At 60.2% G+C, this 57,671-nt stretch carries 44 protein-coding genes and 2 riboswitches (1 of these 46 running past the window's edge); of the genes, 18 read left to right on the forward strand and 26 right to left on the reverse strand.

What is annotated here, in order from left to right; all coding sequences use genetic code 11:
• Nucleotides 1–80 precede the first annotated feature (80 nt).
• Nucleotides 81–848, reverse strand: a complete 768-nt coding sequence (locus BK658_RS19955) for an SDR family oxidoreductase (RefSeq protein ID WP_123583799.1) — start codon at nt 846–848, stop codon at nt 81–83.
• A gap of 37 nt (nt 849–885) precedes the next feature.
• Entirely contained in the window at nt 886–1,953 is a 1,068-nt protein-coding gene (locus tag BK658_RS19960; RefSeq protein WP_123583800.1) for a phosphotransferase family protein, read from the reverse strand.
• 189 nt (nt 1,954–2,142) lie between these two features.
• Here BK658_RS19960 and BK658_RS19965 point away from each other — a divergent pair, with 189 nt between their 5' ends.
• Nucleotides 2,143–2,538 carry a DUF4280 domain-containing protein gene (locus tag BK658_RS19965; protein ID WP_123583801.1) on the forward strand — a complete coding sequence of 132 codons (396 nt, stop codon included), beginning with the start codon at nt 2,143–2,145 and terminating at the stop codon, nt 2,536–2,538.
• 209 nt (nt 2,539–2,747) lie between these two features.
• Here the strand turns inward: BK658_RS19965 and BK658_RS19970 are convergent, their stop codons facing one another.
• From BK658_RS19970 to tssB, 12 genes are all read right to left on the reverse strand, one after another.
• Nucleotides 2,748–3,290, reverse strand: a complete 543-nt coding sequence (locus tag BK658_RS19970; RefSeq protein ID WP_123583802.1) for a toxin-antitoxin system YwqK family antitoxin — start codon at nt 3,288–3,290, stop codon at nt 2,748–2,750.
• Nucleotides 3,291–3,303: 13 nt separating this feature from the next.
• The gene (locus BK658_RS19975; RefSeq protein WP_123583803.1) at nt 3,304–5,313 is read right to left on the reverse strand and encodes a type VI secretion system Vgr family protein; all 2,010 of its coding nucleotides are present in this window, start codon (nt 5,311–5,313) and stop codon (nt 3,304–3,306) included.
• Nucleotides 5,314–5,580: 267 nt separating this feature from the next.
• Nucleotides 5,581–6,591, reverse strand: coding sequence for a hypothetical protein (locus BK658_RS19980; RefSeq protein WP_123583804.1), 1,011 nt, complete (start codon nt 6,589–6,591; stop codon nt 5,581–5,583).
• Nucleotides 6,592–6,672: 81 nt separating this feature from the next.
• The gene (locus BK658_RS19985) at nt 6,673–7,560 is read right to left on the reverse strand and encodes a hypothetical protein (RefSeq protein WP_123583805.1); all 888 of its coding nucleotides are present in this window, start codon (nt 7,558–7,560) and stop codon (nt 6,673–6,675) included.
• 111 nt (nt 7,561–7,671) lie between these two features.
• Nucleotides 7,672–8,034 carry a hypothetical protein gene (locus BK658_RS19990; RefSeq protein ID WP_123583806.1) on the reverse strand — a complete coding sequence of 121 codons (363 nt, stop codon included), beginning with the start codon at nt 8,032–8,034 and terminating at the stop codon, nt 7,672–7,674.
• A gap of 67 nt (nt 8,035–8,101) precedes the next feature.
• A complete protein-coding gene (gene tssH / locus BK658_RS19995; RefSeq protein WP_123583807.1) occupies nt 8,102–10,651 on the reverse strand; it encodes a type VI secretion system ATPase TssH in 2,550 nt (849 codons plus the stop codon).
• A gap of 2 nt (nt 10,652–10,653) precedes the next feature.
• Nucleotides 10,654–11,679: a type VI secretion system baseplate subunit TssG gene (gene tssG / locus BK658_RS20000; protein WP_123583808.1), complete on the reverse strand. Its 1,026-nt coding sequence runs from the start codon at nt 11,677–11,679 to the stop codon at nt 10,654–10,656.
• Nucleotides 11,643–13,433 carry a type VI secretion system baseplate subunit TssF gene (gene tssF / locus BK658_RS20005; protein ID WP_123583809.1) on the reverse strand — a complete coding sequence of 597 codons (1,791 nt, stop codon included), beginning with the start codon at nt 13,431–13,433 and terminating at the stop codon, nt 11,643–11,645. The genes tssG and tssF overlap by 37 nt, the downstream gene beginning before the upstream one ends.
• Nucleotides 13,417–13,860, reverse strand: a complete 444-nt coding sequence (tssE, locus tag BK658_RS20010) for a type VI secretion system baseplate subunit TssE (protein ID WP_123583810.1) — start codon at nt 13,858–13,860, stop codon at nt 13,417–13,419. The genes tssF and tssE overlap by 17 nt, the downstream gene beginning before the upstream one ends.
• A 15-nt stretch (nt 13,861–13,875) precedes the next feature.
• On the reverse strand, nt 13,876–14,376 hold the full coding sequence (locus BK658_RS20015; protein ID WP_123583811.1) for an Hcp family type VI secretion system effector: 501 nt from the start codon (nt 14,374–14,376) through the stop codon (nt 13,876–13,878).
• Between the two features lie 74 nt (nt 14,377–14,450).
• Entirely contained in the window at nt 14,451–15,938 is a 1,488-nt protein-coding gene (gene tssC / locus BK658_RS20020) for a type VI secretion system contractile sheath large subunit (RefSeq protein ID WP_123583812.1), read from the reverse strand.
• 28 nt (nt 15,939–15,966) lie between these two features.
• Entirely contained in the window at nt 15,967–16,527 is a 561-nt protein-coding gene (tssB, locus tag BK658_RS20025) for a type VI secretion system contractile sheath small subunit (protein ID WP_123583813.1), read from the reverse strand.
• A gap of 226 nt (nt 16,528–16,753) precedes the next feature.
• Between tssB and BK658_RS20030 the strand changes: the two genes are divergently transcribed.
• The 5 genes from BK658_RS20030 to tssA all read left to right on the forward strand — a co-directional run bounded on the left by BK658_RS20030 (nt 16,754) and on the right by tssA (nt 24,302).
• Nucleotides 16,754–17,203: a type VI secretion protein gene (locus tag BK658_RS20030; RefSeq protein ID WP_185019866.1), complete on the forward strand. Its 450-nt coding sequence runs from the start codon at nt 16,754–16,756 to the stop codon at nt 17,201–17,203.
• Nucleotides 17,204–17,266: 63 nt separating this feature from the next.
• A complete protein-coding gene (gene tssK / locus BK658_RS20035) occupies nt 17,267–18,598 on the forward strand; it encodes a type VI secretion system baseplate subunit TssK (protein ID WP_123583815.1) in 1,332 nt (443 codons plus the stop codon).
• Nucleotides 18,599–18,616: 18 nt separating this feature from the next.
• Nucleotides 18,617–19,384, forward strand: a complete 768-nt coding sequence (locus BK658_RS20040) for a DotU family type IV/VI secretion system protein (RefSeq protein ID WP_123583816.1) — start codon at nt 18,617–18,619, stop codon at nt 19,382–19,384.
• On the forward strand, nt 19,381–23,202 hold the full coding sequence (locus tag BK658_RS20045) for a type VI secretion system protein (protein ID WP_123583817.1): 3,822 nt from the start codon (nt 19,381–19,383) through the stop codon (nt 23,200–23,202). The genes BK658_RS20040 and BK658_RS20045 overlap by 4 nt, the downstream gene beginning before the upstream one ends.
• A complete protein-coding gene (gene tssA / locus BK658_RS20050) occupies nt 23,199–24,302 on the forward strand; it encodes a type VI secretion system protein TssA (protein ID WP_123583818.1) in 1,104 nt (367 codons plus the stop codon). Before BK658_RS20045 ends, tssA begins: the two co-directional genes overlap by 4 nt.
• A 16-nt stretch (nt 24,303–24,318) precedes the next feature.
• On the opposite strand, the gene BK658_RS20055 is transcribed toward tssA, so the two are convergent.
• Both BK658_RS20055 and BK658_RS20060 read right to left on the reverse strand, forming a co-directional pair.
• The gene (locus BK658_RS20055; protein ID WP_123583819.1) at nt 24,319–25,269 is read right to left on the reverse strand and encodes a 2-hydroxyacid dehydrogenase; all 951 of its coding nucleotides are present in this window, start codon (nt 25,267–25,269) and stop codon (nt 24,319–24,321) included.
• 182 nt (nt 25,270–25,451) lie between these two features.
• On the reverse strand, nt 25,452–25,976 hold the full coding sequence (locus BK658_RS20060) for a cysteine hydrolase family protein (RefSeq protein ID WP_123583820.1): 525 nt from the start codon (nt 25,974–25,976) through the stop codon (nt 25,452–25,454).
• A gap of 490 nt (nt 25,977–26,466) precedes the next feature.
• Between BK658_RS20060 and BK658_RS20065 the strand changes: the two genes are divergently transcribed.
• Nucleotides 26,467–27,747 carry a serine/threonine transporter gene (locus tag BK658_RS20065; RefSeq protein ID WP_123583821.1) on the forward strand — a complete coding sequence of 427 codons (1,281 nt, stop codon included), beginning with the start codon at nt 26,467–26,469 and terminating at the stop codon, nt 27,745–27,747.
• Here the strand turns inward: BK658_RS20065 and BK658_RS20070 are convergent.
• From BK658_RS20070 to BK658_RS20080, 3 genes are all read right to left on the reverse strand, one after another.
• Nucleotides 27,729–28,391: an acyl-homoserine-lactone synthase gene (locus BK658_RS20070; protein WP_123583822.1), complete on the reverse strand. Its 663-nt coding sequence runs from the start codon at nt 28,389–28,391 to the stop codon at nt 27,729–27,731. The two genes, BK658_RS20065 and BK658_RS20070, sit on opposite strands and share 19 nt — an antisense overlap.
• A gap of 30 nt (nt 28,392–28,421) precedes the next feature.
• Nucleotides 28,422–29,147, reverse strand: a complete 726-nt coding sequence (gene sdiA, locus BK658_RS20075; protein WP_123583823.1) for an autoinducer binding domain-containing protein — start codon at nt 29,145–29,147, stop codon at nt 28,422–28,424.
• A 116-nt stretch (nt 29,148–29,263) separates the two neighbouring features.
• A complete protein-coding gene (locus BK658_RS20080; RefSeq protein WP_123583824.1) occupies nt 29,264–30,148 on the reverse strand; it encodes an alpha/beta fold hydrolase in 885 nt (294 codons plus the stop codon).
• Nucleotides 30,149–30,456: 308 nt separating this feature from the next.
• Between BK658_RS20080 and BK658_RS20085 the strand changes: the two genes are divergently transcribed.
• Nucleotides 30,457–32,115 (forward strand): SulP family inorganic anion transporter, encoded by a 1,659-nt coding sequence (locus BK658_RS20085; RefSeq protein WP_259740113.1) that lies wholly within the window; start codon nt 30,457–30,459, stop codon nt 32,113–32,115.
• Between the two features lie 72 nt (nt 32,116–32,187).
• On the opposite strand, the gene acnB is transcribed toward BK658_RS20085, so the two are convergent.
• On the reverse strand, nt 32,188–34,788 hold the full coding sequence (gene acnB, locus BK658_RS20090; RefSeq protein WP_123583825.1) for a bifunctional aconitate hydratase 2/2-methylisocitrate dehydratase: 2,601 nt from the start codon (nt 34,786–34,788) through the stop codon (nt 32,188–32,190).
• A gap of 408 nt (nt 34,789–35,196) precedes the next feature.
• Between acnB and BK658_RS20095 the strand changes: the two genes are divergently transcribed.
• The gene (locus BK658_RS20095) at nt 35,197–35,667 is read left to right on the forward strand and encodes a DUF1289 domain-containing protein (RefSeq protein WP_123583826.1); all 471 of its coding nucleotides are present in this window, start codon (nt 35,197–35,199) and stop codon (nt 35,665–35,667) included.
• Nucleotides 35,668–36,198: 531 nt separating this feature from the next.
• On the opposite strand, the gene metH is transcribed toward BK658_RS20095, so the two are convergent.
• The gene (metH, locus tag BK658_RS20100) at nt 36,199–39,909 is read right to left on the reverse strand and encodes a methionine synthase (protein ID WP_123583827.1); all 3,711 of its coding nucleotides are present in this window, start codon (nt 39,907–39,909) and stop codon (nt 36,199–36,201) included.
• 155 nt (nt 39,910–40,064) lie between these two features.
• On the opposite strand from metH, the gene BK658_RS20105 reads away from it, so the two are divergent.
• Both BK658_RS20105 and nfuA read left to right on the forward strand, forming a co-directional pair.
• Nucleotides 40,065–42,356, forward strand: coding sequence for a fatty acid cis/trans isomerase (locus tag BK658_RS20105; protein ID WP_123583828.1), 2,292 nt, complete (start codon nt 40,065–40,067; stop codon nt 42,354–42,356).
• A gap of 111 nt (nt 42,357–42,467) precedes the next feature.
• A complete protein-coding gene (gene nfuA / locus BK658_RS20110) occupies nt 42,468–43,052 on the forward strand; it encodes a Fe-S biogenesis protein NfuA (protein WP_007946504.1) in 585 nt (194 codons plus the stop codon).
• Nucleotides 43,053–43,242: 190 nt separating this feature from the next.
• Here nfuA and cobM read toward each other — a convergent pair whose 3' ends face one another.
• The 4 genes from cobM to BK658_RS20130 all read right to left on the reverse strand — a co-directional run bounded on the left by cobM (nt 43,243) and on the right by BK658_RS20130 (nt 45,385).
• Nucleotides 43,243–43,989, reverse strand: a complete 747-nt coding sequence (cobM, locus tag BK658_RS20115) for a precorrin-4 C(11)-methyltransferase (RefSeq protein ID WP_123583829.1) — start codon at nt 43,987–43,989, stop codon at nt 43,243–43,245.
• A gap of 81 nt (nt 43,990–44,070) precedes the next feature.
• Nucleotides 44,071–44,484, reverse strand: a complete 414-nt coding sequence (locus BK658_RS20120; RefSeq protein ID WP_123583830.1) for a cobalamin biosynthesis protein — start codon at nt 44,482–44,484, stop codon at nt 44,071–44,073.
• Nucleotides 44,481–45,182 carry a CbtA family protein gene (locus BK658_RS20125; RefSeq protein WP_123583831.1) on the reverse strand — a complete coding sequence of 234 codons (702 nt, stop codon included), beginning with the start codon at nt 45,180–45,182 and terminating at the stop codon, nt 44,481–44,483. The genes BK658_RS20120 and BK658_RS20125 overlap by 4 nt, the downstream gene beginning before the upstream one ends.
• Before the next feature lie 11 nt (nt 45,183–45,193).
• A complete protein-coding gene (locus BK658_RS20130) occupies nt 45,194–45,385 on the reverse strand; it encodes a CbtB domain-containing protein (protein ID WP_123583832.1) in 192 nt (63 codons plus the stop codon).
• Nucleotides 45,386–45,485: 100 nt separating this feature from the next.
• A riboswitch (cobalamin riboswitch) is annotated at nt 45,486–45,711 on the reverse strand.
• Between the two features lie 187 nt (nt 45,712–45,898).
• Nucleotides 45,899–46,109, forward strand: a riboswitch (cobalamin riboswitch).
• Nucleotides 46,110–46,207: 98 nt separating this feature from the next.
• Between BK658_RS20130 and cobW the strand changes: the two genes are divergently transcribed.
• The 7 genes from cobW (at nt 46,208) to BK658_RS20165 (ending at nt 57,098) form a co-directional block, all read left to right on the forward strand.
• Nucleotides 46,208–47,275, forward strand: a complete 1,068-nt coding sequence (cobW, locus tag BK658_RS20135; RefSeq protein WP_123583833.1) for a cobalamin biosynthesis protein CobW — start codon at nt 46,208–46,210, stop codon at nt 47,273–47,275.
• 3 nt (nt 47,276–47,278) lie between these two features.
• Nucleotides 47,279–51,166 (forward strand): cobaltochelatase subunit CobN, encoded by a 3,888-nt coding sequence (gene cobN / locus BK658_RS20140; protein WP_123583834.1) that lies wholly within the window; start codon nt 47,279–47,281, stop codon nt 51,164–51,166.
• 135 nt (nt 51,167–51,301) lie between these two features.
• Nucleotides 51,302–52,309, forward strand: a complete 1,008-nt coding sequence (locus tag BK658_RS20145) for a magnesium chelatase ATPase subunit I (protein WP_123583835.1) — start codon at nt 51,302–51,304, stop codon at nt 52,307–52,309.
• A 53-nt stretch (nt 52,310–52,362) separates the two neighbouring features.
• Nucleotides 52,363–52,965, forward strand: a complete 603-nt coding sequence (locus BK658_RS20150) for a vWA domain-containing protein (protein WP_123583836.1) — start codon at nt 52,363–52,365, stop codon at nt 52,963–52,965.
• 58 nt (nt 52,966–53,023) lie between these two features.
• Nucleotides 53,024–54,667 carry a phospholipase D-like domain-containing protein gene (locus tag BK658_RS20155; protein ID WP_123583837.1) on the forward strand — a complete coding sequence of 548 codons (1,644 nt, stop codon included), beginning with the start codon at nt 53,024–53,026 and terminating at the stop codon, nt 54,665–54,667.
• 134 nt (nt 54,668–54,801) lie between these two features.
• Nucleotides 54,802–56,361 (forward strand): tyrosinase family protein, encoded by a 1,560-nt coding sequence (locus tag BK658_RS20160; protein WP_185019867.1) that lies wholly within the window; start codon nt 54,802–54,804, stop codon nt 56,359–56,361.
• A gap of 2 nt (nt 56,362–56,363) precedes the next feature.
• Entirely contained in the window at nt 56,364–57,098 is a 735-nt protein-coding gene (locus tag BK658_RS20165) for a copper chaperone (RefSeq protein ID WP_123583839.1), read from the forward strand.
• Nucleotides 57,099–57,149: 51 nt separating this feature from the next.
• On the opposite strand, the gene BK658_RS20170 is transcribed toward BK658_RS20165, so the two are convergent.
• Nucleotides 57,150–57,671, reverse strand: the 3' portion of a protein-coding gene (locus BK658_RS20170) for a hypothetical protein (protein WP_123583840.1). Its footprint extends 1,488 nt past the window's final position; the window shows 522 of its 2,010 coding nt (coding positions 1,489–2,010); its start codon lies off the right edge, out of view; its stop codon occupies nt 57,150–57,152.

The following is a 57,671-nucleotide window of genomic DNA, read 5'->3' on the forward strand; positions in this document are numbered from 1 at the left end:
CTATGAGAGAGTTTTACCGGACACTAGTGACGCAGAGCGTGGGAACGATCAGGGCTACCTCTTGACGAAAACACGCTGAATCAGGATAGGAAACCACCGTCCACATTCAGCGAAACCCCAGTGGTGTAGCTCGACGCATCACTCGCCAGATACAACACTGCCCCAGCCATTTCACTCGGATCCGCCACACGCTTGAGCGGAATCTGCTGCAGTGCGGTCTTCAGAATCGCGTCGTTCTTCACCAGCGCCGAGGCAAACTTGGTGTCGGTCAGGCCCGGCAGCAGGGCGTTGCAGCGGATGCCGAACTGCGCGCACTCCTTGGCGAAGACCTTGGTCATGTTGATTACCGCTGCCTTGGTCACCGAGTAGATGCCCTGGAAGATGCCTGGCGAAATGCCGTTGATCGAGGCGACGTTGATGATGCTGCCACCACCGTTTTCTCGCATCAGCTTGCCGGCTTCCACCGACATGAAGAAGTAGCCGCGAATGTTCACATCGACGGTTTTCTGGAAGGCGCCGAGGTCGGTGTCCAGCACGTTGCAGAACTGCGGATTGGTTGCGGCATTGTTGACCAGGATGTCCAGGCGACCGAATTGCTCGCGGATGCCGGCGAACACTTGAGTGATTTGTTCCATTTCGCCGATGTGGCAGGCGATAGCGGTGGCTTTGCCGCCGTCAGCGATGATCGCGTCGGCCACGTGTTGGCAGCCGTCGAGTTTGCGACTCGATACGATCACGTGGGCGCCTTGCTGGGCCAGCAGTTTGGCGATCGCTTCACCGATGCCACGGCTGGCGCCGGAGACGAAAGCGACTTTACCGTCGAGGTCGAACAAATGGGTCTTGGACATGGTTTTTCCTTGAGGTGGGCAGGCATCGGGCGCGCGATCAGAGGCTGGAGTTCTGGATGACTTGCAGGCTCATGTGCTCCAGCAGCTTGTTCATGTGAATGAACTGCGCGAAGCGTTTGTCCTGGGTCTGGCCATGGAAGAAGCGGTAATAGATCTGCTGCACGATACCGGCCAGGCGGAACAGCCCGTAGGTGTAGTAGAAGTCGAAGTTGTCGATCTTGATCCCCGAGCGTTCGGCGTAGTAATCGACGAACTCGCGACGGGTCAGCATGCCGGGGGCATGGCTCGGTTGACGGCGCATCAGTTGCACCGGTGCCGGGTCGCCGGCTTCGATCCAGTAGGCGAGGGTGTTGCCCAGATCCATCAGCGGATCGCCGAGGGTGGTCAGTTCCCAATCCAGTACGCCAATGATCTGCATCGGGTTGTTCGGGTCGAGGATCACGTTGTCGAAGCGGTAGTCGTTATGGACGATGCTCGATGTCGGGTGGTCGGCGGGCATCTTGTCGTTGAGCCAGTCCTTGACCGCTTGCCAGCTCGGCGCATCAGGGGTCAGGGCTTTTTCGTAGCGCTCGCTCCAGCCATGAATCTGCCGCGCGACATAACCTTGCGGCTTGCCCAGGTCGGCCAGGCCACAGGCCTGGTAATCGACGCGGTGCAGCTCGACGAACTTGTCGATGAAACTCTTGCACAAGGCTTCGGTTTTAGCAGCGTCGAGGCCCAGTTCCGGGGGCAGTTCGGAGCGCAGGATAATCCCCTTGACCCGTTCCATTACATAGAACTCGGCACCGATCACCGATTCGTCGGTGCAGTGCACGTAGGCTTTCGGGCAGTACGGAAAACCGTCCTTGAGCTGGTTGAGAATGCGGTATTCACGGCCCATGTCGTGGGCGGATTTGGCCTTGTGGCCAAACGGTGGTCGACGTAGCACGAACTCCTGCTCGGGGTATTCGAGCAGGTACGTCAGGTTCGAAGCGCCACCGGGGAACTGGCTGATCTGTGGCAACCCACTCAGGCCGGGAATGTGCGCCTTGAGGTACGGATCGATCAGGCTGGCATCGAGTTCTTCGCCAGAGCGGATACGGGTGGACTGGTCAGTAAGCGCCATGCTTATCCCTTCTGCTTATTTTGGAGGCCAGACATCATTGGCTAATCTAATGGCGCACCGGGGGCGCCACAAGCGCGGCAAGGTCTTATAGGTTAGCGTGTTGCTGGATAATCAGCGTTCCTGATGTGCGAGAACAGGTTCGGCGGACTATGGTTCAGAGGAGCATCGCTTCCAGGAAGGAGATTCGACATGGGCTGTCCGCAAGTGTGCGCCACCGCGACCCTGCAATGCAGTTTCGGTGCGGCACCGGGGGTGCTCAACGTGCTGCCGGTCAACCGCACGCTGACCGGGGGCATGCCGGCGGCGAACATCATGGATCACATTCCGCTGCTGAACATCATGCCGTTTGGCATGTGCATGAGCCCGGCCAATCCAATGGTCGCCGCGGCCACCGCCGCCGCCCTCGGGGTGCTGACGCCGATGCCGTGCATTCCGGCCACTGCCGCCCCGTGGATCCCCGGCGGCCCGCCGACCCTGTTGCTGGGGAACATGCCCGCACTGGATGCCAACAGCACCTTGATGTGCAACTGGGCCGGAGTGATCAAGATCGCGATGCCAGGGCAGATGCAGATGCTTATTCCCTGATCCACCCACCCCTTCAAGTCTAAACATACAAGCGGGCTTGCTCGCGAAGGCGGTGCTTCAGTCACCATTTATGCAGGATGTACCGGCCTCATCGCGAGCAGGCTCGCTCCCACATTTTGAACTCGGTCGTACGCAACGGATGAGTTCGATGGAGATCCCCTGTGGGAGCGAGCCTGCTCGCGATGAGGCCATCACATTCAATACAAGGCTCAGGCTTGTGTCGGATCGGCCCAGCGCCGATACCACCAGCGCATCCGTGAGATCGGCTTGCCCTCGGCGTCCAGCGGTCGTCCATCGCTGGCAAAGGCTTGCTCCGGTTCAAGCAACTGACCGTTGAGGTAGCGGGCGTTTACAGCGGGTTTACCGTTGGGATGAAAACGCTGGTAAACCCCTTCACGCACGCCATCGCGGTAACACTCCACTTCAGCCACTTTTCCATCGGGAAAATAGTTGCTGGCTTCGCCATGCAGCAGGCCTCGGCGATAGGTGGCTTTGCGTTGCAGCCAGCCTTGCGGCGCATAAAACGTCGCCACGCCTTGTAACTTGTCGTGCACAAAAGGCATCTGCGCCGACAGCTTGCCGTTGGGGTGATACAGCAGGCTCATCCCTTGCAGTTCGCCCTGGCTGTAATTCAAGGCGGCCTGGGGCTTTCCGGCTTCCTTGATGTGCAGCAGGCCTTCCAGCCGGCCGTCAAGCATTCGTCCGTCGAGCCGGCTGTCACCGCGTTCCAGTTCGAGTTTGTCCGATGACATCCTCTGTCACTCCTCAATTGACCTTCACCAGTCCGCCCTTGATGGTCAGCATGCCGCCGCCATCCACGGTCTGCTCGGCGCCGCCCTTGTTGGTCAGGCTGACCCCGGCATCATTGGTCAGCGAGGTGCCTGCCTTGTTGGTCAGTTCCGTACCGGCCTGATTGCTCAGGGAGGTGCCGGCCTTCTGACTGATCGAGGTACTGGCCTGGGCCGCCAGATCAGCGCCACTCTTGATCGCGAAACTGCCACCGCTTTGCAGCGTGAGAGTGCCGCTCACCTTGATGGTCAGGTTGCCGTCCACCGTCAGGCTGTAATCGCCGGTGACCTTGTGTTCGTAGTTGCCGCCGGTGCTGTGTTTCTGATCGGCGCCGACCTTCACTGTGCGGCTGCCCTTGACATCGAGGCTGTCGCTGCCGGTCTGGATCGTCACGCTGCGTTTTCCTTTTTCCAGGGTCACGGTTTCGTCGCCTTCCTTGACCGTGCGGGTTCGGGCGTTCTTTACCGTGAGGATTTCATCATGGCCGACGCTGGCGGTGGTGTCGTTGAGTACATTGATCTTGAAGTCCTTCTGCGCCTGCAGAAACACCTCTTCGGCGTCCTTCTTGTCCTCGAAGCGCAGCTCGTTGAAGCCGCCACCACCTTTGGAAGAGTTGGTCTTGATCCCGGACTGGGTCTGGTTTGCCGGCAGCGCATAGGGCAGGGCGTTGTCGCCGTTATAGACGCAACCGGTGACCAGTGGCCGGTCCGGGTCGCCGTCGATAAAGGTCACAATCACCTCCTGACCGATCCGTGGCACGAACTGCATGCCAAAACCCTTGCCGCTCCACGGCAGCACCACGCGCACCCAGCAGGAACTGCTTTCGTCATTCTTGCCATCGCGATCCCAAGGAAACTGCAACTTGATCCGACCGTACTGGTCAGTCCAGATTTCCTCGCCGGATTTACCGACCACCAGCGCCGTTTGCGTGTGCATCCGCGGTTTGGGAGTGAGCCGCGCGGGACGATAAGGCGTGGCTTTGGGGATGGCTTCGAAGCGGTTGCGGTAGCTGTCGTGACTGGCCTCATGGGTGACGGCCGTCACCACCCAATCGATATTCAGCGTTGGGTCATCGTGACCGGCCAGCGTGAACCAGTGCCCCGGCACCAGCCAACGGCAATCGCTCTCGCCGACGAAGCGCTTTTCCTGACTGCGCAAACCGTCCACCCGCTGCTTGGTCAGCGCATCACCCCGGGCCTTGGCGTTGTAACCGCCCGGATGTTCATAGATGGAGCGCGGCCCGGCCACTGCTTCGGCCTGGTCGTAGAGGGACGCAGTGGGTGTAGTGAACTCATAATCCGTCGCCCGATACACCCCGGCCACCGCCTGCACACAGACTTGTCCGGAACGGATGCCATGCAATTCGCGCTCGCCCATCCGTTGCCCGAGATAGCTCACCTTGGGTCCATTGGGTATCGGCACGAAGGCATCGTTACTGTCCCCGAGCACCAGCGTGTGCTTGCCGTCTTCATGGGTGAAAAACCAGAAAATCCCTTCCTCTTCCAGCAACCGTGAAACGAAGGCGAAATCGGTTTCGCCGTACTGTACGCAGTACTCGCGGGGCGTGTAGCTGCCGGTGAGTTTCAACTGGAAATCGGTGAAGCCGTGGGCCTTGAAAATCGTCGTGACGATGTCCGAGGTGGCGAGGTTCTGGAACCCCCGATTGTTGCTGGCCAGGGTCAGCCACCAGAGCCATGGGCGCAGTAGCAACTGATAGCGCTCGGCGGTGGCGTCGGCGGGGAGTTGGCGGATCTCGGCGACCAGTGCGTCGAGCGGGCGGGTCAGTGCGTCGTTGTGCAGGGTGGTGGTGACGTGGGTAGCGACGGCGCTGGTCAGGGTGAGGGACGAGCCGTCGTTGAGGCCGTTCAGGGTTTGGCTGCTCAGTGCGTTGAGAGATTCCTCGCCGGAGAGGGACTCAGGGTAAAGCGCCGACAGCGAGGTGGCGGTGAGGGAGAGGCTGGTGTTGCTGTCGGTGGTGCGGGGCATGGCGAAAATTATCCGGGCGTGGCTAGAGGGTGAATAACACCGGGAAGTGGTCGCTGCAAATCGAACGCCTCAGGCAAAGCGGCACGACTTCTATTACGTTCCCGTCGCTGTCGCTGTTGACATGCAGACTGCCCTCGCACACGGCTTTCCAAGCATGGGCGTGGCGCAGATAAGCGTAGTCGAGCAATAACAGGGTCGGTGATAACTCACCTTTTTCGATGCCTTTCCTTGTGAAATAATTCTGTCCGATTTTTGCTGTGGAATCGGTTAGTGCTGGAAAAAAGTGTCATATAGATTGTCGGTTTCCGCTTCGCTCAAAGGGCAGGAGACTGTTGAAACTGCAAAGTCCAGATAAACATCAAGTACGATAGTGGTGAGTGCGGCTTCGGCAGATTTTTTCTTTGCGTCAAATACTTGTGCAGTAGGGATTGTTTGGGAGTGTTTACGGTGATCATAGTGGCTCTTTTGTTCAGTCATTCTTCCAGAAGACGTGAATATCGCGGTTTTGCAAGCGTCAATATACTCACTGTGTAATTTGTCCCAAAGCTCATGAACGTAAATATTGAATTCAGACCTGGTTAGAGAGGGCGTTAGTCGGTCGTCAGTGATGATCGTCCTGGCGATGGTCCGTAGTGGAATTCTGATAAGTGTCTCTATTTCACTGTCCGCGTTGTTGAAACATGATTTTAGGATGGATGTTTCTGATTGCAGGTAAATGAGAAAAGTCTTGCTTGCCCGGTCACTGACAAGGTCTTCAAGCCGTTTACTACTCACCGTGAAGGTCGCCATGATTTTATGGGCTGCAGCGTCCCCCACGCCCCCTTGGCCATGTTGATAAAGCGTCGTGGGGATATCCACATCACCTTGGGTCGCGGAGCTGAACAGGTTGTTACATTTTAGAAGGGCGATAATCGAAAAAAGACGTAACTGGCGTTCCATTCTATGCGCTGCGTGTTTTTTTACGTCGGTTTGTGGGGGGGCGAGAAAAACGCCTGTGCTTTCAGGTGTTGTTCGCAGGTTCGATGATCGCGCACCTGTGGGCCCTGAGCCGTTATTCACGAAGGTCTTCAAATCTTTTAAAAAGTCGTCGGGTTGCAGAAAACCATAAGTCTTGGTTGTCCGCCCCAGAAAGTCCGAGAGCATCAAGCCATCTCCGCGAAAAAGATCCAGCGGGTAACCGGACTGCGTTAGCCAGTTGATAACAGTGCCTATACTCAGTGGGTTCTTCAATGAAGAAAATTCCTTGGGTCCAGAATAAAATTGAATAGTGATTGGCATGGTATTCCTTGCTCCGTCTACAGGAACTCATCAAATAAGAGACCAGGCTATTTGTTGGGAAAATAAATCTGGTCTCTTGTTTCAGAGCTTTGACCTTGGTTGAATTACTATTTTATGCGGTTCTGCATTGGCTGCTGAACTGAAGTAGTGCCTCGGTACCTTGAGTTCCGGGCGATAGATACCATTGATTAGGCTGTTTAATGAGGATTCGCCCGCCATGGCAAGAAGGCGGGTTTGGCCTGTCGGGCTGAGCTTTCTTAGGTCCAGAATCAAAGACAATGCTATTCCGTTGATCATGTCTTGCCCGAAAAAGACGGTAGACAGAGGCGATAGTTCTCGCTTTTTTAGTAGGGTGTAATCCTCCGCACTTAAGTCGTGAATATGCCTGGAAAGATCTGGAGTACGGGCAAAACGCATCTCCACTAAAGAAAGCCACCCAACTTCCATGAAGATTGTTTCATGGAGGTTGAATCGGTATGTGAGATCTCCAAAGGCGCTGCCTCCTTTTTTTGGCGTTTCACCTACCTCTAAAGAGAAAAAGACAAAATCATCATTCCCTAACAGAGCTATGTCTTCTACAGGTGAGTTTTTAGTGTTGAAGATAACGCCTCTGTCGAGCAGTTTTTGTCTTGAGTACAGGCTGATGCCACCGCCTTTGTTTGTTCGAGGAGTGTTGGTGGTGTGGGTGGCAAAAAATTTGGCGTGTTTGATATTTGTTACCAGGGTCAACTCTGGTGGGGTGAGCATCTCCAAGTTGGAGATTAAGTTGTGAATGTTCTTTTGTGAAATGCTACGTATGGCTGCCAATTTTTTCTTCATGGATAGCTCAGCCTGCCAATCGCTGGAACGCGGGTCATCCTTGTTCCATATGGCGCCCTTTTTTATCATTCGAGCATAAGACTTCTCTGCGATGTATCGGCGAATTGCAGAGGTGATGATTCGGGCTGCTTGGTCTTGTGTCATTGGCATGTTATGCGGGCTCCATGTTGTTAAGAGAAGAAAGAAGACAGATTTATTTTCGCGTCACCTGGTTCGCCCACGGTGTTTGATCAATAAACCCGTCCCCTTTCCCCTTTCAAATCAACCCATACGACCCAGAACGCCAATCAGCGTCAGACTCGCTTGAGCCGCCTGAAACAACCGAAATCCCGGCGTACCCAAATGTGCTCTTACGTCGTTGAATGCATCATTGAACGGTGCCGTCTGTGCAGGTCCCTGCAGCACAACCTGAATGCCATTGGGGTAAGTAAGACCGGTGACGTTGTCCCAGCCAAAGGGATTTGCACCGCCGTTCTGGGTGATCCAGGTCTGGAGGTTGTTGAAGTAGGTGGTGAAGGCCGGCACCATGGGGCCCTGGTTTTGCAGGGTCGAGTTCGCCCATAGCTGCAGGTCAGCGCGGCTGTTATTGATCTGTGCGGCCAGTTGTGCGGTTGTAAATGCCATATAAACGCTCCTTGTTCACTACAGTGGTTTGCATTGCGCCAAGCACGGGGCGGACTGCATCTGCTGCTTACTCCAGCACCCACTCCGCCAGTTTCCCAGTCACCTGGGTCATCAATACATTTTCGACATCGCGCGCTCCGGCCGCACTGCACTTGGCCAGCACCGCCTGCACAATCCCGGCATCAAACTCGAACTGTTTGCCGGTCGCGGCTTTGTAGCGGCCACGCAATTTCTCCAGTTTCGCCAAGACAATCCCTTCCAGCGTCGCCTCATCCAACGGCCGATACGCGACCACGGTCATGCGCGCCAGAAACGCCGGGCGGAAGGCTTTCAGCAGGACTTTGTGCAGGGCTTCGGTGAAGGCATCGCTGTCCAGTTGCGCAGTCGGTGTGTCGAGCAGCAGTTCGGCGCCGACGTTGCTGGTGGCGAGCATCACGGTGTTTTTGAAGTCCACCACCAGGCCGGTGCCGTCTTCCATCAGGCCTTTGTCGAAGACGTTATAAAAAGCCTCCAGCACATCCGGGTGGGCTTTTTCGATTTCGTCCAGCAGCACCACGGAATAGGGTTTGCGGCGCACGGCTTCGGTGAGCACGCCGCCGCTGCCGTAGCCGACATAGCCGGGCGGGGCACCTTTGAGTTGGCTGACGGTGTGGGCTTCCTGGTATTCCGAGAGGTTGATGCTGATCAGGTTGCGTTCGCCGCCATACAGCGCATCGGCCAGTGCATAGGCGGTTTCGGTTTTGCCGACGCCGGTGGGGCCGACCAGCAGGAATACGCCGACCGGTTTTTGCGGATCGGTGAGGCCGGCGCGATACGCCTGCAAGCGTTGGGCGATGGTGTTCAGCGCGGTGCGTTGGCCCATCACCCGTTGGCCCATGCGTTGACCGAGGGTGCGCACGGCGTGGGCTTCATCGGCGAGCATCTTGCCGACCGGGATGCCGGTCCAGCCGGCAATCACTGCCGCGACGGTTTTCGCATCGACCTGCTCCGGCACCAGCGGGTCGTCCTGGCGAATGGCGTCGAGACCGGCCTCCAGGCGCAGCAGTTCGGCGGCCAGATGGTCGATGCGTCCGTCGGTGACATCGTCCGGTTTGTCGCTGTCGGCGCGTTCGCTCAAGGCCAATAGTTCGCGCCGGGTTTCCAGTAGCTCGCGCACGGCAACGCGTTCTTCGCTCCAGCGGATCTCCAGTTCGCGAATGGCCTGCACGTTGCTGGTGGACTCGGTCTCCAGTACGGTAATGCGCTCACGGTGATCGAGGCCGGTGGCCTGCTCGCGACGCAGGCGTTCGACCTCATCCTTGAGGCTTTGCTGGCGATGACGCAGGCTTTCCAGCGGTGGCGGTACGTCGTGTTGACCGAGGGCGACACGCGCGCAGGCAGTGTCGAGCACGCTGATGGCTTTGTCCGGCAGTTGCCGGCCAGAGATGTAGCGATGGGACAGCTTCACCGCCTCATGAATCGCCGCATCCAGCACCTGCACGCCATGGTGCTGTTCGAGTTTGGCGGCGACCCCACGGAGCATTTCCACGGCGGTGATTTCATCCGGCTCTTCGACCTGGACCAGTTGAAAGCGTCGGGCGAGGGCCGGGTCTTTCTCGAAGTATTTCTTGTACTCAAGCCAGGTGGTCGCGGCCAAGGTCCGCAGTTCACCACGAGCCAGCGCTGGTTTGAGCAGGTTGGCGGCGTCGCTTCCGCCCTCGACACCGCCGGCACCGATCAGGGTGTGGGCTTCGTCGATGAACAGGATGATCGGTTTTTCCGCGCTGCGGACTGCATCAATCACCCCTTTGAGCCGTTGCTCGAATTCCCCTTTGACCCCGGCGCCGGCCTGCAACAAACCAAGGTCGAGGACCCGCAGGCTGACTTCTTGCAGCGACGGCGGTACGTCCCCGGAGGCGATGCGCAGCGCCAGGCCTTCGACCACCGCGGTTTTGCCGACGCCCGGCGCGCCGACCAGAATCGGATTGTTCTGGCGACGGCGCAGCAGGATGTCGATGCATTGGCGAATTTCGCCGTCACGCCCGACGATCGGATCGATGCGTCCGGCATGCGCGTCGGCGGTCAGGTCCTGGGTGAACTGGTCGAGTACCGAGTCTTGCTTCTGCTGCGGTTTGCCGGCGGTTGCGGTTACCGCACGAGCTCCGCCGACGTGCTCGCGGGAGCTTTCGGTCCATTCCAGCAGATTGCTGCGCAGGGCATCCCGAGGAATGCGCAGCAGCGACGAAGCACTGTTGAGCAACAGGCTGCGACGTTCATCGCGGTCGAGCAGCGCCAACAGCAACAGGCCGGAACGGATGCTCTCAAGGCCAAGCACGCTGGCCTGCACCACGGCGTCCTCCAGCAAGCCGATGGTGTGCGCCGAGAGTGCCGGGGTGCGGGTGCTGCCAGTCTTGAACAACTCCAGAGCCTTGTTGATTTCCGCCGTCAGGGCATCGCGTTCCAGGCCGAAGCGCGGCAGCAGGTAGGCGAAGTCACCGCCTTCGATTTCCAGCAGTTCGAGCAACAGGTGCTCGATTTCAACGTAATGGTGACCACGTTGCAGGCAACGCTGGGCGGCCCGTTCCAGGGCGCGGCGGTTGTCCGGGTTGAGGCGTCCGATCAGGCTGGCCAGTTCCATGTTCAGGTAATCTCCAGCTGACGAAGACGAGTCTCGATGCGTTGCAGGGTGAGACTGGACTGGCGTTGCAGGCCACCGTTCCAGCTCAACAGCGGTGGTGTCTGGCGACCGAGTTTGATCGGGCTGGCGCCACGCACCAGCAGCACCAGTGTGCACTCCAGGTCCGGCCCGAAATACAGTGCACTGAGGCTGGCCAAGGCTGCGTGTGTTTCACCGTCCGGCAAGAAAGCGGCGGCCTGGGCAGGAGTCAGCGGGCCGAGGGTCAGACGGATTCCCGCATGTTCGTCCCAGACCCGCGTGCCGGCCACTGCACTGCGCCCCAGTTGCAGGTTGCGCCCACCGGGCTGCAAGCGGCTGCGACTGGCGGGTGGAATCTCGCGCCAGGCACCGTGATAGGCGCTGAGCTCGACCGGCAATTCGAACTGTTCGCGCACGATGGCGGCAAAGCCTGCGAGCGAACGACGCCCGTCGGCGAACAGCGCGCTGCACGCCAGCACGGCAGCATCGGGTATCGCCTGACGTTCGTGCAGGGCCTTGGGTAGCAGGCCGGTCAACGCTCGCAACTGAGCGTGCACCGGTGTCGCGCCCGGCACCGAAAAGCCTGCGGCAATCCGGTGTTTGCGCAGCACTTTGTAGAGCAGGCTGAGGAGTCGGTGCTGGAACAGGTCGAGGAACTCGGCCGGTGCATAATCCTTGGCGCGGGCCCGTTGTTGCAGCCATTCCTGATAGGCGTAGGGCAGTGGCCCATCCGGCCCACCGAGACCGAAAACCGGGGTGGTCAGGGTCGGTTTGTGGCCGGTTTCGTCGGTCAGGTTTTCAACCTGGCTGGCAGCGAACAACGGCGTCAGCGGGCCGCGCAGACGCAGCGCTTCAGCCTGCGGCGCGGTGCCGCTGCCCAGCGATTCGGCTTGCGGATGCTCGCGTTCGAGCAGCAACAAGGCCTGCAATAATTCGAACGCCTGAGGGTCGCGGCGCAGCCGTTGGCTCAGGCTCAGAGGGAGAGCGGCATGCCGGCTTGGGGTTGCCATGCCTTGATCTCCTTGTCTGATTCAACCAGCACCGTACGCACGAAGCGATTGGCCGTGGCATAGAGTGAGAAAAACTGCGCCAGCACCGCTGAAAACAGCACCGCGCTGGTGCCGACAAAATGCTGCGGATCGAGTTGCAGGCGAACTTCCAGCCCATTGCGCCATCCGCGCCAGGCATCTTCACCGACATGCGCAATGACCCGCTCGCAGCTCAGGCTCAGCAGGCCTTCGATTTGCCTCCGGCCGCTGGCCTCGTCACGCAGGTTATGCAACTCGAGAATTTCCTTGAGCGCGTCCAGCGCCTGCGGACCTTCGACCAATGACAAATGATTGAGGGTCAATTGCGAGACCAGCCGCCAGCGTGATTCACCGTCCAGACGCGGCAGGCTTTGCGGGCTCGGCGGATTACGCAAGCGCGCCGAGGCAATCGGCCCCGGTCGCTCGAAACCCAGCGGTGTTCCGGCCGACAGGCTCTGGGCCAGGTGCCGATTGGTGCAGAGCAGCTCGGCGGTCAGGCTCAGTTCAGTCACTTCTTCAAACGGGTCGAGCTGGGTGTCCACCAGGCTCAGCATCAGGTCAGTGCCCAAGCGGTTTGGGGTCATGCCGCTGATTCGCCGGGCGTGCCAATAGCAGCGGTGGTTGCCGCCGTGATGGCTGCCGTAATACGCCGGTACACGCTGCACGCCCTGCGAGGTGCTGGCGCGCAGGGCGCGAATGCTGTGGATTTCGACGCTGTTTTCCCGATGGCTGTCGGCAACCAGGCGGTATTCGCTGCGAGTGCCGTCCGGGCGCAGCGGCTCGGAAGTCCGTGGGAACAGGTTGATCACCGGCGCGCAACCGAGTGCGATATCGCTGGCTTGTAAATGCAGGCGGCTGCCGGGTGCCTGGTCGAAAACGATGTACAGATACAGCGTCTGGCTGTCGCTGATTGCACCCGCCAGCGGTACGTCGAAAAAATTGAATTTGTCTGGAAAGGCAAAGTACTCGGCGAGTAAACGCATCCCTGGATGCACGCCATCTTCATCGGGTAGCAGCACTTCATCGTTGGCGAAACCGACAATTTTCGGCAACCCGGCCAGCACTTTGGGCGCGCTGCCGGGTGGCCCGGCGAGGAGCTGAATCGCGTGTGCACCGAGCAAGTCGTAGAGGTTGGCATTGATCACCGGCGACGCGGCCAGGTGCAGGCGCAATTGCTCGATACCGAGTTCTGCCCACTGGCTTTTGCCCAGACAGCGCAGGCTCAAACGCAGGGCCGAGCGTGCCAGGGCGACGCCGGTGAGGGCCTGGGCTTCGTCGCTTCCCAGCAGTAATGCTTCGTTGATTTCCAGCGGCCATAGGTGAACGGCGGCGCTGGTGCGAAAGTGAATGCTTTCACCGTGGCGGGTGGTGACGAACAACGGCGTGTCGCGCGGCAGCGGGTAACCGCCGGTCAGGTTGCCCTTGCTCGGGTCCGGTTCGAACTGGACGATGGCGCAGGATGGCAGTGGCCGCATGGTCAGCGGATACAGTTGTTCCAGCAGCGCGTCGCTGAACTCGGCGTAATCGTCGTCGAGTCGTCGTTGCAGGCGCGCCGCGAGCAAGGCGAAACCTTCCAGCAAGCGCTCGACATGCGGGTCCGGGCATTCGCCGGGAGACAGTTCCAGGCGTCTGGCAACCTTGGGGTAGCGTTCGGCGAAAATGCTCCCGGCGTGGCGCAGCCAGGTCAGTTCTCGCTGGTAGTAATCGAGCAGTTGCGGGTCAATCGAGTCGCTCATTGCGCACCTCAAGGCCATCGCCGGCGTTCTCGATGACGAATGCGACAGGCCAATGCTGCTTGCCGCTGCGTAGCTCACCTTGCAGCCTGATACTTAGCTGTTGCGGATTTTCGGGGACGGGCGTGACGTCGACCGCGTCGAGCCGCAGGCGCGGTTCGAAGGCGTCGATGGCTTCACGAATCTGTCGCGACAGTTGACGGCGGTCATCGCTGCGCTGTTGCTGCAATGCAGTCCAGTCAGCGATGCCGTAGTCAATGACGCTTGGCGGCGTGGTCAGCGGGCGCTGGCCACGACGGGTGTTGAACAAGCGCAGCAACTCGATACGGACCGACTCCAACAGTGCCTGGCGATCGAACGCCTGCACGGTATCCGCCTCGCTGGCGGCAAGGCGTTCGAACAGCGGCGGCAGAATGCCGGTGCCGGTCATTATCGGAGTACTCCGTCAGCCCTTGATCAGCTTGTTCGCGGCCATGTCCCAGGTTGAAGCGGCCGTGCCTTCCTTGGTGCCATCGTCTTTCTGGGCGGTCAGTTCCCACTTGATCTTGGTGAAGTTCAGCGAGAGGGTTTCCACCGGTTTACCGCCCGTACCACCGCTGACGCTGACGTTGGACAGCACCACGTTGTTCAGGGTGTAAATGATGAAGGGCATCAACTGGCCGCTGCCTTCGGCCGCGTTGCGCCCGATGGTGATCTTGGCTTCCGGGATCGGTTTGCCGGCGCAGCAATACTCGTTGAGAGACGGGGTCGAGCTGTCGACGAACTTGGTGAGCGTGAACTCGCCGATGTGCGGCTTGCCGGAGGTGCGCTCCGAGTTGCTGACGTCGTTGGTCACCTGCATCGCGACGTTGTGGCTGTAGGACATGACTTCGATCTTGTCCTTGTAGCCTTCGAGCAGGCTGTCGCCTTTGATGTCACCGCCGAGGTCGAGAATGATTGCATCCATCGCATGAAACTCCTGAAGAAAATCGCGTTAGATAAGCAAAGGAAAACCCGCCGGCCTGGCCGGCGGGAGGCAGGTCAGGCGGCTACCGGTGGTGGCAGGGTGGCGACCAGGCGAATCGAGGCCGTCAGCTCTTCGAGCTGGAAGTGCGGCCGCAGAAACACCGTGGCCCGATAGACGCCCGGTTTTCCGGCGACTTCCGAGACATCCACGCGGGCCTCGCGCAACGGGTACTGCGCCTTGATTTCCTGTGGGGCGTTGTCGTTGATCAGCACGTAGTCGGCGATCCAGTTGTTGAGGTAGGTCTGCACGTTGTCGCGGGTCATGAAGCTGCCGACCTTGTCGCGCATGATGACCTTCAGGTAGTGCGCGAAGCGGGACGCCGCGAGCACGTAAGGCAGCATGGCCGAGATCCGCGCGTTGGCGTTCGCCTCGTTGGTGTTGTAGACCTTGGATTTGTTGGTGGTCTGGCCACCGAAGAACACCGCCACATCGCTGTTCTTCTTGTGACACAAGGCGATGAAGCCGAGGTCGTTGAGCTCTTTTTCACGGCGGTCGGTGATTGCCACCTCGGTCGGGCATTTGAGCGACAGGTCACCCGAGGTGGTGCGGAACGTGTGGGCGGGCAGTCCTTCGACGGCACCACCGCCTTCGGCACCGCGAATCGCCGCGCACCAACCGTATTTGGCGAAAGCTTCGGTGATGCGTTGCGACAGGGCCCAGGCCGCATTGCCCCAGAGGTATTTACTGTGGTCACTGCCGTTGACGTCTTCAACGTAATTGATGCCTTCCACCGGCAAGGTTTCCGGGCCATAAGGCAGGCGCAGCAGGAAGTGCGGCAGCACCAGCGACACGTAGCGCGAATCTTCGCTTTCACGGAAGGAGCGCCACTTGATCAGCTCCTGGCTCTCGAAAACTTTCGACAGGTCACGCGGCACCGCGAGCTCGGTAAAGCTGTTCATGTCGAACAGTCGCGGGCTGGCAGCGGCAATGAACGGCGCATGGGCAGCGGCGGCAACGTTCGAAAGTTTCTCCAGCAGGCCGATGTCCTGCGGATTCCGGCCGAAGGTGTAGTCACCGACCAGCAGGCTGAACGGGTGACCACCGAAGGTCCCGTATTCTTCTTCGTAGATCTTTTTGAACAGTGCGCTCTGGTCGAACTCGACGGCTTTTTCCAGATCGTTCTGCAGCTCTTTCTGGGTCACGTTGAGCAAACGCAGTTTCAGTCGGGAACTGGTTTCGGTGTTCTGCACCAACAGGTGCAAACCACGCCAGGAGGCTTCGAGTTTTTGCAGGTCCGGATGGTGCAGGACTTCGTTGAGCTGGGCGCTGATCAACTTGTCGATCTGGCTGATGCGGTCATTGATCATCGCCACGGTGTCCTTGTCGACGGCCATGCCTTTATCAAGAACCTGGGTGGCGAACTCCGCGAGCATGTCGCGGGCGTAATCCTTCTGGCTTTCGTCGTGGGCCATTCGCCCTTCGGCGATGATTCGGTCGAGCAGAGACAAGGTCTCGTTCACATTCTCGCTGGCTTGGGCCTGGGCACTGGATGAGGCGGGCATGGCAATTTCTCCCTAAGTGAATGGACGATCAGGCTTGAGCTTCTGGCGCCGCGTCGGCATCGCCGGCAGGTGCAGAAGACTGCGCTTCAGGCTGCGCTTCAGGCCGGGCCGACTTGATCTCTTGCAGGCCTTCGGTGTTGGCGATGACATCGCGTAGCAACTTGTCCAGGTCATCGTTGCCATCGAGTTTGGTCAGCAGGTCGCGCAGACGCTGACGCGCTTCGAACAGGCGCCGCAATGGTGTCACTTGCTCGACCACCTTGACCGGGTCGAAGTCGTCGATATGACCGAACTTGAGCTCGATGTTGAGCTTGCTGTCATCGTCAGTGAGGGTGTTGTTGACCTGCAAGGTGGCGCGCGGGGCGATCGAGGCGAGCACTTCGTTGAAGTTGTCCCGATCGATCTCGGTGAAACGCCGTTCATTCAATTTTGGGAGGGGTTCCAGGGGTTTGCCGGAGAGGTCGGCAAGAATGCCGACCACCAGAGGCAATTCTTTTTTCTCGATGGCGTTACCTATTTCGACGTCATAGGTGATTTGCACGCGGGGCGGACGGACCCTGTCGAGCTTGTGCTGAGTACTTTCTGCCATGGTGGCGGACTCCGATGCATTGGGTGGGAGCAATGCTTCGGGAGGCCCGCTCATCGCATTCCCTTGCTGAACCGTAGGTTAGAAAGGGAGGCAGTGGGACCTGTCATTCCCTTGACGAACCTTCCACATTCGTCGTGCTGACCGAACTATCCAAGACGCTAGAACAGGTCTATAAAAAAGCAAACAAAAACGATTTTTGACCGTCATGAGAAAAGGAAAATTCATTGTGCGCGCAGGATTTTTTAGCTCTCTCTCGTTCTTGTTACTCGCAGGTTGTTCGTTGTTCGGGCCGCGAGTCGATCTCGATAGCCTGACGCTGGACGTCGCCGCCCATGCCAATGACGACACGCCGATTGCCGTGGATTTCGTCGCGGTGAATGATCCGGACCTGCTCAAACAACTGTCGGCACTGACCGCTCGGCAATGGTTCAGCGAGCGCGAGCAGTTTCAACGCGACTACCGGCAGCTGATGACGGTCTGGGGGCTGGAGCTGGTTCCAGGGCAGTTTATCGATCAACAACCCTTCCCTCTGGGCGGCAAGCGGGCCGCTGGACTTTTGATCTTCGCGAGCTATAACACACCCGGAGCGCACCGACTTCGCCTGGACGATCAGAGCAAGGCCTGGCTGAAGTTCGACAGTCGCGAAATGACACTTGTCAGCGACGCTGCGCACTGATTTGCACTGAAAAGATCGCCAGGCCGCGGGCCAGCGGCGCCATTCGACGTCGAAGGGAATCGTATGAATTTGCTACCTGACGCGGTTTGCTGGCACGAAGGCATGCAATTGCTGCCCCAGCATTTTCAGTTGCAAGGGCTGCGCGCCGAAGCCTTGGTCGCGCATTTCGCCAAGGCCTGCAACCCCTGGTTCTGGGGTGTCACCCATCTCGAGATCGACCCCTCGGCACTCAGTGCCGGGCACGTTCGCCTGCTCGCCTTGCAGGCGACGTTGCCGGATGGTTTGCCGATCAATGTGCAGGCCGGTGTGGGGCCGATGCTGGAGCTCGATGTCAGCGAAGCGGTCAATGCAACGGATAACGCCACTGTGACCGTGTACCTGGCGGTCAGCCCGTTGTGGCGTGCCGGGCAATTACTGCCGCTCACGGGACGATTGCAATCGGTGGTCGGCGATGCACTGCCAGACCTCACCAGCGGTCAATACCCCGAGTCGATTACGGTATGGCGGCCCAATCCGCGTTTGTGCACGCAGTTGAACAAGGCTGACTCGATCTGTGTGCCGCTGCTGCGCGTTCGCAAGGAAGGTGGCGGCTTTTTGCAGTTGCCCTACACCGCGCCGACGCCGTGTCTGTTGCCGGAGTCGATGTTGGGCCGTCGGGTCGGCGGTCTGTGCGCCCGGGCCCGAGAGAAGTGCATGTTTTTGGCCGGTCGCTTGCGTCAGGCACAGCAGGCCGGCAATCAGGACGACGCCGCGGAAATCCGTCGCCAACTGACGGCACTCTGGGCGCGTCTGCCGGAGGTCGAGGGTTTGTTGAGCAGCCGGCTGGCGACGCCTCAGGCGCTGTATGGTCTGCTGCTCGGGTTGGCCGGTGCCTGGTCGGCGCTTGATCCGCTGGCGGGTGTGCCGGCCTTCGCGGCGCTGGATTTTCTCGAGTTGCAGCGTGGCTACGAGAGCGTACTCGACTGGCTGGGCAACACCCTCGAATTAATTCGCGCCGGCTATCGCAGCCTACCGTTCGAACGCCACGAACATACCTTCTCGATCCAGTTGCCTGACGATCAGCCGAGCCAGCGCCTGGTGATTGGCTTGCGCATGCCCAACGGCGCAAGCGAGCAGTCTGCGAGCGAGTGGTTGAGCCGCGCGATCATCGCCTCCGCGCCGTACATTGCCTTGCTCGGTCGACAACGCATGAGCGGCCTGGCGCATCAGGCCATGAGTCGCAACGAACAGGTGGCTTACAGCGTGGGCGAAGATACCCGGTTGTTTGTGGTCACTGCCCAGGGGCAATGGTTCGACGGGCAACTGCCGCTGCAGATTGTCGCGCCGGCCTCGCAGTTGGCGAGCAGCCCGTGGCAAGTGGTGCTGTTTGTCGCTCAGGCCAATGAAAACGCTTGATCAGGGAAGGGGAATCCAATGCCTGAAGGGAACGTCGGCAGCGGTGCGCGAGGCCTCCACGAAGCGCCACTGAGCAGTGCTTTTCGTCAGGCCTGGCAAGAGTGGTCGCAGGCCTGGAACGAACAATCCAAAGACAGTGACGATGAGGCGTTGGTCGAGGCCGTCGTCGAGTTCTCTACACAGATTACCCAGCGTTTGTGGCGAACGGCATTCGCCAAAGTCGGTGATGCCGCCACCGAACAGGTGACCGCCGTGGTGTATGCGTTTGTTGCACTGATCGACGAGACCCTGTTGTTTACCGTCTGGCCGGGTCAGCTCGCCTGGCAGGACAAACCGCTGGAGTCACGGATGTATGCCAGTCGTCAGGCGGGCGAGCGGCTACCACTGGCGATCAAGACATTGCTCGATGACCAGGTGCCGGCCACCCGGGATCTGGCCAATGTGTATCTGCAATGCCTGGTACTGGGTTTTGAAGGCCGCCTGCGTGGCGAGCAGAATCAGCTCCAGCATGAAAAATGGCGGCTGGCGCTGTTTGCGTTTGCCTGGCAGCACGAGCCCGATTACGCCGATGTCAGCGCCCGGCTCGAGCAGCCTTCGGCGGTCGCTCCCGTGCAGTTGCCCACGCGACTGTCGCTACCCGACGGCTTTCGTCTGGGTCTGGCGATCCTCGGTGTCGTGCTGTTGATGACCGGGTTGGGGCAGATGTTCTGGCGCGACATTCATCAAGAACTCGAGCCGGTCATGCACCTTTCCGAATCGGCAGCGGCCCAGGAGCAAGACTCATGAGTACTCTGGGGATTGTCTTGACTGTCGTTGCGGTGCTGTTGCTGCTGGCAGTATTGCTCGTGGCGGTGTGGTGGCTGCGCACCCAGAGCGGTGCCGCGATTCGCAGTTTTTATCTGTCGGTCCGGCACATGGAGCAGGAGCAGGGCACGCAGGATCGCTATCAGATTCCGTGGCTGCTGATGCTCGGCAACGAAACCCAGGGCACTCAACTGTGTGCCCAATGGCGCTTGCAACCCACCGACATACCGGCCTGGTTCGGGCGTTGGTGGTCGGACCCCGAGGGCGCAGTGCTGGTGGTGCCACAGGCGTTGTTTTTGCCTGATGAAGGCTTGAACCTGCAACGGGGCGGCTGGTGGCGTCTGTTGGGGTTGATCGTGCGCCTGCGCAGCAAGCGACCGCTGGACGCGGTGATCTGGACCGTGCCAGCCAGTCAACTGGGCGATCCGGAGCAGGCCGCCAGCCTCGGTCTGGCGGCGCGGCGGCGTTTCATCGATCTGTTACAGCGGTTCGGCCTGAGCTTGCCGGTGTATGTGGTCATCACGGGCATGGAGGAGTTGCCAGGCTTTCAGGCGTTGATTGCTGCATTGCCGGTTGAGGCGCGGGAACGTGCGTTGGGCTGGTCGTCGCCGTATTCGCCTGAGGCGGTCTGGCAATCGCACTGGAGTGATCAGGCGCTGGATCAGGTGAGCCGGGCATTGTCTGAATCGATCATCGAAATCGGTGCCTTGTCCGGGCATTTGAGCAGCGAATTGTTCGCCTTGCCGGACCGTTTCGAAGCGCTGCGGCGCACACTGCAAACCCTGCTTGAACCGGTTTTCCAGGGCAATGCACAAGGCGAGGCACCGCGTTTTCGCGGGATTTACTTCACCGCCAATCAAGCGCCGGAGAGTACTCGGGAGAGCTTCTCGGCCTATGACACGGTGTTGCAGCAGAGCGCGTTTGCCCGGCAGTTATGGCAGCGACGGATTGTCGCCGAACGTGGCGTGGCTCAGGTCGTACCGCGTATTTTGCGGCTGCGCCAACGCTGGCAACGGGTGACCGGCGTGGTGGCGCTGGCGGTCGGTCTGGTCTGGGCGATCGGTATGGTTTGGGTCTGGCACGACTCGGTCAAGGATGCTCATGAGCTGTCACGCTTGCTGCAAGGCGCGCAGAAAAACTATGTCGCGGTCACGGACGAAAGCCATCGGCTGGAACCGACGCGACGTAACGTCGAGAGTTTCTGGCGGGTACTGGAGCGGGCCCCTCGCTGGACGTTCAGTTCGCTGGTATTTCCCACTTCCTGGTTTTCATCGCTGGATGCGCAGCTGGAGGACGAGCTGCGGCTGACGGCTCAGCGGCAGCTGCTGGTGCCGCTGCAAGAGTTGCTGGTGTCGGACCTGGCGCAACTCAAGGCGATCCGCAATACCGAACGCCGGGTGAATGTTGAAAGCGAAGACCCCGCGCAATGGCAAAACTACGTCAAGGCCAAGGAACTGGTAGAGCGCGCGGTACGTCTCGAACAACAGAACCAGTGGTTCAATCAGGCGTTGAACAATCCCCGGAGCCCACTCGATGACCTGGTGCTGCTGAGCAATAATGCGTTGTCGCTGAACCTCAACGTCGGCACGTTGCGTCGCGCGGCCTTCTATAACCGGGTGCTGCTCAATTCCGACACCAGCGGGTTGAAAGCGCTGGACCTGAGCACGGAACGCTCGACCATCTCGACGAATTTTGAAGGCCTCATGGAGCGCTGGCTGGACCAGTACTTTCTGGCTGACAACTTCGTGCGTCAGGCCGGCTACCTGAAGTTGCACCTGGAGCGGCTGGAGTCCGGCAGTGGCAATTCACTCAGCGAACTCGAGGACTTGAGGGCGCTGATTGACGACCTGCAAGCATTGATTGGCTTGACCAACTCGGCGTGGGGACGGGGCAAGGGCCAGGACCTGGTGCCGGGCTACCGCGAGCTGATGGATAAAGTCCGCCAAAGCGCCTTGCTCGGGCCGCAACTGGAGCAACAGCTGGACATGCAGGCATCGAAGTTGCAGCAGAGCTTTCGCGATCAATGGATTGCCCAGGCCGGCTCGCGTGGCAATTTGCTGGTTCAGCAAGGCAGCGGACAACTGGCGTTGCAAGAGCATGTCAGCCAGCTGGACAACGCCGTGCAGGCGTTGTTCAAGCGCGATTTCGTGGCCATTGCACTGCGTCAGGATGATTCCGGCCTCAGTGCTTCACAGGGTCAGAGCGCCGACAGCGATGATCTCAACAGTGCGTTGAATTACTTCGCCAGTTACAAAAGCTACGCCAGCGAAGAGTTGCCGCGTATCCCGCCGGCGTACCGGGGCGCGCTGCTCCAGGCGGCGGAAGGGGCGGCGGCCAAGGCGATGTGGATCAGCCTGGAGGAACAGGGCGGCCAGGCGCAGCAAAGCACAGGGTTCAATGTGCAGGCCTCGCAGGCCGTGGCGTTGCAGAAAGCCTTTGTCGAGTTGCGGCGCAGTGACCTGGCCACCCGTTTGCAGAACGCGCTCAACCGTCGGGCGTTGGCCGAGGTCGCCAGTGGCCTGAACGAAATAATCGCCCAGCCGCTGTTCAGCGAAAGGACCAGTATTGCGCGCTGGGATGGTTCGAAAAACCTCGGCTTGCAGCTGTACGGTGCCAGTGATGTGCAGGACCTGAAGCTGAGCCTCAAGCAGCAGTTCAACACCATGTTGGGTATTGCCGAACAACGTACTTCGGCGCTGGAGTGGCTGAAGGTCCAGCAGCAGAATCTGTCGGGGCTGGATTACGAACGGGTTGTGCAGTTCAGTGCCTTGAATGATGAACTGCTCAAGTACAAGGAGCAGAATCCTGCCAGTTCTCCGGCACAGATCGAACAGTTGGTGAGCCGGGATTTTATCGAAATGGATGCCGGGTCCTGTGCGCAAATCCTGCAAACCGCCAACGTTTCCGGCGGCCGTGGGACGCTTGCCCTGAGGGCCCAGGAGCTGCAGCAAACCGCGATGCAGCGCTGCCAGTCGCTGCAGCAGCAACAGGCTTCGGCGGCATGGAACGACCTGGCCAACTATTTTAATCAGTACCTGGCCGAGCGTTTTCCATTCTCCAATGGCACGCAGGTGACCGATGCCGACCCGGCGCGGGTCCAGCATTTGCTGGAGTTGATCGACAAGCGCCTGCCGGTGGCGCAAGCCGGTTTGCAGCTCAGCCGGACGCCGGAACGCTTGGCCGCCGAGGACTTTCTCAATCGCTTGAAGCAGGCCAGCACCTGGCTCGGGCCGCTGTTTGTGCGAGATAAAAGCGGCATTCTCGGGGTGGAAATGGACGTGCGCTGGCGCACTGATCGCGAGGAAGAGCACGGTGCCGATCAGGTCATTGCCTGGGGCTTGAATGCCGGTAATCAACAGATCAGCTATCCCGGCGAGGCCCAGCAGAACCTGCGCTGGATGGTCGGCCAACTCGTCAGGTTGACGTTGCGCTGGGCCAGGAATGGTCCTCAGCGGCCGGTCAGCGACCCGTTGCAACCGAACCTGGTGATCAAGGATCTGGAGGCCGGCTGGGAGTACGGTGGCCCCTGGTCGTTGCTGCGCCTGATGCGTTCGCACCAGTCAAATCAGCGCCAGCCGAGCATGGACTACACCGATTTTCCACTGACCTTGCGCTTGCCGGTCGCGGCGAGCACCAGCATTGAGGAGCCGACACAGATGTTCATGCGCCTGTCATGGATGACCCAGGGATCGAAACTGCCGTTGTCCATTCAACCGTTGCCGACACGTGCGCCGCGCTCACCCTTTATATCGACGGGTTCGACGGCGGCCATCGTGACGAACGAGGAGGAGGGCTTGTGAGCCTGCCGTCGCTATCGCCATTACCCCCTTCGCTGCCGGAGTTGATCACACAGCTGCTCGAACCGATCAGCGACGAAACGCCCTGTGGCCAGGACCTGCGCTATGAGCCTGAATTCGATCAGTTGCGCGAACTGCGCCGCGAGGACGATACCAGTTTGCCGACGGGGGTCTGGCAGGCGTCGATCAAGCGTGCCCAATGGCCGGAACTGGCAAAGCTCGCCAGCCGCTTGCTGCTGGAGCGCAGCAAGGACTTGATGCTCAGTGCCTGGCTCGGCGAGGCCTGGTTGCATCTGGACGGCCTGGAAGGGTTGCCGGGCAGCCTGGCGCTGGTGGCGGGTTTATGCGAGCGCTACCCCGAGCAACTTCACCCTCAGGCCGAAGAGGGCGATCAGTCGTGGCGGGTGATTCCTCTCGAATGGCTGGCACGACGCTACAGCGAAATCCTGCTCACCCGGGTGCCGCTGTTCGACACACGCACCAGCGAATTTGCGGATTTTTGCCTGGATGATTGGCGGCGTTTGCAAGTGCAGCAGGTGATGGTCAATGACACCAAGGCTGCAAAAACCTCAGCTGAAGCCGCGCGCAACGAGCAGAAAAAACTCACCGAGCAGATTCGTGCGACACCGCTGTCCTTCTGGTTGCGCAGCCAAGGCAGCCTGTTGCTGAGCTTGCAGCATCTGCAACGGCTGGAGGACTGGAGTGATGCCTACCTGGGCAATCAGGCGCCAGGCTACAAGTCGTTGCAGGACATCATCGAGGCGCTGTTGACGCTCGTTCAGGAGTTCATCGCCATGCATCCACGTCAACCCACCCAGGCCCCGGTCGAGCCACCGCCGGTCCAGGCGCCGCAAAATACTCTGGAGCCGGAGGCTGCGCCAGCCCAACAGGCACTGCGCGAACCGGTGAGTCGCGAAGAGGCTTATCGGCAGCTGTTGCTGATTGCCGAGTACCTGGCGCGAACCGAGCCCCACAGCCCGGTGCCTTATTTGATCAGGCGTGGTGTGGAGTGGGGTAATAAACCGCTGAGTGAACTGCTTGGTGAGTTGATATCGGCTGACGCGGAGTCGCGTCGACTCTGGACGTTATTGGGGGTGCTCTAAACGCTCCACGGTCCTCTCAGAGCGGCTCGGGCAACTTGACGGGCGTCAACACCGGACGATCGGAGAAAAACGCCATCAGGTTCTGCCCGACCAGTTCAACGGTTCCCTTGGTTGCTTCCGGTGACAGGCCGGCCACATGAGGTGTGAGGATCACGTTGCTCAATGCCTTGAGCGCATCCGGTACCTGAGGCTCTTCATCGAATACATCGAGTGCGGCACCGGCGATCCGCCGTTGCTCGAGCGCGCTAATCAGGTCGCTGGTAGCAACCACGCTGGCGCGGGCAATGTTGACGATAAAACCCTGGGGGCCCAAGGCATCCAGCACCTGCTTGTTGACCAGGTGCTGCGTGCCGATGCCGCCGGGCGTGCAAACGATCAGAAAGTCAGAGGCCCGAGCCAGTTCGGTGGGCGTTGAGCAAAAGTCGTAGGGGACGTCGCTGAGTAACTGGCGGCTGTGGTAACTCACCGTCATGTCGAAGCCATTGGCGGCGCGTTTGGCGACGGCCATGCCGACGGCGCCCAGCCCCAGAATGCCCAGGCGCTTGCCGGCCAGGGACGGACGCATGATTTTCGGCCACTCTGCGCGGCGCACCGCTGCGTCGCACCGAGGGATGTCACGCACCAACGACAGCAACAAGGCCATCGCATGATCGGCCACCGACGAGGCGTTTACGCCAGCGCCATTGGTGACGGTAATGCCCCGGTCGCTTGCGGCTTGCAGATCGACCTGCTCGTATCCGGCACCGATCACGCAAATGATTTTCAGGTTCGCCAGCGCAGCGATTTCGTCGGCGTACAGCCCCAGCGGGCCGCGCGTCAGCACGGCGTCGATCTGCCCGCGGTGACTGGTGATGGCCTGGGCACGCTCGACGGGAGTGGGGGCGAGAATCAGATGGAAGCCTTGATGTTCGAGAATCGGCAGGTAATCGTTAATGGTTTCAACCAGTACCAATACGGTTGCAGGCATGCTGGGCTCCTGTAGGCACGGAATGTCGGGGCTCGAATGTCGCGTCAGGTTGCTGACTCCGGATCGGTTTGGCAATCACCAAAAGTCGCAGAACACAGTGTAGGAGCTGACGAAAGTAATGAAAGCGAGATCAAAAGATCGTCCGAAGGCTCGGGCCGCGTTCGGACGATCTTTTCAGCGCGTCAGAATCTGGCGTCCGCTGTGTTCAGTAATTTGACGAATGCTCCGTCAAGGGTCGCGTTATGGTGCTCGATGATCATTTTGGCCGATAACGCCGCAGTGTCCATGCAGGTATGGGCGTCGGCGACCAGCGTGACTTGAAAGCCCAGGTCGGCTGCGGCTCGACAGGTACTATCGATGCAATACTGGGTTTTCATGCCGACGATGAACAGCTCATTGATCCCGCTCGCCTGCAGTTGCTGCGCCAGGGACGTTGCGTAAAAGGCATTGGGTCTGGTCTTGTCGAACAGAATGTCGCTACTGGCATCCAGTTCAAGGTTGGGAAGCAAGTGCCAAAAAGCGCTGCCAGCCTCAATGGGCGAACCCTGAGGGCCGGTGTGCCGTACCGCATAAATCGGCACTTCGCGCTCTCGGGCCCGGTGAATGAGCTGCCGGATGTTGGCAAGCACTCGCTCGCCGTCGTAGGGCTTGTCCGGGCCGTTGAACAGACCGACCTGCATATCGATGATCAAAAGTGCCGATGACATAGGTGTTTCTCCATGAAGTGCCGAACGGACGGGAGAAACAACAAGGCCCCGTCCATTGCTGGCGGGGCCTGGGGTTCACTGCGCTGTATTTATTTCAGCCAGCCACCGCACGACCCGCCGGAAGCGGTCGTGGTGGTGAGGGTGAGGTTCAGCGCAGAGAAGTTCATGAGGCCGATCATGCTGTGGGTTCGGCAAACATGTCAATGCAGTCGCAAGGCGATTATTAAGTGCACTCGGCTCACTGATTAAGCGCCCCCCATAAAGCAGCTTCTTCGGATTGCTCGCGTTCAGCCGGCGGATTGTGTGGGCTGTGGCGCGTAACGCCATTTCCGAGCATCTGATCCGCATAACCATTCCTCAGCTAAGTCTTTGCTTCTGCTGATTAATCCCGGACAATCGCGCCCCTGTTTCGGCCAGGGCGCTGCCTGTCAGCTATTTCTGACTCGTCCTGACCGAGTGGCAAGTGACCGGAATGCGGAGATCCGACCGGATGAATGATCAGGCCAATAGCGTTGATGAACGCTATGAAGCGGCGGCACCAGCGAGCCTCAGCAGCTGGAATCGCCATGACACCACCTGGATGCTGGGCCTGTTTGGCACGGCAATTGGTGCGGGTACCCTGTTTTTGCCGATCAACGCAGGCCTTGGCGGTTTCTGGCCGCTATTGATCCTGGCGTTGCTGGCGTTCCCCATGACCTTTTACGCACACCGTGGCCTGACCCGCTTCGTGTTATCCGGTCGCGCGGGGGCAGACATCACGGAAGTCGTCGAAGAGCATTTCGGGATCAAGGCCGGCGCCCTGATCACCTTGCTGTACTTCCTCGCGATCTTCCCGATCCTGCTGATCTACAGCGTTGCGCTGACCAACACCGTGGGCAGTTTCCTCGAGCACCAGTTGCACATCATGCCGCCTCCGCGGGCGGTTCTGTCGTTCGTGCTGATCCTCGGTCTGCTGGCCGTGGTGCGCTGCGGCGAGCAGATGATCGTCAAGGCCATGAGCCTGATGGTGTACCCGTTCATCGTTGCGCTGCTGTTTCTGGCAGTGTTCCTGATTCCACACTGGAACGGCGGCATTCTCGCCACCGCGAGCACCTTGCCCGCGCCTTCGGCGTTGCTGCACACGCTGTGGCTGGCGATTCCGGTGATGGTGTTCTCGTTTAACCATTCGCCGATCATCTCGGCCTTTGCGGTGGACCAGAAGCGTCGTTATGGCATGCACGCCGAAGAGCGCAGCTCGCAAATCCTTTCCCGCGCTCACGCCTTGATGGTGGTGATGGTGCTGTTCTTCGTCTTCAGTTGCGTGCTGACTCTGTCGCCAGCACAACTGGCCGAGGCCAAGGCGCAGAACCTGTCGATCCTGTCGTACCTGGCCAACCACTTCAGCAACCCGACGATCGCGTTCGCTGCGCCGTTGATTGCGTTCGTGGCCATTTCCAAGTCGTTCCTGGGCCACTATATCGGCGCCAGCGAAGGCCTCAAGGGGCTGATCGTCAAAAGCGGTCGCCGTCCGGCACCGAAGACCCTGGACCGTATGACCGCAGCGTTCATGCTGGTGGTCTGCTGGATCGTCGCAACGCTGAACCCGAGCATCCTGGGGATGATCGAAACCCTCGGTGGCCCGGTCATCGCGGCGATTCTGTTCCTGATGCCGATGTACGCGATCCGCAAGGTTCCTGCCATGGCGCGTTATCGCGGCCAAGCCTCCAACGTCTTCGTGACGCTGGTGGGCCTGGTGGCGATTTCGGCGCTGATCTACTCGCTGACAGCCTGAGTCCGTAGCGGCTCGGTCCGGAACGACCGGGCCGGGCCGTTACGTATAAACGCCTGATTCAACGAGGTAACGGCCGCTGACTGCGCGAGAAGCGCGGCGCGGCCGTTTTTTTGGTACGCCGCAAAGCTTAGGGCGATCACCTGTTCCTGGTTTACCCGTTGCGGTTGGCCAAGACGTCTCAGCAGCACGCCATTACGCAAGAAGTAACGCTCCAGTGCTGGCGTGGTGACCGCGACCACTTCGTTCGCGCCCAGCTCCCAGGCGGTGTTCAAACTGTGCCAGAACACCCGCATTGGCAGCTTTCCCTGTTCGAGCGCACTGGCGGCAAAACGCGATATTTCCCAGGCATCGTTGCGCCGTGGTGCGGGTCGGTCGCAGAGAAAGGCAAACTCCTCGGACAGCAGATACGGTTCGGTGGTCGGCAATAGCCGGGCGCAGCCGTGGACATGTTGCTGTGGGTCAAGGGCGATGATGTAGCGCGTATCGTTGTGGTCAAACTGATCGAATTCGCGCCCCGGCAATGCGCCGGAGGTCTCGAGTTGCCAGCCAAGATGCTTGATGAAGACCTTGTGCCGGTAGCGGCCCAGGTTGTCATGCAGGTCGGGGGAGAGTTCGTGATGGGGCCGTGAAATAACAGTGATCATGGGTCGATATCCTTATCGTGGTGTGAGGGTTCAGATCAGCCCAAGCACCGCCGCATAGGCGGCCGCCAGGGTTTTGTTGGAAGCACCGAACTTCTTCTGAACGATCTTCAGATGGAAATTTACGGTATTCACCGAGATGCCAAGGATCAGCGCAATTTCACCGGAGCTTTTGCCGTCTGCGGTCCATTGCAGGATTTCCCGCTCGCGTTGGCTGAGCTCGATGGTTTCGCCGAGTGTCTGAGGGTGAGCGATGTCGCCGAGCCGTGAGCTCACCAGCTCGATGATACAGCGCAGGCGCAAGCGGATTTCCTCGTACTGCGCCTCGGCAACCGCCGTTTGATCGCGGGCAACCGAGAGCACGCACAGTGAATTGTTCGGCGCGTGGGCGGGTACGGTCACCCCGACGCGCAGGCCCCAGTCCTGGGCTTCATGCCATAGGTTGGAGCTGCGGTCGAAGAGGGCATCGTTCCACACGATCAGTTGGTTGGAGCGCAATCCATTGAGGATCGAGGGATCGATCGCGGCATAGTTTTGCTGGTGGTAATGCTCCATCCATTGCTGGGGGTAAGAGCCGTAGATCTCGGTCTTGGGTCGGGTGAAGGGGATCGAATGGCGTACTCCGTAGGCGTAGTAATCAAAACCCAGTTGTTGAACTTCCTGTTCCAGAAGCGCAAAAATTCTGGGCGCTTCCTGTTGCTCGAGTATTTTCATGCGCAGGTCATTCCACCATTGCATGAAATCTCTATCCCTTTCCATGGCAGTCGCCTTGATTCCGTGCACAGGAGGGAATCTAGTCCACGACGACTCGCTGTCAATGTTTAATGACACCTTTATGACCATCGCAAGCGCTCTGGCCCGGCTTTCTGGCGTTTTCAGGCGCAGCGGAACCGGATGATATTGGACCGTTGCGTTTGCACCGGTTCAGCCGGGCGAGCGAGCAAATGGCCTAACAGTGCGCTATGCACCCGTACCGCCGAACAATTCGACTCCAGGTCCAGGAAGTGCCCGGTGTCTTCGATGACCGAAAAGCTGCAAGCAGCAATGTAGCGTTGAAATAGCAGTGCATCTTCGGCGGTGGTGTACTCATCCAGGCTCCCGTTGAGGAAGTGCACGGGACTGGCAATGTCGCTGAAGCGCTGCAGATAGCCGCTTCCATTGAGGTTCAGCAGCTGATTGATATGGAAGCGCGCTTGCCGGAATTCGGCACTGGCCAGCGAAGCTACATATTGGTGATTGGCGACTTTCAAGCGCTGCGGCAAGTGTTTGCCGACGGTATCGTTGAGCAGATGACCTATGGCTGACGCGTCGTCCTGTTCAATCAGCTCCTGGGCCCGCTTCACATAGTCGAGCATGGCGCGGTTGAGGACGGGAGCGAACGCGGTGACCGCCGAACTGATGATGCTCGGCGGGTTATGCGCGAGGGCCAGCAAGGTCGAAAGGCCACCCCAGGAGGTCGACACCAGGTGATTGACCTCAAAGCGTTCGATCAGCGCCAGCAGAATTCCGACTTCGTCCTCTTTGTTGACCAGCTCTTGATCCGGATTGTGCGGGCGCGACTGACCGGCAAACGGCAGATCGAACAGCACGACATTGAAATGCTCCGCCAGGCATTTTCTGGTTCGGGCGAACGCCGCGGTGGTCGCCAACGCGCCATTGACCAGCATTACGGTGTTGCGGCGCGGGTCGTTGCCGACTCGTTCGACGTAGATCCGATAGTGCTTGAATACGTTATTGATCACCCAATGGTCACTCGACATCACAACATCTCCAGCATTGACTTCGAAAAGCGCGCAATCGTCAGGCAGCACAATCCTGTTCGGAGTTGAACGGTTGGACGATTTTTAACAAGCCCTCAGGCTCCGGACAACTACCTGATCTGGTAGGGCGCGTTGCCGGGCGCTGCTGGAAATACAGTTGCGCAACCTCTCGTCGAGGCGTTCAAGACAGTGACCAACGGCTGATTAAGGACTACGCTTGTGCTTGAAAAACAACGTGATGGGCTGTCTGCCTTGTGCCATCGTCGGTGATTTGACCGGCTTGTAATTGCTTGTCTGGAGACACCTGATTGCCGACTGAGCCACCGATTACTTCATCCAGAATCACACCTGAGAGTCCGAATCGTTGGCAGGACCTGTTGGCCGGGCTATCGATTGCCGGTTTGTTGTTGCCAGAGGCTGTCGCTTACTCAAGTATTGCCGCCCTGGCGCCTCAGGCAGGGGTTATTGCGCTGTTCGCCGGCTTGCTTTGTTATGGACTGTTTGGCACCAGCCGATTTGCCATCGTTTCCGCAACCTCTTCGTCAGCCGCCGTGCTGGCGGCCGCCACGGCGACACTGGCCAATGGCGACCCGCAACTTCGTGCGAGCCTGGCCATCGGGCTGGTACTGGTGACCGGCGCGTTCTTTTTGCTGGCCGGGTTGTTCAGGCTTGGCAGTGTGACGTCGTTCATCGCCAAGCCGGTATTGCGCGGCTTTGCCTTTGGTCTGGCGCTGACGATCATCCTTAAACAGTTCGCCAGCGTGGTCGGCGTGCACCTGAGCAACGGCAATCCGATTCGCTTTTTACCGCAGTTGCTGGAGCAACTGCCTCAGTGGAACTGGGTCGCCGTCAGTGTGGCTGCAGTGGCGCTGGCCTTGTTGTGGTTGTTCGGGCGGCTCCGGCGCTTGCCGGGTGGCTTGCTGGTGGTGGTGATCGGCATCGCGGCGGGGCAATGGCTGAACCTGCCGGCCTACGGGGTCAGGATGATCGGGGTTATCGACCTTGGCCTGGAGATTCCGAAGCTGCCGGTGCTGCCCTTTGCCGATTGGTTACGCCTGGGAGAACTGGGTTTTGCCATGGTGATGATCCTGTATGCAGAGTCCTACGGTTCGATCAGCTCCTTCGCACTCAAACACAGTGATCGGGTGTCCTCGAACCGGGATTTGCTGGCGTTGGGGGCGTCGAACCTGGTGTCCGGGTTGTTTCACGGGATGCCGGCAGGGGCGGGCTATTCCGCGACTTCCGCGAATGAGGCCGCCGGCGCGACGTCGCGTTTGGCCGGTGGCGTGGCAGCGCTGGTGGTGCTGATCATCGTCCTGACAGTGCTGCCTTATATCGCCTTGACCCCTGAACCGATACTGGCCGCGATCGTCATGCATGCGCTGGGCCGTGGCTTGAGCCTGCAACCGTTGGGGCGCTATTTTGTCTGGCAGCGTGATCGCCTGCTGGTGATCTGCGCCGTGGCGGCGGTGTTGGTATTGGGGGTGCTGGACGGTTTGCTGGTGGCGGTGGCAATCAGCGTGCTGTTGATGCTCAAGCAAATGTCAGCGGCGGATATCCAGATTCTCGGGCACATCGGCACCGGGCACGACTTTGTCGACATGCAACGTCATCCATTGGCCAAGGCCGTACCGGGGATGCTGATTGTCCGACCGGGCGAAGCGCTGTTCTTTGCTAACGCGGAGCGAATTCTCGGCGGCGCATTGCACTTGATTCGGCACTCTGAAACGCCGATTCACACAGTGATTCTCAGCCTGGAAGAGTCGCCAAACCTGGACGGCTCCAGCATCGAGGCGCTGCAGGAGTTTTTCTTGCGGGTACGTAACGAAGGCAAGCGCCTGGTGCTGGCGCGTCTCAAGCTTGAGGCGCAAGCGGCACTGTCGGCGTTACCGGAGGTTAAGCATTCGCAGGTCACGCTCTGCGACTTGAGCGTCGACGGCGCGGTGCAGGAGGCACTTAAAGCGTAAGGGCAAAACCTTGTGGCATAAAAAAACGCCGCGCACCTTACGATGCGCGGCGTTTTCTATGGCGTTGTAACGTTAGGCTTGAATGACCGGGATGTTGGCATTCGCTGCAGCTTCACGGAACTCGGCGATCTGGTCGAAACTCAGGTAGCGATAGACATCGCTGGCCATGGTGTCGATTTCTTTCGCGTAGGCCATGTACTCCTCGACGGTCGGCAGGCGACCCAGGATCGAAGCCACCGACGCCAGCTCGGCCGAAGCCAGGTAGACGTTGGCGCCATCGCCCAGACGGTTCGGGAAGTTACGGGTCGAGGTCGACACGACGGTGGAGTTCGGTTCTACGCGAGCCTGGTTACCCATGCACAGCGAGCAGCCCGGCATTTCCATGCGCGCGCCAGCCTTGCCGTAGATGCCGTAGTAGCCTTCTTCGGTCAGTTGGTGAGCGTCCATCTTGGTCGGCGGCGACAGCCACAGACGGGTTGGCAGCTGACCCTTGACCTGATCCAGCAGTTTACCGGCAGCGCGGAAGTGACCGATGTTGGTCATGCACGAACCGATGAACACTTCGTCGATCTTCTCGCCAGCAACGCTGGACAGCAGACGGGCATCGTCCGGATCGTTTGGCGCGCAGAGCACAGGCTCCTTGATGTCGGCCAGGTCGATTTCGATGATTTCAGCGTATTCGGCGTCAGCATCGGCAACCATCAGCTCAGGGTTGGCGATCCAGGCTTCCATCGCTTGAGCACGACGTTCCAGGGTACGCGCATCGCCGTAGCCTTCGCCGATCATCCAGCGCAACAGGGTGATGTTGGAGCTCAGGTACTCGGTGATCGACTCTTTCGACAGCTTGATGGTGCAACCGGCAGCTGAACGTTCAGCCGAAGCGTCGGACAGCTCGAAGGCTTGTTCGATGCTCAGGTTGTCCAGGCCTTCGATTTCCAGGATGCGGCCGGAGAAGGCGTTCTTCTTGCCTTTCTTCTCTACGGTCAGCAGGCCAGCCTGGATCGCGTAGTAAGGAATGGCGTGAACCAGGTCACGCAGGGTGACGCCCGGTTGCATTTTGCCTTTGAAGCGCACCAGGATCGATTCCGGCATGTCCAGTGGCATCACGCCAGTGGCTGCGGCGAACGCGACCAGGCCGGAACCGGCCGGGAACGAGATGCCCATCGGGAAGCGGGTGTGCGAGTCACCACCGGTGCCGACGGTGTCCGGCAGCAGCATGCGGTTCAGCCAGCTGTGGATAATGCCGTCGCCCGGACGCAGGGAAACGCCGCCGCGGGTCATGATGAAGTCTGGCAGGGTGTGGTGAGTGGTGACGTCGATCGGCTTTGGATAGGCCGCGGTGTGGCAGAAGGACTGCATGACCAGATCGGTCGAGAAGCCCAGGCATGCCAGGTCTTTCAGTTCGTCACGGGTCATCGGGCCAGTGGTGTCCTGGGAACCGACGGTGGTCATTTTCGGTTCGCAGTAGGTACCTGGGCGAACGCCGGCTACGCCGCACGCCTTGCCGACCATTTTCTGCGCCAGGGTGAAACCCTTGGTGCTTTCAGCCGGAGCTTCCGGCTTCTTGAACAGGTCGGACGGTGGCAGACCCAGTTCGGCACGCGCCTTCTCGGTCAGGCCACGGCCGATGATCAGCGGGATACGACCGCCAGCACGAACTTCGTCGAGCAGGACCGGGGTCTTCATTTCGAAGGTGGTCAGGACTTCATCAGTGCCGTGTTTGCAGACTTTGCCAGCATGAGGGTACAGGTCGATCACGTCGCCCATGTTCATGTTGGTGACGTCGAATTCGATTGGCAGTGCGCCGGCATCTTCCATGGTGTTGTAGAAGATCGGAGCGATTTTGCTGCCGAAGCAGAAACCGCCAGCGCGCTTGTTCGGCACGTAAGGAACGTCGTCGCCGAAGAACCACAGAACCGAGTTGGTCGCCGATTTACGCGAAGAGCCGGTACCCACTACGTCGCCGACGTAGGCAATCGGGAAACCTTCGCCGCGCATGGTTTCGATCTGCTTCATCGGACCAGTGACGCCTTGCTCGTCCGGCACGATGCCGTCACGGGCCATTTTCAGCATGGCCAGGGCGTGCAGCGGGATGTCTGGACGCGACCAGGCATCAGGAGCAGGGGACAGGTCGTCGGTGTTGGTTTCGCCGGTGACCTTGAACACGCGCAGGCTGATCTTGTCGGCCAGCACCGGGCGGTTCTTGAACCACTCGCCGTCAGCCCAGGATTGCAGTACGCCTTGAGCGTGAACGTTGCCGTTCTTGGCTTTTTCCGCGACGTCGTGGAAAGCGTCGAACATCAGCAGGGTGTGCTTGAGTTGCGCAGCGGCGACGGCGGCCAGTTCGGCGGAGTCGAGCAGGTCAACCAAGGTCACGATGTTGTAGCCGCCTTGCATGGTGCCAAGCAGTTCAACAGCGCGCTTTTTGTCGATCAGGGGGGACGTGGCTTCGCCTTTGGCCAACGCAGATAGGAAACCGGCCTTTACATAGGCTGCTTCGTCCACGCCAGGCGGAACGCGATTGGTGATCAGGTCAACGAGGAAAGCTTCTTCGCCAGCAGGAGGATTCTTCAGCAGCTCAACCAGGCCTGCAGTTTGTTCGGCGTTAAGCGGCTGGGGAACGATACCCAGTGCTGCGCGCTCTTCGATATGTTTGCGGTAGGCTTCAAGCACAGTTATTACCCTCATCAGTGGTCCCAAATGGGTGTCCGGGACGCTCATCCCGAAATTGCCGTACTCATGCGCTGCGTGGCGTTGTGGGCCGCTTAGCCAGAATTACCGACAATTCCTTACAGAAGCTGCTTTCAAAGTTTTACGCCTGCAGAACGGGGAGCTGATGAGGGTTGGCGCTGAGTTTTTCCCCGCTGGAAATACTCATCGCCAACACCGCTCTGAAGGAACGACTGTGCTCGTGACGCTTTGAAAACAGCTTCTAACGGACATTGGCGCCTTAAAAGGCTGGCTGATTCTACGGCAAAAAAAATTTAAAGGTAAGTTAGCCTCTGAACTTTGAGGGGTGATGAATGTTAGACAAAGGGCTAACATGCCGACCTGTTTTGCTTTCTCGCGTTCTGCCTACCTATGCCCAATCAAACCATCAAGACTCCCTGTGTCGGCCTCTGTTCCACTGTTTACGGTGATCTGGTGTGCCGCGGCTGCAAGCGTTTCCACCATGAAGTGATTCACTGGAACGGTTACAACGAGGAAGAAAAGCGCGCCGTCTGGCTGCGTCTTGAGCAGCTGTTGGTGCAAGTGATGGCCGGGAAGCTCGAGATTTTCGATCCCTGGCGGCTGCGTGAGCAACTGGAGCAGCGGAAGATCCGTTTTGTGCCGCATCAGTCGGAATATTGCTGGGCCTACCAGTTGATCGCCCGGGGGGCGCGGGTGATCAACAATCTGGAAGCTTATGGGATGGTGTTGTTGCCGGAGTTCCGCGACTGGAGCTTGCCGGAGTTGCGTGATGCCATTGATCGGGAGTTTTTCCTGCTGTCGGAAGCGCATTACCAGCGTTATATCGCGCCGGGTTTCCTCAGGGATGCGTTTGGCAACTGATCAACTGTACACAGTTCAACTGTGGGAGCGAGCCTGCTCGCGATGGCGGCCGGACAGCCGACCAATCTCTTGCGAGTGTACATAAATCTACTGTGGGAGCCGGGCTTGCCCGCGATGGCGGCCTGACAGCCGACCGATCTCTAGCAGGTGTACATATCCATTCCTGCGGTAACGGCCGCTTAGGGTTTCGCCTGACGGCGACTCACTTTTTTTACAAGCGCCTAAAAAAAGTAAGCAAAAAAACGCTCGCCCCAAGCGTCCGGCACCTCGCCTAGGCTCGGCGTTCCCTCGCTCCGGCGTCCATCAGGGGGCATCGCCTACGGTCTGCTTCGCGACGACCTCCTCTCGATGTGTCCGGCTGCGCCGTACGGCGCTGCGCGCCCCCCCCTGATGAACACCTCCACTCGGCCTCCCGATAGGGGCGGGTGGATCAAGATCAACTGCGGCAGGCGAGCTAACGCTCGGCCTGTTGAGTGGTTGGGGGCGGGCGCGCCGCTTTATTGTGTGCGGCAGGCTGCGATCTTTTGATCCTTAGTTGTCGTAACCCAGGTTCGGCGCCAGCCAGCGCTCACTCACACTCAGCTCCTGGCCTTTGCGGGCGGTGTAGCTTTGCACCTGATCCTTGTCGATTTTGCCCACGGCAAAGTATTGCGCCTGCGGGTGGGCGAAGTACCAGCCGCTGACGGCGGCGGCCGGGAACATTGCATAGTGCTCGGTGAGGAACACTCCGCTGCGACCGGCGTGCATTTCGCTGGCCTCGGGATCCAGCAGCGCGAACAGCGTGCCTTTCTCGGTGTGGTCCGGGCAGGCCGGATAGCCGGGGGCAGGGCGGATGCCGGTGTATTGCTCTTTGATCAGCGCCTCGTTGTCGAGGGTCTCGTCCTTGGCATAACCCCAGTAGTTTTTACGAACCTGCTGGTGCAGCCATTCGGCACAGGCCTCGGCCAGACGGTCGGCCAGTGCCTTGACCATGATCGAGTTGTAGTCGTCGCCAGCATCCTGATAAGCCTTGGCGACTTCTTCGGCGCCGATCCCGGCAGTGGTGATGAAACCACCGACATAGTCGGTAATGCCGCTGTCTTTCGGCGCGACGAAGTCGGCCAGGGAGAAGTTCGGCTTGCCGTCGGTCTTGATGATCTGCTGGCGCAGGTGATGCAAGCGGGCCAACGGCTTGCCGTCGTCGCCATAGACTTCCAGGTCATCGTCGTGCACCTGATTGGCCGGCCAGAAGCCAAACACCGCACGGGCGCTAATGAGCTTCTCGTCGATCAGTTTGGCGAGCATTTCCTGAGCGTCGGCGTACAGCGCGGTGGCTGCTTCACCGACCACCTCGTCCTGGAGGATGCGCGGGAATTTACCGGCCAGGTCCCAGGAGATGAAGAACGGCGTCCAGTCGATGTACTCGGCCAGCACATTCAAGTCGATGTTGTCCAGCACCTTGGCGCCGGTGAACGTCGGCTTGACCGGTTCGTAAGAACTCCAGTCGAACTGTGGCTTCTTGGCGATCGCCGCCGGGTAGCTCAAGCGTTCGGTGCGGGCGCTGCGGTTGGCGGTGCGCTCGCGGACTTCGATGTATTCCTCGCGGGTTCTCTCGACGAAGCCGGCCTTCAGTTCCTTGGACAGCAACTGCGTCGCCACGCCGACAGCGCGTGAAGCGTCGGTGACGTAGACCACCGCATCGTTGCTGTACTTGGGTTCGATCTTCACCGCCGTGTGGGCCTTGGAGGTGGTCGCGCCACCGATCATCAGCGGCAGATGGAAATCCTGGCGCTGCATCTCGCGGGCCACATGGACCATCTCGTCCAGCGAAGGCGTGATCAAACCGGACAGGCCGATGATGTCGCACTTCTGCTCTTTGGCCACTTGCAGGATTTTTTCGGCCGGGACCATCACGCCGAGGTCGACGATGTCGTAGCCGTTACAGCCGAGCACCACGCCGACAATGTTCTTGCCGATGTCGTGCACGTCGCCCTTGACCGTGGCCATCAGGATCTTGCCCTTGGCTTCCGGCTTGTCGCCTTTTTCCAGTTCGATGAACGGGATCAAGTGCGCCACCGCCTGTTTCATCACGCGGGCGGACTTCACCACCTGTGGCAGGAACATCTTGCCGGCGCCAAACAGGTCGCCAACGATGTTCATGCCGGACATCAGCGGGCCTTCGATGACCTCGATGGGCCGGGCGAAGGACAGCCGGGATTCTTCGGTGTCTTCCACGATGTGCGTGGTGATGCCTTTGACTAGCGCGTGCTCCAGACGCTTGTTGACGTCCCAGCTGCGCCATTCTTCGGTCTCGGCTTCCTTGACGCTGCCATCGCCCCTGTACTTGTCGGCAATCGCCAGCAGGGCGTCGGTGCCGTCCGGGGTGCGGTTGAGGATCACGTCCTCGACGGCATCGCGCAGCTCGGCCGGGATCTGGTCGTAGATCTCCAGTTGGCCGGCGTTGACGATACCCATGGTCAGGCCGTTGCGGATCGCATACAGCAGGAACACCGAGTGGATCGCTTCACGCACCGGGTTGTTGCCACGGAACGAGAACGACACGTTGGACACGCCGCCCGAAGTCAGTGCGTAGGGCAGTTCGTCACGGATATAGGCGCAGGCGTTGATGAAGTCGACTGCATAGTTGTTGTGCTCTTCGATACCGGTGGCGACGGCGAAGATGTTCGGGTCGAAGATGATGTCTTCCGGCGGGAAGTCGACTTCGTTGACCAGAATGTCGTAGGAGCGTTTGCAGATCTCCTTCTTGCGCGCTTCGGTGTCGGCCTGGCCGGCTTCGTCGAAGGCCATCACCACCACGGCAGCGCCGTAGCGCTTGCACAGTTTGGCGTGGTGAATGAACTGCTCGACGCCTTCCTTCATGCTGATGGAGTTGACGATGCCCTTGCCCTGGATGCACTTGAGGCCGGCTTCGATCACTTCCCATTTCGACGAGTCGATCATGATCGGCACGCGGGAGATGTCCGGCTCGCCAGCGATCAGATTGAGGAAGGTCACCATGGCCTTCTTCGAATCGAGCATCCCTTCGTCCATGTTGATGTCGATCACCTGCGCGCCGGCTTCGACCTGCTGCAGGGCGACTTCCAGCGCTTCGGTGTAGTTGTCTTCACGGATCAAGCGGGCGAATTTGGCGGAACCGGTAATGTTGGTCCGCTCGCCGACGTTGACGAACAACGAGCTGCGATCGATGGTGAACGGCTCCAGGCCCGACAGGCGGCACGCCTTGGGGATATCCGGAATCTGCCGCGGCGCATAGCCGGCAACCGCTTTGGCGATGGCCTCGATGTGCCCCGGCGTGGTGCCGCAGCAACCGCCGACGATGTTCAGGAAACCGCTTTGGGCGAATTCTTCGATGACCTTGGCGGTTTCCACCGGCAGCTCATCGTATTCACCGAATTCATTCGGCAGGCCGGCGTTCGGGTGCGCCGACACGTAGGTGCTGGCCTTGTTCGACAGTTCTTCCAGGTACGGACGCAGCTCACGGGCGCCAAGGGCACAGTTCAGGCCAACGGAAATCGGCTTGGCGTGGGCAATGGAGTTCCAGAAGGCTTCGGTGGTCTGGCCGGACAGGGTGCGACCGGAGGCATCGGTGATGGTCCCGGAAATCATGATCGGCAGTTCGAAACCGACTTCCTCGAACACGCCCTGCACGGCAAAGATCGCGGCTTTGGCGTTCAAGGTGTCGAAAATGGTTTCGATCAGGATCAGGTCGGCGCCGCCTTCGATCAGGCCTTTGGTGGCTTCGGTGTAGTTCTCCACCAATTCATCGAAGGTCACGTTGCGATAGCCAGGGTTGTTAACGTCCGGCGACAGCGAGCACGTGCGGCTGGTCGGGCCCAGGACGCCGGCGACAAAACGTGGTTTGTCCGGGGTTTCGAGGGTCTTGGCGTCTGCCACCTTGCGTGCAAGGCGTGCACCTTCTACGTTTAACTCGTACGCCAGGCCCTGCATGCCGTAGTCGGCCTGGGATACCTGGGTGGCGTTGAAGGTGTTGGTTTCCAGAATGTCGGCGCCGGCATCCAGGTATTGCTTCTCGATCGCCCCGATCACGTCCGGGCGGCTCAGCACCAGCAAGTCGTTGTTACCCTTGACGTCGCTTGGCCAGTCGGCAAAGCGTTTGCCACGGTAGTCCTGCTCCTCGAGCTTGAAGCTCTGGATCATTGTGCCCATGCCGCCATCGAGAATCAGGATGCGCTCTTTGAGGGCTTGCTTGAGGACGTGTAGGCGAGCACTGCGATCGGACATTAGGACTACCTGGTAAGGCCATTACGAAGGGTCGGAATAATAGCAAACCTGTGCGCTTTTAGAGCATGAGCTGCTTTTGCATGAATATCGCTCATGTTGATGGTCGGGCCAGGACGGTAGAATCGCGACGTTTTTACATGAACGGGACCAGGGATATGTCATATCGCGTTTTCATCAGCCTCTTTGTGCTGCTAATCAGCAGTGCCGCCACAGCACAAGGCACGGCGCCGGCGATCTCATACACCCGCGACGTTCAGCCGATCTTCACTGAAAAATGCGTGGCCTGCCATGCCTGCTATGACGCCGCCTGTCAGCTCAATCTGGGCAGTGGCGAAGGTGCGGCGCGTGGCGCAAACAAGATTCCGGTCTACGCCGGCGAGCGCAGCAAGGCGTCGGAGCCGACACGGCTGTTTTATGACGCCTTTGGCAAAGCCGCCTGGCAACGCAAGGACTTCTACTCGGTACTCGATGCCCAGGGCAGTCAGGCTGCGCTGATGGCGCGCATGCTGGAACTCGGCCACCGGACGCCGCTGCAACCTAACGCCAAGTTGCCGGAAGAGATTGTGCTTGGGCTCGAGCGCGAGAACATGTGCCCGATGCCGGGCGAGTTCGAGGCCTATGCCGGCGCCCATCCGAAAGAAGGCATGCCGCTGGCGGTGACCGGGCTGACCGATCAGCAATACCAGACGCTGCAACGCTGGCTGGCCTCCGGTGCGCCAATCGACCAGCAGGGCCTGGTCCCGAGCGCCAGGGAAGCCTTGCAGGTGGTGCAGTGGGAAAACCTGCTCAATGCACCGGGCGCCCGTGAAAGTCTGGTGGCACGCTGGTTGTTCGAGCATTGGTTTCTGGCGCATATCTACTTCAAGGATGGCGAGCCGGGGCACTTCTTCCAGTGGGTGCGTTCGCGCACACCGACAGGCAAGCCGATCGACCTGATCAACAGCCGTCGTCCGAACGACGATCCGGGTACCCAGGTGTATTACCGCTTGTGGCCGGTACAAGGGGTGATCGTGCACAAGATGCACATCACCTATCCGCTGAGCCCGGCGAAAATGGCCCGGGTCAAAACCCTGTTCTACAACGGCAACTGGCAGGTCCACGCCTTGCCGGGTTATGGCCCGGAGCGTCGGTCCAACCCGTTCGAGACCTTCCAGGCGATTCCGGCCCAGGCGCGTTATCAGTTCATGCTCGATAATGCCGAATACTTTATGCGCACCTTTATCCGCGGCCCGGTTTGTCGTGGGCAGATTGCCACCGACGTGATCCGCGACAACTTCTGGGCGCTTTTCCAGGCACCGGAACATGACCTGTACATCACCGATCCGAGTTATCGCGGCAAGGCCACGCCGTTGCTGACCATGCCCGGCCAGAATGACGATGTCGGCAGCGTGCTGGGCCTGTGGCATGCCTACCGCGACAAGCGTAACGAGTACGAAGCCTTGCGCCGTGACACCTACGCCAAAGCACACGCGCCGAGTTGGTCGACTTTGTGGGCGGGTAATGACAACGCCTTGCTGAGCATCTTCCGGCATTTTGACAGTGCTTCAGTGAACAAGGGGCTGATCGGTGAAGTGCCACAGACCATGTGGTTGTTCGACTTCCCGTTGCTGGAGCGCACCTATTACCAGCTGGCGGTCAACTTCGACGTGTTCGGTAACGTTTCCCATCAGGCGCAGACCCGGCTGTATTTCGACTTGATCCGTAACGGCGCCGAGCAGAATTTTCTGCGCTTGATGCCGGCCGATTCGCGTGAAGGCTACCTGGACGACTGGTATCAGAGCAGCGGCAAATTCAAGATGTGGCTGGATTACGAAAGCATCGACAACGACAAACCGACTGCGCTGAAACTCGACGAGAAAAACCCGAAACGCGACTTCGTCCAGCAATTGTTGATGCGTTACGGTGACCTCAATGCCACGCCTGATCCGATCAACCGCTGCGACGGCGCCTATTGTTCACGGCCCAATATCGATCCGGCCTTGCAGAATGCCGAGCAGGCCTTGAGCCGCCTGACCGCTCGTCCGGCGGCCGGGCTCAAGGTGATCGATCAGTTGCCGGAAGCGACGATGCTGCGCATTGAAAGTCGCAGCGGCAAGCGCGAGGTGTACAGCCTGCTGCGCAACCGTGCCCACAGCAACGTGGCGTTCCTGCTTGGCGAGGCGTTGCGCTATCAGCCGGGGCTGGACACATTGACTATTTATCCCGGTGTACTCAGCAGCTACCCGAACTTCATGTTCAACATTCCCGCTGAGCAAGTACCGGCATTTGTCGCCGAGATGGAGAATGCCAAGAATGCCCAGGACTTCGAGAAAATCGTCGAGCACTGGGGGATTCGTCGCAGCCACCCGCAGTTCTGGCAGTATTTCCACGATTTAAGCCGCTATATCCACGAGACCGATCCGGTGGAAGAGGGCGTGCTGGACATGAATCGCTACGAAAACCTCTGATTGACCCGCCGGTCGCCCTGGTGGCGACCGGTTCTTTCCCGACAAAAATACTGGGACTTTGTCCGGCGCGATGATTGGCGTAAACTGCGCCCAAGCCTGCGAGGAACTTCCATGACCGCCATTACTATTACCGACGCCGCCCACGATTATCTGGCTGATCTGCTCTCCAAGCAGAACACCCCGGGGATCGGCATTCGGGTCTTTATCACCCAGCCTGGCACTCAATACGCCGAAACCTGCATTGCCTATTGCAAGCCGGGCGAAGAAAAACCTGAAGACACGGCGTTGGGGCTCAAAAGCTTCACCGCTTACATCGACTCGTTCAGCGAAGCATTCCTGGACGATGCGGTGGTCGACTACGCCACTGACCGCATGGGCGGCCAACTGACCATCAAGGCACCCAATGCCAAAGTACCGATGGTCAACGCTGACAGCCCGGTCAACGAGCGCATCAACTACTACCTGCAAACCGAAATCAACCCGGGGCTGGCCAGCCACGGCGGTCAGGTCAGCCTGATCGATGTGGTTGAAGACGGCATCGCCGTATTGAAGTTCGGTGGTGGCTGCCAGGGCTGCGGCCAGGCTGACGTGACCCTCAAGGAAGGCATCGAACGCACGCTGCTTGAGCGCATTCCCGAGCTCAAGGGTGTACGCGACGTGACCGACCACACGCAGAAAGAAAACGCCTACTACTAAACAAGGCGTTCACTGCGAACAAAAAAAACGGCGCCCGTGAGCGCCGTTTTTTTATGCCCGCGAATTGTGGCGAGGGGGCTTGCCCCCGTTGGGGCGCGAAGCGGCCCTGTGTTCTTTCAGACATACCGCTTTGCTACGGCTTCGCCGCCGAACGGGGGGCAAGCCCCCTCGCCACAGGTTATGTGTGCACCTACGGACGGTAGAGATGCGCATGCCCGGCGCGGTACAGCGACGACTCGCTAAAGGTGTCACTGCCCAACACCCGACCCACCAGAATCAGCGCCGTACGCCGGAATCCCTTGGCCTGAACCTTTTCGGCGATGTCTGTCAGCGTCCCCAGCACCCAATCCTGATCCGGCCAACTGGCCCGATGCACCACCGCAATCGGGCAGTCCGCGCCGTAATGCGGCAGCAGTTCAGCGACGATTTTCTCCAGGTGATTGACCCCCAGATGAATCGCCATGGTCGCGCCATGCCGGGCCAGGCTGCTGAATTCTTCGCCCGGCGGCATCGCGGTCTTGTCGGCATAGCGGGTCAGGATGACGCTTTGCGAGATGTCCGGCAGCGTCAACTCGGCGCCCAACAGCGCTGCGCAAGCGGCCGTGGCGGTGACGCCGGGGATGATTTCAAACGGGATATTCAGCTCGCGCAAGTAACGAATTTGCTCACCGATTGCCCCATACAGGCTCGGATCGCCGGAATGCACGCGTGCCACATCCTGACCTTTGTCGTGGGCGATTCTGATCAGTTCGATGATCTGTTCCAGGTGCAATTCGGCGCTGTTAACCACCTGTTCAGCCTGATGGCCTTCCAGTACGGCTTCCGGCACCAGCGAGCCGGCGTAAATGATCACCGGGCAACTGCGAATCAGCCGCTGGCCCTTGACCGTGATCAGTTCCGGGTCGCCGGGACCTGCACCAATGAAGTAGACGGTCATAGCCGGTTCCTGTGAAAAATTGTCAAAGCAAGGCTTCAGATGAAGATTGCTCATGATCGAAGGCGGGGATTATCGAGGATTTTACGCGGCGCCGGCCAACGCAAACGTCGCCCGGGCATTTTTTTGTCGCGGGATCAGCAATTTTGCCGGTGCCTGCGCCAGTTGTTCGGCGAGGGCCAGTGCAGAGCTTTCCGCTATGCCGTAGCAGCCGGTGCGCTCGAAGGCGATTTGCGAGCGATGGCTGAGTTGCGCTTGATAGCTGGAAAGTTGTTCGCTGCTGAAGCAGATCAGTGGCAGTGACAGTTGCCGGGCCAACTCGATCAGACCGGCCTCATCACGTTTCAGATCAATGCTGGCCAAGGCCTTGATCGCCTGCAATTGGATGTGATGAGCCTGCAACGCCTGGTCGAGCAACGCGCGCAGCGTGCTGGCCGGGCAGCCGCGCTGGCAGCCCAGGCCGACCACCAGGGTCGGCGCTGCGCGCGTTTCACTCATGCGTGGTATTGACCATCGCTTTTGCGGCGGAACAACCAGGCGCTGATCAGGCCCATGGCCAGCCAGAACGCGGCGTTGGTCAGCTGCGAGGCGATCTTGAATTGCGCTTCGAGGGCTTCGGGGGCCAGCATCGAATGCACTTCAGGTTGTGGCGCGCCGATGATGTGCGGCACGGCCAGAATGGCGACACCGAGCACTTTCAGCAGCCAATGCCGGGCGAACACGATCAGCGCGATACCGACGGCGGTGGACGCTGCTGTGCTGATCCACCAGATCTGCCGTTGTGCCAGGTCTGCGGCGGCAGTCCCCGGCAATTCCGGCGGCAAGCCCAGGGTCGGTGCGAGGACGAAGGTCGCGTAACCGGCCAACCCCCAGAGCAGGCCTTGAGCGGTGCGAGTCGGGGCGCGCAGGGTGTAGAGCCCGGCGAGCATCAGCGCAAAACCGACGGCGACCACCAGATTACCGCCGGCGGTCGACAGCACGCGCTGCCAGCCGTCTTCCGGCTCCCAAGCCTGTGCATCGTGGGTGTGGCCAGCCATCGCGCCTTCGGCATGTTCATGGACTTCAGCTGCCGGGGCTTTTTCGTAGGTCTCCGCCTGAAGAATCAGCGGCGCGACCCAGAAACTTTGCAGCAGGGTCAGCAGCAGGGCGGCCAGCAAACCGGTGAAACCTGCGGTTTGCGCAATACGCTTGATCATCTCGGCAGGTCTCAGTGGCACGGGAAAGCAGAACTGTGGCGGGTATCGTGGGCGGCGTTGTGCACCGCGTCGATGTGCGAGAAACCGGCGAAATACACAAGGCATGCGCCCAGGATCGATGCGCCGATAGCGGCAACGAGGCGTTGGCTCAGGGTGGAGGTGGTGCTGGCGGTGGCGTGGCGAGTGCTGCTGATGGTCGACATGGCGCTTCCCTCTGGTCAGTCAGTGGGTGAATCGAGCGCATGCAAACCCCCGCGAGCCGGGCACGCAGAGGCTAAAACAGCGCCCGCCCACCGCGGGTTTGTTATTGATGTGTTGCGGGCCGGTCTCCGGGCTCACGAGGGGCTGGCATTCGCCGAACCTGCAAGAATCGCCTTCCCATGCCGAACTGCTGGCACAGTGGATCTGATTCTTCGCTCGTTTACCGTTGCGGGGGCAGCACCGGACTGACATGGCTTTTGAGTAAAGCACATGATTCACCGGTTTCCCGTTTCACCCTGTGAAGGGCACCCGTAACAAGGCGTGTAGGAGAGCATGGGCGAGGGCGGGGCGTCAATTGGCGAGCGTTCTCAACTCGATACCGAGGTGCTGCCATCGCGAGCAGGCTCGCTCCCACAGGTTCGGTAGTGCTCTTGTGGGAGCGAGCCTGCTCGCGATGGCGTCATATCAACCACCACAGAACTCTGCCCGAACATTGACCCGCCCCGATGCGATGCGTAGCCTTGCGCTTTCGAGGTTCTTTGGCGCGTGCGCCGAAGCTAAGAAGGGAACGCGGTCGATGCCGCGGCTGCCCCCGCAACTGTGAACGGTTTCGTTTCTGCCATGCCACTGCGCTCCTTGTTTTCAGGCGCGGGAAGGTGCAGGAACCGCCAGTCGAAAGACCGGCCCACCGTCAGCCAGGAGACCTGCCTCGATACAGATTCTCACTACAACCGGGCGGGGTGATCCGGTGGCGAATTCTTCCGCGCGCTCAAGCGCTGCCGGTTGTCGTCCCGTATGCCCGCCACCTTGCCAAAGGGCATCCGATGAAAACACTGGCCAAACTTCCTGTCACCATCGTCACCGGCTTCCTCGGTTCGGGCAAAACCACCTTGCTGCGACACATGCTCGATAACGCCCAGGGCCGGCGCATCGCGGTGATCGTCAACGAGTTCGGCGAGCTGGGCATCGATGGCGAAATCCTCAAGCAATGCTCCATAGGCTGCACTGAAGAGGAAGCCAACGGCCGCGTGTATGAGCTGGCCAACGGCTGCCTGTGCTGCACCGTTCAGGAAGAGTTCTTCCCGGTCATGCGCGAACTGGTCGCCCGTCGCGGCGACCTCGACCACATCCTCATCGAAACTTCCGGCCTGGCGCTGCCAAAACCACTGGTGCAAGCCTTCCAGTGGCCGGAAATCCGCAGCGCTTGCACCGTGGATGCGGTGATCACCGTGGTCGACAGCCCGGCCGTGGCCGCCGGCACCTTTGCCGCGTTCCCGGACCAGGTCGACGCCCAGCGCAAACTCGACCCGAACCTGGATCACGAATCGCCGCTGCACGAGCTGTTCGCCGACCAACTGGCCAGTGCCGACCTGGTGATTCTCAACAAGGCTGACCTGATCAGCCCGGCAGATCTGGCCAAAGTACGCCTGGAAGTCGCCGAAGAACTGCCGCCAGCGGTGAAAATCATCGAAGCCAGCAGCGGTCGTTTGCCGCTGGACGTGTTGATCGGCCTGGGCGCCGGCTCTGAAGAACACATCGACAGCCGCCACAGCCACCATGACCATCACCACGATGGCGATGACCACGACGACCACGATCACGACGCCTTCGATTCGATTTCCATCGAACTGCCACAAGCCGATGAAAGCCTGTTGCTCGATGCCCTGACCCAATTGGTGGTCCAGCACGGCATCCTGCGGGTCAAGGGCTTCGCCGCGATCCCGAGCAAGCCGATGCGCCTGCTGATCCAGGGCGTGGGCACGCGTTTCGACAAGCACTTCGACCGTCAGTGGGGCGCAGATGAAGCCCGCAGCACCCGTCTGGTGCTGATCGGCCAGCAACTGGACGCCGCCTTGCTCGAAGCGCAATTGCGCGCCGCGCTCAGCGTTTAATCCATGCACCTGCTCAGGACCCAGCCCGGCGGTTTCGTCTCGGATGACAACATTGCCGACCTTGGCCAAACCCCTGCCGAGCTGGTAATTCTGTGCAGCGGCGACTCCAGCCTGGCGCTGCTCGCCGAAGCGGCGCAGCAGTTGCCCGAGGACTATCCGAGCCTGCGCCTGGCCAACCCGATGCAGGTGCAGAATCACGCCTCGGTCGACTTGTACGTCGACGAAGTACTGCGCCACGCCAAGGTGATTCTGATCTCGCTGCACGGCGGGATCGCCTATTGGCGCTACGGCATCGAACGCCTGGTGGAGCTTTCGCAACGCGGTGTGCAGCTGATCCTGGTGCCGGGCGATGACCGTCCCGACCCGGAACTCAGTGATCTGAGCACCGTGACTGTCGAAGACCGCGAGCGGCTTTGGCACTTTTTGCGTCAGGGCGGCATGGGCAATGCGCTGGATCTGTATCGCTGTCTGGCCAGTCGTTGGCTGGGCCGTGATTACAACTGGTCCGAACCGCAAACCTTGCCGCGTACCGCGATTTACCACCCCCACAAAAGCAACGCGACGCTGGGCGATTGGCAAGCCGACTGGCAGGTGGGTCAACCGGTGGCGGCGGTGCTGTTTTATCGTTCGCATTTGCAGGCGGCGAACACCGCCTTCATCGATGTTTTCTGCCAGCGCTTGCAGGCTGCGGGGCTGAACCCGCTGCCGATAGCGCTGGCCAGTTTGAAAGAGCCTGGCTGCCTGACGGTGGTCGAGGACTGGCTGGATGAGGTGCAGGCCTCGGTGATTCTGAACACCACCGGGTTTGCTCAATCGAGCCCCGAAGCCCCGCACCTGCGACCCTTCCGGCGCAATATCCCGGTGATCCAGGCGATCTGCGCCCAGGACAACGAGCCCGGTTGGCGCGCCAGCGAGCAAGGGCTCGGCCCACGCGATCTGGCGATGCACATCGCTTTGCCGGAACTCGATGGGCGGATCATCAGCCGACCGATCAGCTTCAAGGACCTGGCTTGGCGCAGTGAGCGCAGTCAGTCCGATGTGGTCTGCTATCGACCACAACCCGAGCGCATGGACTTTGTCGCCGAACTGGCGCGGCGCTGGGTCGAGTTGGCGCGGGTGGCCAATACTGAAAAACGCATTGCGCTGATCCTCGCCAACTACCCAACTCGCGACGGACGGATTGGCAACGGCGTTGGCCTCGACACGCCGGCAGCGGCGCTGAATATCCTGCGGGCGCTGCACGCCGAAGGTTATCCGTTGCCTGCCGATTTGCCGGAAAGCGGCACCGCGCTGATTCAGCAACTGCTCGGAGGGGTCAGCAATGATCTGGAGAGCATCGACTTGCGCCCGTGTCAGCAAAGCCTGGCGCTGGACGACTATTACTTGATGTTCAACGCGCTGCCCGAAGCCAACCGCGCGGCGGTGCTGGAACGCTGGGGATCGCCTGAAAACGACCCGATGTTCCGCAGCGGGCGAATGATGGTCGCCGGGCTACGGTTTGGCCTGACCTTCGTCGGTATTCAGCCGGCGCGCGGTTATCAGGTCGATCCGAGTGCGGTCTACCACGACCCGGACCTGGTGCCGCCCCACGGTTACCTGGCGTTCTATTTCTGGTTGCGTCAGGCCTATGGCGCCCACGCGGTGATTCACGTCGGCAAGCATGGCAACCTCGAATGGTTGCCGGGCAAGGGCGTTGGCCTGTCCGAAAGCTGCTGGCCGGACGCATTGCTCGGGCCGCTGCCGAACATCTATCCGTTCATCGTCAACGACCCGGGCGAGGGCGCACAGGCCAAACGTCGGACGCAGGCGGTGATCATCGACCACCTGATGCCGCCGCTGACCCGCGCCGAAACCTACGGCCCGTTGCGCAATCTGGAACTGTTGGCCGACGAGTATTACGAAGCCCAGTTGCTCGATCCACGACGGGCTCGCGAGTTGCAGCGCGACATCCTCAATCTGGTGCGTGAAACCCACATCGACCGCGAGTTGCAACTCGACGAGAAGCTCGACAGCGACGCCGATGCAGCGATCTGGTTGCCGCGTCTGGACACCTATTTGTGCGACCTGAAAGAGTCGCAGATTCGCGACGGCCTGCATGTGTTCGGCGAATCGCCAAGCGGTCGTCTGCGCATCGACACTTTGCTGGCGTTGCTGCGGATTCCGCGCGGTGACGGTCGTGGGGCGCAATCGAGTTTGCTCCGGGCGTTGGCCAAGGCGTTCGCGCTCGGGTTCGATCCACTGGATTGTTCTTTGGCCGACCCGTGGGTCGGGCCAAGACCGGCGGAGCTGCAATCGCTTAGCGATGAGGCCTGGCGTACGGCGGGCGATACCCGTGAACGTCTGGAGTTGTTCGCCACTCAACTGATCTCACAGACTGTGAATACCGAGGTCGAGCTACCGAACCCGTCTCAAGCCAGGCCCGGTCCCTGTGGGAGCGAGCCTGCTCGCGAAGCGGTTAATCATTCAACATTGATGCCGATTGACCCAGCGCTTTCGCGAGCAGGCTCGCTCCCACAGAAGGCAGGTTGGTCTGACGTGAAAGCAATCATCGACAACCTGTGTGAGGTGGTCGCGCCGCGACTGGACGCTTGCGGCCCGGCAGAAATGCGCGGTCTGCTGGATGCGCTCAGCGGTCGTTTTGTTCCGGCAGGGCCGAGCGGCGCACCGAGTCGCGGACGCCTCGATGTGCTGCCCACCGGGCGCAATTTCTACTCGGTGGACGTGCGCAACCTGCCGACCACCACCGCCTGGCGCATTGGTTTCCAGTCGGCGAACCTGATTCTTGAACGGCACCTGCAAGACCACGGCGATCATTTGCGCCAGTTGGGTTTGTCGGTGTGGGGCACGGCGACCATGCGTACTGGAGGCGACGATATTGCCCAGGCCATGGCGCTGATGGGCGTGCGTCCGGTCTGGGCTACGGGCAGTCAGCGGGTCGACGACTTTGAAATACTGCCGCTGAGCCTGCTCGACCGGCCGCGAGTGGACGTGACGTTGCGCGTTTCGGGGTTCTTCCGCGATGCCTTCGCCAACCTGATTCGGTTGTTCGACGCGGCCGTGCAAGCGGTTGCCGCGCTGGACGAGCCCGACGACATGAACCCGTTGGCGGCCAAGGTTCGCGGTGAACGCGAAGCGCTGATCCAGTCAGGACTGGATGAAGACGCCGCCGCACGACAGGCCGGCTGGCGGATTTTCGGCGCCAAGCCCGGTGCCTATGGCGCGGGCGTGCAGGGCGCTATCGATGGTCGTTTATGGCAGAGCCGCGAGGACCTGGCCGAGGTTTATCTGAACTGGGGTGGCTACGCTTACGGCGGTTCCGATGAGGGCACGGCGGCTCGCGAACAGTTCGCCCAGCGCTTGAGCCAGGTTCAGGCGGTGTTGCAAAACCAGGACAATCGCGAGCATGACTTGCTCGATTCCAACGATTATTACCAGTTCCAGGGTGGGATGCTCGCCGCCGTCGAAAGCCTCAGTGGCGAAGCTGCGGCGAGCTACCATGGCGACCACAGTCAGCCGGATTTGCCGAAGATCCGCACACTCAAGGAAGAGCTGAACCGGGTGATCCGCTCCCGGGCGGCCAACCCGAAGTGGATCGATGGGGTCAAGCGGCACGGCTACAAAGGCGCTTTTGAACTGGCGGCCACCGTCGATAACCTGTTCGCCTTCGACGCCACCACGCAGTTGATCGACGATCACCAGTACGCCTTGCTGGCCGACGCCTATTTGCTTGACCCGTCAACCCGCGAATTCGTCCAGCAGCATAATCCGCACGCCTTGCGCGACATGACCGAGCGCATGCTCGAAGCCCAGCAGCGTGGGATGTGGCAGGAGCCTGGGGCTTATCGAGAGGCGTTGGAGAATTTGTTGCTGGATATAGAAGAAGACAGCTGAGGGCTCGTTCCCACGCTCTGCGTGGGAATGCCTCATTGGACGCTCTGCGTCCGCTCTTGAATGTGACGCGGAGCGTCACGGGCTGCATTCCCACGCAGAGCGTGGGAACGATCAACCGCAAACGAGATATTCGACATGACCGACACCCCGCATTTCCCGCTGTCCGCCGTGGTCGGCGCCGATGCCCTGAAACTGGCGCTGTGCCTGACGGCCATCGACCCGAAAATCGGCGGCGTGCTGATCGAAGGCCCGCGGGGCATGGCCAAGTCGACGTTGGCCCGTGGCCTGGCGGACCTGCTCGCCAGCGGGCAATTCGTCACCTTGCCGTTGGGCGCGACTGAAGAGCGGCTGGTCGGCACTCTGGATCTGGACGCCGCGCTGGGCGAAGGCCGTGCGCAGTTTTCCCCCGGTGTGCTGGCCAAGGCCGACGGCGGCGTGTTGTATGTCGATGAAGTGAATCTGCTGCCCGATCATCTGGTGGATTTGCTGCTCGACGTCGCTGCCAGCGGCACCAACCTGATCGAACGCGACGGCATTTCTCATCGGCATTCGGCACGCTTTGTGCTGATCGGCACCATGAACCCGGAAGAGGGCGAACTGCGTCCGCAACTGCTCGACCGTTTCGGCCTGAACGTCGCCCTCAGCGGTCACACGGCGCCGCTTGAGCGTGGTCAGATCATCCGTCGCCGGCTGGATTTCGACAGTGACCCCCAAGCGTTCTGCGCCGAATGGGAAGCGCGGCAGCAGGCATTGCGTGAACGCTGCCAAGGTGCGCGTGCGGCACTGGCGAACATTCCTCTGGACGATCAGGCGTTGGCGCAGATCACCGAGCGTTGTTTTGCCGCCGGGGTCGACGGCTTGCGCGCCGACCTGGTCTGGCTGCGTGCCGCCCGCGCCCACGCGGCGTGGCGTGGGGCCGAGGCGATCAGCGAGGAAGACATCGATGCAGTGGCGGAGTTTGCCCTGCGTCACCGTCGTCGCGACACGCCGCCTTCTGCGCCGCGCCAGAACCCTGCGCCAGACGCGTCCGCCGCCCAACCACCGAGCCCCGGCGAAGGCCAGGGCCAGTGGGGTGAAATGCCCGCTCAGGCATTACCCACCGGTGCCCGCCGTGAAGTGCCGAGCTGGCCAAAAAAGCCCTAGGCATTCGCCCTCGATCTGACGCGGGGGCGAATGCCAAACCCCGTGCAGGACACCTGAAAAACGGCAGGCAGGGTCAGCGCCGAGCCAGCCAAAACGGCTCGGTCAATTGGCCCGGCACGCTGCTCAACGGCCGTCCGCGTCAGCGCGAAGATCTGCTGTTCTATCTGCGCAGTCGTTCACCCCACGAGCTGTGGCTGGTGATTGTCGATGCCTCGGCCTCGACCCGGCGTCATCAGGCGTTGAGCGATGCCAAAGGCCTGCTGGCGCAACTGTTCGACGACGCCTATCGCCAACGTGCGCGACTGGCGCTGTTGACCGCCAGTGGCACAGCGCCGAAGTGGCAAGTGCAAGGTCTGAAAGCCTCGGCCAGCCTGCGCGACTGGCTCGACGCACTCGGTGCGGGCGGAGGCACGCCGCTGTTCGCTGCGCTGGATGAGGCGACGCATTGGCTGGTGTTGCGGCAAAAGCGTTTTCCGGCAGAGCAACAACGGGTGTTGCTGCTGACCGATGGCCGCCTAAAAGCCACGCCAATGCAGGTGGCGCTCAATTGTCCGGCGTTGCTGGTGGACATCGAGCGCGGGCCGATTCGATTGGGGCGGGCGAAAACCCTGGCGCACGAGTTGAACGCGGATTATCGACATATCGACATGCTTTAATCTGCCGAACTGCCAACAGCACCTATGCTGTGGGTTCAGCTCATCACAGGAGTGGATCATGCGTGTTTTAGCCGCCAACAGTCAGGATGATTTCCGGGTCAAAGCCTATGCCGGAACCAACGGCGTGTTACTGGCCATGGACCTGGCCGAACCCCGACGCAAAGGCCTGCTTGGTTTTGCCATCGAAAAACAGCAGGGCAGCGGGCCTTGGGAGTTTCTGTTCAACAGCCTGACCTTCCCGGGCAAGGCGCACACCTTTCCCCAGTACAACGCGACGCCGAGCGATAGCGCGCCGCTGCAGAAGTTTCGTTGGGCTGATTACGCGGTCAATCCGGGCGTGACGATCAACTACCGGGTGCATCTGGCCTATGGCACGCCGGATGCGCCGCAATTGGGCGAGGCCTTGGCGGTGACGGTCACCACCGACGATGGCTTGCCGGCAGGCCAGCATGTGATTTTCAATCGTGCGGTGGCGGCCAGTCAGGCCTTCTCCCGCAAGTTTCCCGAGCTCGATGCGCAGCTGAGCGCCAACAAGAACCTGTCCCTCGACGACTGGCCCTCTGCACCACGGCAATGGCTGGAAAATGGCTTGCTGGAGCAGATCACCGGTTTTATCGAACGCGCCGCAGACGGTCAATGGGCGCTGGACATTGCGATTTACGAGTATCAACTGCCGACCATTATCGATGCGGTCAACGCGGCGTTTGCGCGCGGGGCCAAGGTTCGGGTGCTGTATCACGCCAAGCCCGGTGACGCTGATACCACGATGAATGAAGAGAGCCTGGCGAAGCTTCCCGCCGAGAGCAAGCAGGGGAGGGTGACCCACGCGATCTTCCACGACAAATTCATTGTGCTGAGCAAGGTCGACGGTGGTGAGTATCGGCCTCAATCGGTGCTGTGTGGCAGTACTAATTTCACCGACAACGGTGTCTATCGCCAAGCCAACGTGGTGCATGTGCTGGACAATACCGCTGTGGGTGTCCGATATTTGCAAGTGTTCGAGCAGATCTGGGCCGCGCCGACCGATGTGGGCGCTACGCGTACCTGGTTGACCAAGAATAACCCGATGGACCCGTCACAGCCGTTGTTTGTCGGTTTTTCACCGCGTACCGGCCAGGCCGATCTGCAGCAGTTTGTCGAGATCATCAATGCGGCGAAGAAGGACGTCCTGTTTGTCACCGCGTTCGCGCTGCCGGACGAAATCCTCAACGCCTTGCTCGGCCAGCCCCACGACGATGTGCTGCGCTATGGCCTGCAAAACACCGCCAGCCGCATCACCGGTTATCACGCCGACCGCACGGCCGATTTCGCCGCCACTGCGCTGCTCAACACCGGTATCGAAGGCTGGCTCAAGGAAAGCATGAAGGGCCAAAAGGGCGATCTGTTGGTGCACCTCAAAGCCATCGTCGTCGACTTCACCACCGACGCGCCGACCATCATCAGTGGCAGTCACAACCTGAGTATCAACGCCAGTGATGGCAACGATGAAAACTTCCTGATCATTCGCGGCAACACCGATCTGGCCGACCGCTATGGCCTGGAATTGCTGCGCTTCTACGAGCATTACCGCTTCCGCTATGCCGCCAGGCAAGAGGACCTCAAGCAGGTTCCGCCCCTGGCGGTGGATGACAGTTGGACCAACGCCTATTACTTGGACGGCGACCTGCGAATGCTCTCGCGGTTACGCTTTTCCGGGAGATAAGGAACGCCCGTTTCCGCGTGGCCTTGAACGCCATGCCGCCGGTCTGCTTTCACAGGGGCTGTGCGGCACTTGATCTACCGTTGCCAGTTGAGGAGTGCGCTCCTCATCCACGCGGTTTTTCAGGGAGATCTACCATGGCACATGTACGGCGTGATGTATGGAGACTGGGTTCTGGCTGGAGCGATACCTTGTTGTGGTATGCGCGTGGCGTCGGAGTCCTTCAACAACGACCGATCACCGACCGCACCAGTTGGCGGTTTCTGGCAGCAATACACGGTATCGATATTCCCCTTTGGCAAAGCGCCGGTTATCTGCGACCGAATGAGCAACTGCCGTCCCAGACAGATCAGGACACCTACTGGAACCAGTGCCAACACCAGACCTGGTACTTTTTGCCGTGGCACCGCGGCTATCTTGCGTCATTCGAACAGATCGTCCGCAAGGCTATCGTCAGCCTCGGAGGGCCAAGTGATTGGGCCCTGCCGTACTGGAATTACAACGAGAACCAGCAGACGCTGAACCTCCCAGCCTGCTTCGCCGCGACCGCCTTGCCCAATGGTGAGCAGAATCCCTTATTTGTGGCTCGCCGGTTTGGCCCGACCGGCAACGGGGTGGTGGTGCTCAACGAGCAGCGGATCGATCTGCGCCCGGCCCTCACCGATCGTGACTTCGCCGGCGGTTCCGGCGGTGGCTCTCCTGGCTTCGGTGGCCCGGTCACGGTGTTCGAGCACTATGGCCAGGTCAGCGGTCGGCTCGAGTCGCAACCGCACAACTACGTGCACGTCGCCGTGGGCGGCCAGCAACAGGGCAGCCGGGTGCCGGGGTTGATGATCGATCCGGATACCGCCGCCCTGGACCCGATATTCTGGCTGCATCACGCCAACATCGACCGGCTCTGGGACGTGTGGCTGCAGCGCGACCGGCAGAACCGCAACCCGGTCACCAGTGCGTGGCTCAATGGTCCGCCGACCCCGGGTCGTGGTTTCGTGGTACCGACGGTCAGTGGCCAGCCGTGGCCGTTCAAGGTGTCTGACATGCTCGATACCCGGGCACCGAAGCTGGATTATAGTTATGAAGATACGTCCGACCCGCTGCACGGTACCCGGGTATTTCAACAACGCTTGGAAACTCTGCACGCAAGCCCCGAGCCTCTTGGTGCTGCAGCCGTGAAGGAAAAGTCCATGAGTGCCCAATCACCCGCCGAACTGCTCGGCGCCAATGACAAAGCCATCGCGCTGACCGGCGCTACAGTCGAGACGCCGTTGCAACTCGACCAGAGCACCTCGGGCAAGCTGATGGGCAACCTGAAATCCCGGGCCTTTGCCCCCGCGGTTGCAGAGCATTCCCTGGACCGGGTGTATCTCAACCTGGAAAACATCCGCGGAAACAATGACGCGGCGACCTTCGACGTGTACATCAGCCTGCCGGTCGAGGGACAGTTGTCGGCGCTGCCTGACCAGTACGTCGGGTCGATCTCGCTGTTCGGCGTGCGCAAGGCCAGCCGTCCGGACAGCCAGCATGGCGGTAAGGGCGTGAGTCATGTGCTGGAGATCACTGATGTCTTCGACAAGCTCAGTGCCAGCGGCCACCCGGTTCTGGCCAAATTGAAAGTGCGCTTTGTGCCGGTGACCGATGTTCAGGCCGAGGACAACATCACGGTCGGTCGCGTGAGTGTCTACCGGCAAGGTGACTGAAGATGGGGCCATACCTCATCCAGGTCGTGACCCGAGGCTTCCTGCCATGGCTGATCCTGATCAGCCTGGCAGGTTGGGGGCTGCTCCTCGGGTCAGTGCAGATGCTGTCTATCCCGGCATTCTGCGGAGCCTTCGTGCCTCTTGCTTATGCCGCGAGCTGGCAGGGGATTGAACAGGCGTTGCTGTTCAATCCTCCCCGGCAGTTGGTGGTTTCATGGCTATTGATGTTGCTGGCGATGACCCCCTTGCTGCTGGTCCATCCGCTGACTTATGTGTGGCAACGCAGTTTGCTGAGGAAGCGCTGGCAGGCGGTGCTGTTGTTTGTGCTGGGTTTTGCCAGCGTCTGGACGCTAGCCGGTCTGCTGCTCATGACCTCGGTAGTAGCGGCGCGGGTGATGTTTGGGGTTTCCCAGGCGATGGCGTTTGTCGTCACTCTGGCCGTGAGCCTGGTGTGGCAGGCCTCGCCGCTCAAACAACGGTACCTCAACCGCTGTCATTATCAGCCGCGAATCTCGGCGTTCGGCCTCGACTTTCTCAAGGACTGTCTGAAGTACGGCATGGTCAGCGCAGGCTGGTGCGTCGGGTCATGTTGGGCGCTGATGCTGTTGCCGATGCTGGCAGAGGAGGGGCATGTGCCGTTGATGCTGTTGAGCATGGGCTGGATGCTGTGGGAGCGCTTTAAAAGTCCTCGCCCCGTTCGTTGGCACTGGCCGTTTCAACTGCGCCTGTTTCACTGAAATCCAACCCGGAGCTGCCGAACCTTCGGCAGCTCCGGGTTGTGTAAGTCATCAGTTTTTCGGGGATGGGCTGACGGTCGCGTTGCGCCAGGCGGTTTGCAGTTGCTCATTCAGTAGCGCCGGTACGGTTTTGCCTGGCTGTTTCTCCAAACTGAGTTTCAGGCCATTGAGTGAGCGGCCACTGAGGCGATTGCTTGCCAGGTCTTCACGGAACACCTGTTCGGCTTGCGCGTATTGCCCCTGGGCCAGCAACGCATAGCCCAAAGACTCGCGTAGCGTGTAATACCAGTCCGGCGGCTCGTTGTAGTTGAGCGCGTCCTGGATTTGCACGGCTTTGCGCCAGGCCGCGATGATCCGCGCATTGTTGTCACCCTCGAGGGCCTGGAGATCGGCGTTCAACGCTTGTTTCTGATCCTTGCCGAACACCTCTGTGCCGGCGTCCCTGAGTGTCGCGATATCGAGTGTTCCATGGCTGCTGCCCTGAGCTTTGTTGAGCAGGATCAGGTTGGCAATGCGAAACAGTTCCACGGCTTTGTTGCTGCCATACCTCAAGTCCGGATTGACGCTCAAGGC

Source organism: Pseudomonas brassicacearum, assembly GCF_003732175.1.
Lineage (GTDB): Bacteria > Pseudomonadota > Gammaproteobacteria > Pseudomonadales > Pseudomonadaceae > Aquipseudomonas > Aquipseudomonas brassicacearum_G.

Bases quoted from the DNA above. Each gene is read 5' to 3' on its own strand.
- BK658_RS19955 (WP_123583799.1), bottom strand. From the start codon at position 848: ATGTCCAAGACCCATTTGTTCGACCTCGACGGTAAAGTCGCTTTCGTC.
- BK658_RS19960 (WP_123583800.1), bottom strand. From the start codon at position 1,953: ATGGCGCTTACTGACCAGTCCACCCGTATCCGCTCTGGCGAAGAACTC.
- BK658_RS19965 (WP_123583801.1), top strand. From the start codon at position 2,143: ATGGGCTGTCCGCAAGTGTGCGCCACCGCGACCCTGCAATGCAGTTTC.
- BK658_RS19970 (WP_123583802.1), bottom strand. From the start codon at position 3,290: ATGTCATCGGACAAACTCGAACTGGAACGCGGTGACAGCCGGCTCGAC.
- BK658_RS19975 (WP_123583803.1), bottom strand. From the start codon at position 5,313: ATGCCCCGCACCACCGACAGCAACACCAGCCTCTCCCTCACCGCCACC.
- BK658_RS19980 (WP_123583804.1), bottom strand. From the start codon at position 6,591: ATGCCAATCACTATTCAATTTTATTCTGGACCCAAGGAATTTTCTTCA.
- BK658_RS19985 (WP_123583805.1), bottom strand. From the start codon at position 7,560: ATGCCAATGACACAAGACCAAGCAGCCCGAATCATCACCTCTGCAATT.
- BK658_RS19990 (WP_123583806.1), bottom strand. From the start codon at position 8,034: ATGGCATTTACAACCGCACAACTGGCCGCACAGATCAATAACAGCCGC.
- tssH (WP_123583807.1), bottom strand. From the start codon at position 10,651: ATGGAACTGGCCAGCCTGATCGGACGCCTCAACCCGGACAACCGCCGC.
- tssG (WP_123583808.1), bottom strand. From the start codon at position 11,679: ATGGCAACCCCAAGCCGGCATGCCGCTCTCCCTCTGAGCCTGAGCCAA.
- tssF (WP_123583809.1), bottom strand. From the start codon at position 13,433: ATGAGCGACTCGATTGACCCGCAACTGCTCGATTACTACCAGCGAGAA.
- tssE (WP_123583810.1), bottom strand. From the start codon at position 13,860: ATGACCGGCACCGGCATTCTGCCGCCGCTGTTCGAACGCCTTGCCGCC.
- BK658_RS20015 (WP_123583811.1), bottom strand. From the start codon at position 14,376: ATGGATGCAATCATTCTCGACCTCGGCGGTGACATCAAAGGCGACAGC.
- tssC (WP_123583812.1), bottom strand. From the start codon at position 15,938: ATGCCCGCCTCATCCAGTGCCCAGGCCCAAGCCAGCGAGAATGTGAAC.
- tssB (WP_123583813.1), bottom strand. From the start codon at position 16,527: ATGGCAGAAAGTACTCAGCACAAGCTCGACAGGGTCCGTCCGCCCCGC.
- tssK (WP_123583815.1), top strand. From the start codon at position 17,267: ATGAATTTGCTACCTGACGCGGTTTGCTGGCACGAAGGCATGCAATTG.
- BK658_RS20040 (WP_123583816.1), top strand. From the start codon at position 18,617: ATGCCTGAAGGGAACGTCGGCAGCGGTGCGCGAGGCCTCCACGAAGCG.
- BK658_RS20045 (WP_123583817.1), top strand. From the start codon at position 19,381: ATGAGTACTCTGGGGATTGTCTTGACTGTCGTTGCGGTGCTGTTGCTG.
- BK658_RS20055 (WP_123583819.1), bottom strand. From the start codon at position 25,269: ATGCCTGCAACCGTATTGGTACTGGTTGAAACCATTAACGATTACCTG.
- BK658_RS20060 (WP_123583820.1), bottom strand. From the start codon at position 25,976: ATGTCATCGGCACTTTTGATCATCGATATGCAGGTCGGTCTGTTCAAC.
- BK658_RS20065 (WP_123583821.1), top strand. From the start codon at position 26,467: ATGAATGATCAGGCCAATAGCGTTGATGAACGCTATGAAGCGGCGGCA.
- BK658_RS20070 (WP_123583822.1), bottom strand. From the start codon at position 28,391: ATGATCACTGTTATTTCACGGCCCCATCACGAACTCTCCCCCGACCTG.
- sdiA (WP_123583823.1), bottom strand. From the start codon at position 29,147: ATGGAAAGGGATAGAGATTTCATGCAATGGTGGAATGACCTGCGCATG.
- BK658_RS20080 (WP_123583824.1), bottom strand. From the start codon at position 30,148: ATGTCGAGTGACCATTGGGTGATCAATAACGTATTCAAGCACTATCGG.
- BK658_RS20095 (WP_123583826.1), top strand. From the start codon at position 35,197: ATGCCCAATCAAACCATCAAGACTCCCTGTGTCGGCCTCTGTTCCACT.
- metH (WP_123583827.1), bottom strand. From the start codon at position 39,909: ATGTCCGATCGCAGTGCTCGCCTACACGTCCTCAAGCAAGCCCTCAAA.
- BK658_RS20105 (WP_123583828.1), top strand. From the start codon at position 40,065: ATGTCATATCGCGTTTTCATCAGCCTCTTTGTGCTGCTAATCAGCAGT.
- nfuA (WP_007946504.1), top strand. From the start codon at position 42,468: ATGACCGCCATTACTATTACCGACGCCGCCCACGATTATCTGGCTGAT.
- cobM (WP_123583829.1), bottom strand. From the start codon at position 43,989: ATGACCGTCTACTTCATTGGTGCAGGTCCCGGCGACCCGGAACTGATC.
- BK658_RS20120 (WP_123583830.1), bottom strand. From the start codon at position 44,484: ATGAGTGAAACGCGCGCAGCGCCGACCCTGGTGGTCGGCCTGGGCTGC.
- BK658_RS20125 (WP_123583831.1), bottom strand. From the start codon at position 45,182: ATGATCAAGCGTATTGCGCAAACCGCAGGTTTCACCGGTTTGCTGGCC.
- BK658_RS20130 (WP_123583832.1), bottom strand. From the start codon at position 45,385: ATGTCGACCATCAGCAGCACTCGCCACGCCACCGCCAGCACCACCTCC.
- cobW (WP_123583833.1), top strand. From the start codon at position 46,208: ATGAAAACACTGGCCAAACTTCCTGTCACCATCGTCACCGGCTTCCTC.
- cobN (WP_123583834.1), top strand. From the start codon at position 47,279: ATGCACCTGCTCAGGACCCAGCCCGGCGGTTTCGTCTCGGATGACAAC.
- BK658_RS20145 (WP_123583835.1), top strand. From the start codon at position 51,302: ATGACCGACACCCCGCATTTCCCGCTGTCCGCCGTGGTCGGCGCCGAT.
- BK658_RS20155 (WP_123583837.1), top strand. From the start codon at position 53,024: ATGCGTGTTTTAGCCGCCAACAGTCAGGATGATTTCCGGGTCAAAGCC.
- BK658_RS20160 (WP_185019867.1), top strand. From the start codon at position 54,802: ATGGCACATGTACGGCGTGATGTATGGAGACTGGGTTCTGGCTGGAGC.
- BK658_RS20165 (WP_123583839.1), top strand. From the start codon at position 56,364: ATGGGGCCATACCTCATCCAGGTCGTGACCCGAGGCTTCCTGCCATGG.